Genomic DNA, 55,818 nt, shown 5'->3' on the forward strand with positions numbered 1-55,818 from the left:
TGCGGGGCGGTGTGGGTGGTGCGGGGCTGGCTTACGGTGTGCTCACGGGGTGTGGTGGTGCGGTTGCGTGTGGTGGGGAGGGGGCGCAGTCTGGGGACAACCCCAGGAGGTGGTTCTGATGACCGCTTCGACGCTTGAAGTGGCGCTGAGTTACGAGCACGGGAAGATTCGTGAGCTGGCGGGGCCGGCGCACGAGGTGGATGCGGGGCTTCCGCATCGGCGGCACGAGACGGACTGGTTCTACGCGATCGCGGCGCAGCATCTGGCGGCGGCTGAGGACGTGTTGCTGCCGAGGGTGCGGCGGTTGCCGGACGGGCGGTACCTGGTGGCCGCGTACGTCGGGAACGCCAAGCAGCTGGAGCGGTCGCTGCGGTTCCTGAAGGCGCGGCAGTACGGCGACAGCCGGGTGCTGCACCTGCGGCCGGACGACGTGTGGCAGGTGATCGACCGTCAGTTCGACGAGCACGAGCAGCTGGAAGCGGACTACAGCCGGCAGCTCAGTGAGTCGATGGATGGTGAGGCTGTCAGCGCCCTGACCGAGAAGCTGCTGAGTGCGGAAGAGGTCGCGCCGACGCGGGCGCACCCGTTCTCGCCGCACACCGGGATGGCCGGGCGGATGGCGCACCGGATGTGGCGCGTCGCGGACACGGCGTGGGACAGCGCCGAGGGGCGCGTCGTACCGACGAACTACCACGCGCATCCCAAGCGGGACTCGGCGCTGTCGCACTATCTGCGTGGCGCCAAGATCCCGGAGTCGCTCGACCGGGACCAGGCCATCACCTAGCCCCACCGAATCGGCCTGGAGCCGACGGCGGTAGGGACCTCGCGCAGTAAACGGGGACCTCGGACAGGTCACAGCTTGTCCGAGGTCCCCGTTGGGTGTCCGAGGTCCCGAGTGCCTGCGGAGGAGAGCGTCGGTGTACGCCGGGGCTGGTGGCCGGGGCGAGGCGCCGAGAGCGGGGCCGGGTGGATGGCGGACAGGCGCGGGTCGGGCACATCTCGAAGGCCTGGAGGCCGGGGAACGAGCTCGGGCCGCGCACTCCCGCAAGCAGGTGGCCGGACCGACCCGTGGGATGCCTCCCTTGGATCGGTCCGGCCGGTGCCCCTGCCACTGCGCCTGGATGTGGCGGGGGCGGTCCCTCCTCCACAGCGCCTGGAGGTGGAGGAGGGGGTGGTTCCCGCCCCCGCCGCGCCTACGGACAGGGGGTGGGACCGGCGCCCTCCCCCGCTGCGCCTGGTGTGCGGGGGTGAGCGAGTTGTGGAGTTATTTGAGCGCGTCGAGCGCCTTCTTCGAGCCGGGGTGGAGCGGGACGGGGTCGGTCTGGGCTGCGGTGTCCAGAGTGATGTCCTTGGCTGCCGCGTTCACCTGGACCAGGGCGTCCTTGTTGTCGAAGATCACCTTGGTGAGCTTCTCGGCCAGATCGTCCGGCATGTCCTTGCGGACCAGCAGCACGTTCGGAACGATGATCGTCTTCACGTCGCCCGGCTGCTTGTACGCCGCTGCCGGGATCGAGCCCTCGGCGTAAACGGTGCCGTACTTGGTGTTCAGCGCGGGCAGCAGGTCCGTGATCGGGATCAGCTTGACGCCCTTGCCGAGGCTCGTGGTCAGGTCGGTGATGCCACCGGTGGGGATGCCGCCGGACCAGACCAGCGCGTCGATCGAGCCGCTCTTCATCGCGTCCACCGACTCGGGCAGGCCGAGCCGCTGCGCGGTGACATCCTTCGCCGGGTCCAGTCCGGCCGCCTCGAGCAGCCGCCGGGCGATCACCTCGGTGCCCGAGTTCGGCGAGCCGGTCGAGACCCGCTTGCCCTTCAGGTCGGCGAACTTGGTGATCCCGGCCGACGCCCGGACCGCGACCTGCGTGTAGTTCGGGTAGAGCCGGGTCAGCGCGACCACGTCCTGCGGCGCGTTGAAGCTGTTCTCGCCCTTGACCGCGTCGGCGGCGGTGTCGCCGAGCGAGAAGGCGATGTCGTAGTTGCCGGCGACCAGGCCCTGCACGTTCTGCACCGACGCGCCGGTCTCGCTGGCGGTGGCCCGGTACCCCTCGACCTTGTCGGAGATGACCGAGGCGAGCGCCCCGCCGAGCTGGTAGTACACGCCGGTGGTGTTGCCGGTGGCAATCGTCAGCCGGCCGCCGTCGGTTCCGGCACCGGCCTCGGGCTCACGCTGCCCACCACAGGCCACCAACGACACGGCGGCAACGAGCGCGAGTACGGCGGCGGGGAGGCGTCGGGTTCTCATGAGGTGACGGATCCTTCCGGTTGTCCGGCCTGGCGTTGCCGCCGGACCAGGTTGATGACGACGGCAACAAGTAGCAAACCGATTCCGGCAGCGATGGTTACGGGCGCCAGGTACAGCAGCAGCAGCGCGGCCGGGACGCACAGCGCCCGCTCGACCCAGCTGGTGGCGACCAGGATCCAGCCGCCGGTGACCACGGCCAGCGCCGCGACCGCCAGCATCGACACCGCGAGCGTCCACAGCATGCCGACGAACGATCCCTGACCGAGCAGGTGCGCACCGTTCTCGGTCAGGACGAAGGCGAACGGCACCAGGAAGGCCGGCAGCGTGTACTTCCAGGACTGCCACATCGTGGCCATCGTCCGGCCGCCGGTGATCGCGGAGGTGGCCACGGCGGCCAGCGCGGTCGGCGGCGACACCTCGGACAGGACGGCGTAGTAGAAGATGAACATGTAGGCCTCGGCCGGCGTGACGCCGAGCTGCACCAGGGCCGGCGCGATGATCACCGCGGCGATGATGAACGACGCCGTGACCGGGACGGCCAGGCCGAGGATCAGGACGGCGATCGCCGACAGCGCGACGGTCAGGATCAGGACGACGGTCGGGTTGTCGGTGACGCCGCGCCCGGCCTCGACGATGATCTCGGCCAGGTTGAGCCCGAGACCGGTCTGGGTGGTGACCGCGACGATCACGCCGGCGGTCGCGCAGGTGGCCGCCACGGGCAGCACCGAACGGGTGCCCTGGGCAAGCGCTTTGAACAGCGGCCCGGCGGTGAGCCGGTGCTCGCGGTCGAGGAAGGACAGCACGATCTGCAGCAGCACGGCGTACACGACGGCCTTGAACGGCGGGACGTCGACCGCCATGAAGGCGATGATCACGAACAGCGAGAGGAAGTGGTAGCTGAACCGCAGCAGCAGCTTGCGCGCGGACAGCGTCGAGGTCTCGCCCGAGGTGGTGCCGTGCCGGCGGGCGTCGATCTCGATCGCGAGCAGGATGCCGAGGTAGTACAGGATCGTCGGGATCACCGCGTAGCCGAGCACGGTCAGGTACGAGACCTGGAGGAACTCGGCGATGATGAACGCGGCGGCGCCGAGCGTCGGCGGGGACAGGATCGCACCGATGCCGGCGGCGGCGAGCATTCCACCTGCCGGTTCGGGCGGGTAGCCCGCGCGGCGCAGGATCGGCCAGGAGACCGTCCCGAGCGAGACGGCGGTCGCCGTACCGGAGCCGGAGACGCTGCCGAGCAGGAAGCCGGCCAGCGTCACGGTCCGGCCGGGTGCGGTCTTGCTGCGCTTGAACGCGGCGAAGGACAGGTCGATGAAGAACTTGCCGGCGCCGGAGTAGTCGAGCACGGCGCCGTAGATGGTGAACAGCACGATGTAGCTGGCGGCGACGCCGAGCGGGGTGCCGTAGAAGCCGGCCGTGCCCATCGTGAACTGCGCGATGATCGCGTCGAAGTTGAAGCCCTGGTGCGCCAGCGACCACGTGTAGGGCAGGTAGCCGCCGTAGTACGCGTAGGCGATGAACAGCAGGCTGAAGGCCGGCAGCACCCAGCCCGTCGTACGGCGGCAGGCTTCGAGCAGCAGGACCAGCAGCAGCGCGCCGACCAGCACATCCGTGCCCGTCGGCGCCTGACGACGCTCGAGGAAGCCGTCGAAGTCGAGCAGCGGGTAGAGACAGACCACCAGCGCGATCACGGCCAGCGCCCAGTCCAGGACGCCCGGGTCGTCGTGCGTCCGGCCCTTGAACGGGTTCAGGAACGCCGGGACCTTCCAGCCCCGATAGCACAACAAAGTGATCGGGAGGACCGCTGCGAGAAAGATCACTAAGTAGTACTGCGTGCCGGCCGACAACGGGAAGAACACCTGGAGCAGCACACCCACGCTGACGACGGCGCACCAGACCGAGATCACCAGGTCCAGGGCAGGCCGCAGCCGCCGAGCGGGCTTCTCCTGCTCGTACTCGGCCAGTTCTGCGTCGGAGAGCGCAGCGGTGCCGCCCCCCGTACCAACACCCACAGTCATTGTCCGGTTCCCTCCCGTGGTCGGAGACTAGTGTCGCCGACCACGGCGTGGAGTCACGTGATTACGTCTTTACCAAGATCTGACACATGTGAGCGTCTCCTGCCCTACGATCACGGCATGAGCGGCGCCGTCAGGATTTTGTTGGTCGAAGACGATCTCGATATCGCCAATGCTCTGATACCTGCGTTGCGCCGGTACGGGCTGATGGTGACGCACGTCCGGACGGCGGCCGACGCACTGGCCGCGGACCCGGGCGACCTCGTGCTGCTCGACCTCGGGCTGCCCGACGGCGACGGCATCAACGTGTGCCGCCAGATCCGTACGGTGTCCGACGTACCGGTGATCGCGGTGACCGCCCGCGGCGAGGCCGCCGACCGGGTCCGTGGCCTGCGCAGCGGCGCCGACGACTACGTGGTGAAGCCGTTCGCGATCTCGGAGCTGCTGGCCCGCATCGACGCGGTGCTGCGGCGGACCGGACTGCTCCAACCTCGCCCCCGGGTGACCGTGGGCGACCTGACCGTGGACATCGAGGCCCGCACCGTCCAGGTCGCCGACAAGCCCATCAGCCTGACCCGCAAGGAGTTCGACGTGCTAGCTGTGCTGGCCGCGCACCACGGCCGGGTGGTGCCGCGCGAGCAGGTCGCGCTGTACGCCTGGCAGTCCGTCTTCGAAGCGTCGTCGCGGACCATGGACGTCCACGTCGCCAGCCTGCGGGCCAAGCTCGGGCGTCCGGAGCTGGTGCAGACCATCCGCGGTGTCGGCTACCGCCTCGGTTCGGACTGACCGTTGCGCCGTCGCCTGCTGCAGTCCCTCGTCCCCCTGGTCGCGATCCTGGCGATCGTCGCCGCCGTCCCGCTGGCCAACTTCATCGCCACCACCACCACGCGCAACCTGTTCCTGTCCCGCAGCAACGACGCCGACTGGTTCGCCACGATGGCCGAGTCGCCGCTGCAGTCGGGTGACATCGCCACGCTGCGCGAGCTGGCCGTGCGCTACCACGAGCTCTACAACACGCCGGTGTTCGTCGTCGACGTCGACCGCCGGGTGGTCGCCACCTCGCGGTCCGGGGTCGACGTGAAGGAGCCGGACATCAAGCTTGTCCTGGACAGCACGCTGGCCGGCCGGCTGCCGGCGGAGCCCTCGTCGCTGTGGCCGTGGCAGTCCGGCGAGATGGTCGTATCCCGCCCGGTGGTCAACAACGGCCGGGTGCTCGGTGCCTCGGTGCTCCGTGTCCCGACCGAGAGCGGTCGCCAGGACGTCCAGAACGGCCTGCTCCTGCTGCTCGGCGGCCTGCTGATCGCGGTCGGAGCTGTTGTCATCGGCATCGTTCGCCCGGTCACCCGCTGGGTGCTCCGGCCGCTGAACGACCTCGACAACGCCACCCACCAGGTCACCCGCGGCGCGCTCGACACCCGGGTGTCGACCGACGGCCGCGCCCCGGAGCTGCGCCGCCTCGGCGACAGCTTCAACTCGATGGCGCTCAGCCTGCACCAGGCGCGGCAGCGTGAGCGCGAGTTCGTCGCCGACGCGTCGCACCAGCTCCGGACGCCGTTGACCTCGGCCCGGATCCACATCGAGGGTCTGTCCCGGCTGTCGCCGACGGCGCGGTTCGCGCTCAGCGACATCGACCGGCTGGGCCGCATCGTCCAGCGGCTGTCCCGCCTGGCGGGCTCTGACCGCCCTGGGGACGTCGAGGGCAGCGAGGCCCCGCTGGACCTCGCGCAGGCCGTCAAGGAGCGTCTGGTCGGCTGGAAGGCCGTGTACGCCGCCGACGACCTGGAGCTGATCATCGGCGAGATGGTCCCGGGCGGTGTCGCGGCCGAGCTCGAGGTGGACGACATCCTCGACGTACTGCTCGACAACGCCAGCAAGTACGGCGCACCGCCGGTCGAGGTCTCGGTCACGCGGGACGGCACCGAGGTCGTGATGTCGGTCCGCGACCACGGGCTCGGGCTCGGCTCGCGCGACCTGAAGAAGGTCGGCGAGCGGTTCTGGCGCAGCGCCCACCACCGGGAGATGCCCGGCACCGGGCTCGGTCTGGCGATCGTCCGCTCGGAGGCCGCCCGCGTCGGCGGCCGGGTGGTCGCCCGCCCGCCGATCGGTGGCGGTCTGGTGATCGAGGTCAGGGTCCCGTTGCTCGAGGACTACGAGGACTGAGACCCGCGGACACGCAAAGGGTGGTGGAGGCCGTTGCCTCCACCACCTTTTTTCGTCGTACGGGTCAGACGTGGTTTTCCTTGTACCAGCGCTCGGCGGCCGGGTGCAGCGGGATCGGCATCGTGGCGATCGCGGACCGGGCGTCCAGCGAGCCCGCCTCGGGGTGGATCGCCATCAGGTCGGCCTGCCGGCGGAACATCGTGCTCAGCGTCCACCAGGCCCAGGCGTCGGACAGGTTCTTGCGGGCCAGCAGGTAGTTCGGTACGGCGAGCGTCGGCACCGAGGTCGACAGCTGGTACACCGACGGCGGGATCGACGACAGCACGTAGCCGCCGAAGCGCTTGCTGGCGATCTCCTCCGCGGTGGTCCCGATGTCGACCAGCTTGAACCCGATGGTCTTCTGCAGGTCCAGGATCGGCTTGGTCGGCAGGCCACCGCTCCAGATCAGCGCGTCGATGCCCTTCTGGCTGTTGGTGACCCGGTCGACCAGGCCCTTCACGGCCTCCTCCAGACCGAGCGTCTTCGGGATCACCCTGATCCCGGCGGTCTGCAAAATCCGGTTCGCGACCACCCGGGTGCCGGAGTTGACCGGCCCGACGCTGACGATCTTGCCGTCGAGGTCGGCCAGCGTCTCGATCTGCGACGAGGTCGGCACCACCACGTGCACGTAGTTGTCGTAGGTCCGGGCCAGCGCCTCGAACCTCTTCAGCGCCCCGGACTTGAACGCCGTTCCCGGCGTCCCCTCCCAGGCGTCCAGCGCCGAGTCGGACAGGCTGAAGCCGATGTCAGCCCTCCCGGCGGCGAGCATCCGCAGGTTCTCGACCGAGCCCTCGGTCATCACCGGCGTCATCTGTACGCCGGTCTGCTCGGTGACCAGCTTCGCCAGGCCGGCGCCGTACACGGCGTACACACCGCCCTCGTTGCCGGTGGCGAACTTGGCGGGGCCGGCGGGGGCCGGCTCGTCGGAGCGGCCACGCGAACAGCCCGGGAGGAGCAGGGACCCGGCGGCCGCGGCCCCCAGGCCCAGCGTGTGGCGGCGGGTCAGCAGGCGGGGACGATCCATGAGGGACAACTTAGTCGGGCCTGGGGTACCGACGCCATCGCGGTCGGTGAGGGCTTGCGTCTGGACGGGCGTGGCCTAGATGTGACAGCGTTGTCAACACAGTCGGCCTGGACGGCCGCGGAACCCCTGTCAGCGGAGGATGATTTCGTGCACGACGACCGACAACTGATCGAGGAGCGGCTCAAGCGCGCCCTGCGGGAGCGGATCCGCCCCGCGGTCTACGGCGCCTCCGTCCCGCTGGCCATCGAGGTCTGGCACGCGCCTGGTGAGCCCGTCTCCCCCGCCGAGGCGCTGGCCCAGACCTTCGAGCCGGCCGAGATCGGCCTGCCCTGGGGCCCCGCCTGGGGCACCGCGTGGTTCAAGTTCAGCGGCGACGTCCCGGCCGAGTGGGCCGGTTCCGAGGTGGAGGCCGTGATCGACCTCGGCTTCAGCGGCGGCCCGGGCTTCTCGGCCGAGGGCCTGGTCCACACCACGTCCGGCGTACCGCTGAAGGGTCTGCACCCGCGGCAGACCTACGCGCCGCTGTCGATCCTCGGCCCGGACGGTACGGCGGCCTCGCCCGGCGACCGGATCGAGTTCTACGTCGAGGGCGCCGCGAACCCGGAGATCCCGCTCGACAACGCCGACGCGAAGGTCGACATCGGCGCCAAGCGCGGCGAGACCCCGATCTACCAGCTGACCCGCGCCGACCTGGCCGTGTTCAACGCCGAGGTGTGGGACCTGATCCTGGACCTGGAGGCGCTGGACGGCCTGCAGAAGGAGCTGTCCCCGCAGGAGCCGCGCCGCCGGGAGATCCTGCGCGCGCTCAGCCGGGCCCTGGACGCCCTGGACTACGAGGACGTCGCCGGCACCGCCTCCGACGCCCGTGCGCAGCTCACCGACGTACTGAGCCGTCCGGCGCACGCGAGCGCGCACCAGCTCTCCGCGGTCGGCCACGCGCACATCGACTCGGCCTGGCTCTGGCCGCTACGCGAGACCCGCCGCAAGGTCGCCCGGACCGTCTCCAACGTCGCCACGCTGGCGGAGGAGTACCCGGAGCTGGTCTTCGCCTTCTCGCAGGCCCAGCAGCACGCCTGGGTCAAGGACAACTACCCCGAGGTCTGGGAGCGGCTGAAGAAGGCCGTTGCCGACGGCACCATCGTCCCGGTCGGTGGCATGTGGGTCGAGTCCGACACCAACCTGCCCGGTGGCGAGGCGCTGGCCCGGCAGTTCGTGCACGGCAAGCGGTTCTTCCTGGACGAGTACGGGATCGACACCCAGGAGGTCTGGCTGCCGGACTCGTTCGGCTACACCGCCGCGCTGCCGCAGCTGGTCAAGCTGTCCGGCTCGAAGTGGTTCCTGACCCAGAAGATCTCCTGGAACAAGGAGAACCGCTTCCCGCACCACACCTTCAACTGGGAGGGTCTGGACGGGACGCGGATCTTCACCCACTTCCCGCCGATCGACACCTACAACTCCGACCTGTCCGGCCGCGAGCTCGCGCACGCCCAGCGCAACTTCCAGGAGAACGGCGCCGCGACCCGCTCGCTGGTGCCGTTCGGGTACGGCGACGGCGGTGGCGGCCCCACCCGTGAGTTCGTCGCGACCGCCCGCCGGGTGGCCAACCTGGAGTCCTCGCCGCGGGTGACGATCGAGTCGCCGACCGAGTTCTTCAGCGCCGCCGAGGAGGAGTACGGCGAGCACGCGCCGGTCTGGTCCGGCGAGCTCTACCTGGAGATCCACCGGGCGACGTACACCTCGCAGGCCAAGACCAAGCAGGGCAACCGGCGCAGCGAGCACCTGCTCCGCGAGGCCGAGCTGTGGTCGGCCGCCGCGGTGGTCGCGGGCAAGCTCGACGCCTACCCGTACGAGGACCTGGACCGGATCTGGAAGGCCGTGCTGCTGAACCAGTTCCACGACATCCTGCCCGGCTCCTCGATCTCGTGGGTGCACCGCGAGGCCGAGGCGACGTACGCGCGGCTGGCCGAGGAGCTCGAGGCGATCATCGGCAAGGCCCAGCAGGCGCTGGCCGGCGCCGGTGACGCGCAGATCGTCTTCAACGCGGCACCGCACACCCGTGGTGGCGTGGCCGGGCTCGGCGCGGGCATCGCGGCCGGCGAGGGCCAGGCGGCGACGGTCGACGGCAACGTGCTCGACAACGGCCTGATCCGGGTCACCGTCGACGAGCGCGGCCTGATCACCTCCCTGTACGACGTGGCCGCCGACCGCGAGGTCGTTGCCCCCGGCACCGCGGCGAACCTGCTGCAGCTGCACGTCGACACCCCGAACCACTGGGACGCCTGGGACGTCGACTCGTTCTACAAGAACAACGTCCGCGACGTCACCGAGGTCGACAGCGTCGACTTCAGCACCGCCGACGGCGTCGCGACCGTGGTCGTCAAGCGGTCCTTCAACCGCTCGACCGTCACCCAGACGCTGCGGTTGCGGCCGGGCACCAGGCGGGTCGACATCGAGACCGCGATGGACTGGCACGAGTCGGAGAAGTTCCTCAAGGCGGCGTACCCGGTCGACGTGCACGCCGACCGGTCGGCCTCGGAGACCCAGTTCGGGCACATCTTCCGGCCGACCCACACCAACACCTCGTGGGACGCGGCGAAGTTCGAGATCGCGGCGCACCGCTGGGTGCACGTCGGTGAGCCCGGCTACGGCGTTGCCGTGGTCAACGACTCGACGTACGGGCACGACGTCAACCGGACCTCGCGGGAGGACGGTGGCACCACGACCACCATCCGTACGTCGCTGATCCGGGCGCCGCGCTTCCCCGACCCGAAGACCGACCAGGGCCTGCACGTGGTCAACCACGCGCTGGTGGTCGGCGCCGGGATCCCCGAGGCGATCGAGGAGGGCTACCGGATCAACCTGCCGGAGCGCGTCGTCACCGGTGCCGAGGGTGTCGCGCCGCTGGTCGAGGTGAGCAACGGCAACGTGATCGTCGAGGCCGTCAAGCTGGCCGACGACCGGTCCGGCGACGTCGTCGTCCGGCTGTACGAGTCGAGCGGCGGCAAGTCGCGGGCGACCGTGACGCCGGGCTTCGCGGCCGGTTCGGTGACCGAGGTCGACCTGCTCGAGCGGCCGCTGGCCGACCGTGAGCCGGCCGACGGCGGCGTGGCGATCGCGCTGCGTCCGTTCCAGATCCTGACGCTGCGGTTCACGCGCAGCTGACGTAGCTGACCGAAAGGGCCCCGGACGCAACCACCTGTCCGGGGCCCTTTCGGCGTACGACGCCAGTAGTTCACCGCGCCGTCGTAGCGTTGAAGGCCTCAGCCCTCACCCGGGAGGTGGCATGACGCCGACACCGTTGCTCGGTGCCCGCACGCTCGACCGGCAGACCGCCCGGACGCTGCCGCCCGGCCCGAGGCTGCCGACGCTCGTCCAGACGGTGCTGTTCGCCGCGCATCGCAAGACGTTCTTTCCGCGGATGCGGGCCCGGTACGGCGACGTCTTCACGATCCGCATCGTGCCGTCGAGGCGCGTGTGCGTCGTACTGAGTCGGCCTGAGGACATCCGGGACGTGTTCACCACGCCGCCGACCGTGATGCACGCGGGCGAGGGCAACGAGGTGCTCGCGCCGATCATGGGCGACCACTCGCTGCTGCTGATCGACGACGAGGACCACGCCCGGATGCGGCGGCAGCTGATGCCCGCGTTCCTCGGCAACGCGCTGCGCGGGTACGCCGGAATGATCGGCGAGCTGGCGCGGGCGGACGTCGAGAAGTGGCCGGTGGGGAAGCCGTTCAAACTGCACGACCGGATGCGGGAGCTGACGCTGGAGGTGATCCTGCAGGTCGTGTTCGGGGTCACCGACTCGACCCGGCTGGCCGAGCTGCGGCCGCTGGTCGAGAAGATCGTCACGGTCCGGCCGATCACGATGCTCGGGGCGTTCTACCCGCGACTGCTGAAGTACCCGCCGTGGCGCACGTACCTGGAGACGCAGAAGCGCGTCGACGAGATCCTGTACGACGAGATCGCGCGCCGGCGTACGGACAGTGCCGGGCGCAACGACGTGCTCAGCCGGTTGCTCGCGGCCGGGGAGTGGTCGGACGTGGAGCTCCGGGACCAGCTCGTCACGCTGCTGCTGGCCGGGCACGAGACGACCGCGACGGCGCTGGCCTGGGCCTTCCACGAACTGGCCCGGATGCCTGCCGAGCTGGCCGCCGGTCAGCAGGCCGCCGACGGTGGCGACGACGAGCGGCTGGAGGCGATCACCAAGGAGTCGCTGCGCCTGCACCCGGTGGTCTACCAGGTCGGCCGCCGCGTCACCGAGACCGTCGACCTCGCGGGCTACCGCCTGCCACGCGGCACAACGATCATGGCCGCCATCGGACTGGTCCACGAGGACCCGGAGAACTACCCCGCCGCCCACGAGTTCCGCCCCGCCCGTTTCCTGTCCGACGACCCACCCGCCGCCGGCACCTGGCTCCCCTTCGGCGGCGGCGCCCGCCGCTGCATCGGCGCCGGCTTCACACTCCTGGAAGCCACCGAGATCCTCCGAGCAGTCCTCACCCGGTACGACGTACGCCCGGTCGACCCCACCCCGGAAACAGCGAAGCCGCGCAACGTGACCTTGGTCCCGTCGCGCGGCTGCGAGGTGATCGTCACCCCCAGAGGCTGATCAGTTCTCCGGGTCGCCCACGTCGCCGAGGTCTACGTCCTGGACGTCGGCGAGGTCGGTCGCGTCCTCGTCGTCGAGCTCGAAGGGCTCGTCGTCGTCGACCACGTGGACCGCCGCCTCCTCCGCGCTCGCGGCGGCGCCGTCGAAGCCGACGTCGGAGGCGGTCAGCTCGGCGTCCTCGTCGGAGTGGGCGCCCTCGTCGGGCGCGACCAGGCGACCCGAGCGCTCGGTGCCGACCTCGGGGCCGCCGACGTTCTCACCGTCCTCGGCGTACGGGTCGACGTCGGGCTCCTCCTGCGCGATCCGCTGGTCGAGCGTCTCACCCTCCAGCGCCTCGTCGGCCGTCGTCCCGAACCCCTCGCCGGCCGACCACTTCTCGGGCGGCGAGTACCCCTCGTCGAGCAGGTCGTCGACGCCGCGGTCGTTCAGCGTGTCCTCCGGCTGCAACTGGTCCTCGTCGTCGACGCTGTAGCTGCCGTAGTCCTCACGGTTGTTCTCGGTCATGGCCCCACCCTGACCGTCCGGCCCGTGTGAATCAAGGCAGAGCGCGGTCGTGTCCTGGATGATGGCCCCATGGACCCGGTCCGACTGACGCTGGATCAGCTGCGCGAGCTCCGCGACGACATCGCCCCGCACGCCGCTCAGCGCTCCCGCGCCTCGGTCCGCCGCCGGGTCGACCGCTGGCAGAGCCGGCTGTTCTTCATCGTCCAGTGCGCCCTGGCGGCCGGGGTCGCCTGGACGCTGGCCCGGTACGTCGTGGGCCACCAGCAACCGTTCTTCGCGCCGGTCGCCGCGATGGTCTGCCTGGGGTTCAGCTTCGGCCAGCGCCTGCGCCGGGTCGCGGAGGTGATGGTCGGGGTGGCGGTCGGGGTCGGCGTCGGCGACCTGTTCGTCCGGTTCTTCGGCACCGGTGTGGTCCAGATCGTCTTCGTGATCGCGCTCGCGATGAGTGTCGCGGTCCTGCTCGGCGCCGGCACCCTGATGACCACCCAGGCCGGCGTCCAGGCCGCGATCGTCACCACTCTCCTGCCCAATCCCGGAGCCGGCTTCAGCCGCTGGCTCGACGCCGCGCTCGGCGGCGTGGTCGCCCTCGCCGCCGCGACGATCGCGCCCGCCGCAGCGATTCGTCGCCCGAGGCAACAAGCGTCCGGCGTACTGAACGAGCTGGCCGCGATCCTGATCGAGACCGCCGACGGCCTGCGCAACAGCGACGAGGACGCCGTCACCGACGCGCTCCGCCGGGCCCGGGCCAGCGAGGCGCTGCTCGACGACCTGCGCAGCGCCGCCGACGAGGGCGTCGCGGTCGTCCGCCTCTCGCCGTTCCGGCGCCGGCACCGCGGCCGCGTCAAGGAGATCGCCGACCTGGTGGTCCCGCTCGACCGCGCGATCCGCAACATCCGCGTCCTGGTCCGCCGCTGCGCCGTCTCGGTCTGGCGTGACGAGAAGATGCCGTCGGAGTACCCGATGCTGCTCGAACGGCTCGCCGACGGCACCCGCCTGATCGCCGAGTCCCTGTTCGAGCCGCAGGCGGACGTCGCCGCCCACCGCGTGCTGGGCGAGCTCGGCCGCCGGACGGCGGTGATGCCGATCCCCGCCTCGTTGTCCGGCATCGTCGTCCTGGGCCAGATCCGCTCCACGGTCGTCGACCTGCTCGAGCTGACCGGTACGACGTACGACGAAGCCCGCGAACTGGTCCCCCTGCGCCCGGACGGGCTGGACGAGAAGTAACCCACGTGCGCTAGGTCACATCGAAAAGATCTGCCGAATCTCCGTCATACCCCGGTGGTCCGTGCGTCTCACAGGCATGACGATCCACCGACTGATGGCAGCCATCGCGACCGAGCAGGTCGTGCTGCGCGACGGCGAGCCGAACGAGACCCCCGACGACCGGAGCGACGCCGCCGCTGAGCACCACTAGGCGCGAACCGGACGGACGGAGCCCAGGCGGCGCGCCCGGACGGTCTTCCCCACCGAGGTAGACCGCACGGATGTCGCACACCAACGCAGAGGCGCCCATGCGAGGCGCCGCCGGCTCCGTCGAGTGCACCGCCACAGCGGTGCACGCAGAACCACCCGGCCCCTGTCCTGACGCCGCTTGCGCGAGGCTCAGGCCAGCGGCCGGGTGGTTCTCTGCTGTTCAGGGCCGGTACGGCGGACGTCAGGCGACGATGATCTCGGTCGTCACCGAGTTCGCGATGAAGCACTCCTCGTGGGAGAGGTGGTGGATCTTCGCGAGAGTCTCCGCGTCCGGCCCGTCGCCGGCGAACACGATCGTCGGGTGCAGCGTCACCTGCGTGATCGCGAGCTTGCCGCGTTCGTTCTTCGCCATCAGGCCGACCGCGTGGTCGTCGTACGCGTCGACGACCAGCCGCTTCCTCGCCGCGATCGAGAGGAAGGTCAGCATGTGGCACGACGACAGCGCCGCCACGAAGGCTTCCTCGGGGTCGACCGGCCCGGGACTGCCCAAGTACGCCGGGTTGGCGGACCCGGGCACGGTCACCCCGCCGTCGAAGCGCCACTCGTGGTCGCGGTTGTAGGTCTGGTAGGTGAACTCGTGCTCACCACGGCTCCAGCTGACGTCGACCACGTGCTCCGACACAGGACTCACCTTTCCGAGACGTTCCCCCTGCACCACGCCGGGGAGGACACCGGGTTGCAGCGTACTGCGACGCCACCGGGCAGCTGTGCGACGAAGTCGCTGTCGTACCGCGACGCCATCCCGACCACGGGGAAGTCGGTGGTGACCAGCTGCGCGCCGCTCTCCAGAGCGATCCCGACCCGACTGGTCTCGTTGGCCAGCACGGTCGCCATCGGCTCGTCGGAGCGGGTCCGGACCAGGTAGCCCTTGCGGACGAGCCGCTGGGTCTCGGCCTGGTTCGCCCCGCGCGGGTCGTTCACCATCGTCACCGCGGCGTCGGGCTGTCCCTCCGGGCCGCGGGTGAAGACCGCCCGGCCTTCGAGATTGGGCTTGCCGATCTGGTAGAGGTCGCGGATCTCGCCCTCACCGCCGTTGTCGAAGTAGAACATCACCTTGCCGCGGGCCTGGTCGAGCGTCGGCCACCCCTTCTTCAGCACCGACTGCTCCAGCGTCAGGCCGGGCTTGCGCAGGTCGTCGGGCGGCAGCAGCTGCCGCTCGCCGAACACCGAGCGGATCTCGGTGTCGATGCTGATCAGGTTGGCCGCGTTCCACGGCGGAGCCTGTACGCCGCCGGCCGCGACGATCCGCGGGTCGGACTGCTTCAGCTCCAGCGAGATCACGACCGGCGCGTGGTCGGGGTTCTGGCCCGACCAGGTCTTCACCTGCCGCAGGCAGAGCACGAACGACCGGCAGGTGGTGTTGTAGCCGAAGTCGACGACGTGCATCACCTTGATGCCCGGCTTGGTCAGCTCCGGGTCGGCGAGCGGGCCCTGACCGGTCAGCTTCCGGATCAGCGGGTAGGAGTTGTGCGCGCCGATGGTCTGGACCTGGTTCATCTTCAGCGCCGACCGGGTCTGCTGCTTGTCCTGCGGCTGGGCCTGCTGCTGGGTCACGGCGGTCTGGCCAGAAGCTGTCATCGAACTGAACGACGGCGGATGGCAACGTTGTCCCCCTCGGCGGGGCACAATGACCTCATGGTCTCCACTACCGCTGGTGAGGATCCGGGTGCGTATCCGTTGCGGCGGATGCCGACCCAGGACCGCGCCAGCCGTCAGGTCGAACGGATCCTCGACGCGGCCTGCGCCGAGGTGGTCGAGCGCGGGTACGACGCCGCCTCGACGAGCAGCATCGCCAAGCGCGCCGAGATCGCGGTCGGCAGCGTCTACCGGTACTTCCCCGACAAGCGCACGCTGATCCAGGCGATCGAGCGGCGCAACCAGCACCGCTACACCGAGGCGGTCCGCGAGCGGCTCGCCGTGGTCGCGGACTGGCGCGAGGCCGTCGACGTCACGCTCGACACGTTCCGCGAGATGCACCGGACCGACCCGGGCTTCCGGGCCGTCGTACTGAGTGGGCTGGGCGATCCGGAGCTCGAGGCGACGCCTGGTGAGTTCGACGACCAACACTCGGGTGAGTTCGCGGAACTGCTGACGCAGCGGTTCGGTGCGACGGACAGCCAGGAGTTCCGGCTCACTGTCACGCTGACCATCACGATGGGCGAGGCGCTGTCGCACCTGGCCGAGCGGCTGGCTCCCGAGGATGCCGAGGTCGTGCTGGTGCAGGGCCGTTCGACCCTGCACCGGTTGCTCGAGCCTCACCTGCCGTAGTTGCTCACCCGAAGTCGTCGGGGACGATGTTGAGCTTCTGCGCGATGCGGACGAGTGCCTTCTGGTCGGTCGCGTTGAGCGAGTCCAGGACGGTACGTCGTACGGACTGCAGGTGGGTGGGCGCCGCCACGTCCACGAGCTCGCAGCCGGCATCGGTGAGCTCGGCCAGCGTGTAGCGGCCGTCGGCCGGGTCGGGCATCCGGACGACCCAGCCGCGCTGCTCGCAGCGTTTGACGACGTTGGACAGGCGCGAGAGCGACCCGCTGGCGAGGAACGCGAGCTCTCCCATTCGCAGCTTGTGCCCGGGCGCCTCGGAGAGATGGCTGAGTACGAGGTACTCGAACAGGGTGAGGCCGTGCTCCTGCCGCAGCGGTGACTCCAGCTTGCCCGGCAGCAGCAGGACAAGGGAGATCAGTCCTGTCCACGCTGCCTTCTCCTGCTCGTCGAGCCACCGCAGCTCGCCGTCCTCGTGCTCGTCCGTGCCGCTCATCGACCGTCCCATCACTTTGAGCTTGAAGTCATCGCTTGCTACGATCACTTTACGCGTGAACTCATCGACGGGGAAACGCGCCCCGACGGACAGGAAGAGGAAGCACCATGAGCACCGTCACCTTCGGCATCACTCCGGGCTTCGGCCAGAAGCTGCACGACGCGCTCGGCTACAGCGGAGCGGTCCGCGTCGGCGACCGGGTCGAGATCTCCGGCCAGGCCGGGGTCGACGACGACCTGGTCATCCCGGACGCGTTGGAGGACGAGATCGTCCAGGCCTTCGACAACGTCGAGCGCACGCTCGCCACGGTCGGCGCGACCTGGCAGGACGTCATCCACGTGAACTCGTACCACAAGGTCGCGCCCGGGGACGACGTGATCGGCGACGACCACAACGCGGTGATGGCCGAGCAGTTCCGGCGCCGGCTCGGCGGCCGCGCGCCGATCTGGACCGAGACCGGCGTCACCGTTCTCGGCCTCGCCGCGATGCGCGTCGAGATCCGCGTCACCGCGATCGTGGGCTCCGGAAACTGAACCGCCCCGCCGGCAGGGGCGAGGGATCGGTGGTGCTGGAAGCTACGGTTGCGGGACCGGGTCCGACGATCTCGGGCCGAGTTGCGGCCAGTGGCTGACCCTGCCCTCGATCCGGCCCCGGCGCGGAGTGCGGACGTCGTAGCTGACGATCACCCGGTCCTCCGCGGCGTACAGGTTCCTGCTTCCCATCGGCAGCCGGCGGTGGACCTCGTACGGGCCCTCGCCGCGCCGCGTGTAGTACTCGACGACGACCTCGACGTACTCCGCCGGGACACCGCCCTCGACCTGCCCGCGCAGCGGTCCGCGGACGCGCACCACCCGGCCGGCAGTCCGTTCCTCACCGAGCTCGCGACGCCGTCTGCGACTGCTCGCGAACACGTCCGCCACGATGCATGCCGTGACCAGCAGCACCAGGCCGAATCCGCTCAACACAACGATCGTGAACATGGCACTCACCCCCGACGGGCCGGTCCCTGCGACCTGTGCAGTTCCGCGACCGTCGTTCTCGTCACCTCCTGCGGCGGCCCTCGCCGCACACCCGTGAGACGCCGCCGGCAGGACCTTGGTTCCCACGTCCTGACAAACTCGCCGAAGGTGACCGCGTGACTGCCGTCAGTCGCCGGACATCCCGAACTCGTACCGCGCCGGCACCGGCCTCGCGGTCCCGAGCATCTCCTGCGCCCGCCGCCAGAAATCGGCCAGCGGGTTGTCACCTTCCCGTACGCCGGACGGCTCGACGCCCTCATCCAGCAGCACCTCCGCGGCAGCCGCTTCGCCGATCTCCAGCAGGTGCCGCACCCGCAGCAGCCGGATCCGCTGATCGTCGTCCGGCGCGCGGTCGAGAATCCTGCCGGCGCGGGCCGGATCGACCTCCAGCGCTGCCGTCGCCGCCTCGACCACCAACGGCACCAGGTCCGGCAGCAGTTCGGCCGCCCGCTCGTACGCCGCCAGCTCGCCGGTCACCATCGCCAGATTCCTGAGCGCCCAGGGGTTGTCGCCGGACGCGCGCCACGCTTCGGTCGCGCCGGCCCCGTCCCCGGCGTACCAGCGAGCTACGCCCCGGTGGTACCAGGTCAGCCAGCTCTCCTCGGCGTCTTCCAGCAGGTCCTTCCAGCCGACCAAAGTCCCGTCGACCGCCCCAGGCGCACGACCTTCAAGCACCGGCACCCAAGCCCGCTCGCGTTCCCCGATCGTCTCCTCGCCGAAAGGCGTCCCCGCCGACACCGCCCATCTGGTCCGCGCCAACTCCAACGCACCCCACCCCGACCCGACCGCCAGACGCTCCCCCGGCGCCGCATCAGCAACCCCGAGCCACTCCCGCTCCCGCGCCTCCAGGTCCTCCAGCCGATCCGCCAGCACGCCATCTGTGGCGGCGCGCGCCTGACCCCATTCACCATGCGCCGCGACCGGATCGACCGAGACCCGTCCGTACGCCTCCAACCACGTCCAGTTAGTTGCGCCAGGCAACTTCAGGTGCTCCAGCTGAGTCCGTGCCAGCCCAGCCTGGATCTCGCAGTACCCCGGACCTTCCAGCCCAGGCGACAACCACTCCTGCCACCGCCGGCCACCCCGTCCCTCGCCCCACACGAACAGCTTCCGCCCCCGCAACCGCTCCGTCGACGCCTGCACCAATCCGTTGCCCTCAGCATCGACCGCCGCGATCCACGGCCGCTGCCCCGGCAACGGCTCGAAGAAGAAGTCCACCGCCCGCCCGTGCCGCATCGGGTACGTCAGGTCGATCCCGTCGTACGCCGGCACGCCGACCAGCTCGAGACTCTTGGTGTAGCCGAACCGCCAGGCCTCGTCCGCGGGCACGAGCACCCGAGTCTCCGGCGACTGCTCGACCGCGATGTTCGACCACCAGTACGCCGGGACGACGTCCGGCGACGGGTTCTGGATCCGCGCGCCGACGTACAGGAGGTCCGAGTCCTCCGGCAGCCAGAAGTCGAGCTGGACGACGAGGTTGCGGCTGCGTTCCCACTCCCACAGGCGCAGGACCGGCGTACCGTCGGGTCCTTCGACGCGGGCCGCGTGCAGCGGCGAGCAGGTGCCGGTCCAGTGGCCGGTGCTGCCGAGGTTCCACTCGACGCCGCCGGCGAACCAGGCGTTGCGCAGGGCAAGGTTCGCGGGCTGGATCACCGGGTTGCGGTAGAGCAGTTCCTGGCCGGACGGCTTGTGGACGAGCGAGTAGAGCCGGCCGCCGAGGCTCGGGAGGACGGTCGCGCGGAGGTGGTCGTTCTCCAGGACGAGCGCGGGCAGCGGCTGCTCGGTCAGGGTCCGGCCGTAGCCGTCCTGGTCGAGACAGGGCAGGACGGTGCGTAGTCCGCCGTACCGGATGTTCTCGGCGAGGTCGTCGGGGAGGGAGTCGAGGTTCTCGACCCGGTGCGGGTCGCGGTGACCGCGCAGCGGTGGGAGCGGGTTCTCCGCACCGAGGGCGGCCACGGGCAGGGTCAGCGTCTGCGCAGAGAGGGTCGTCACCCGGACAATTCTTGCAAGACTGCGCAGTATTGGTCCAGGGCTGCCCGCCGGTGCTTCGTGGTTGGAGGACTGCTTCCCTGTACGACGACTGCTTCCTTGTTGGACGACTGCTTCCTTGTACGACGACTACCGCGATGTATCGCGTCAGTCGTCCAACAGCGAGGCAGTCGTCGCCCGAGGTGAAGGCTGCGGGGTGGGGGTGGGCGCTGGCGGCGGGGGTGGAGGTGGGCCCGCGGGGGCGGGGCGCAGGCGGGAGCGGGGGTTGTCTGGTATCCATGGACGACCGACGCGAGGGGATGGGCCGATGGATGCAGATGTGATCGTCGTGGGAGCGGGGCTGGCCGGGCTGGCGGCGACCGCTGAGCTGGCCGACGCGGGACGCAAGGTGCTGCTGCTCGACCAGGAGCCCGAGGCCTCGCTCGGTGGGCAGGCGTACTGGTCCTTCGGCGGTCTGATGTTCGTCGACTCCCCCGAGCAGCGGCGGATGGGGATCAAGGACTCCCACGACCTCGCGCTGCAGGACTGGCTCGGCTCGGCCGGGTTCGACCGGCTCGACGACGAGGACCACTGGGCGAGCCAGTGGGCCGAGGCGTACGTCGACTTCGCGGCCGGCGAGAAGCGGCCGTGGCTGCACGCGCAGGGCGTGCGCTGGTTCCCGGTCGTCGGGTGGGCCGAGCGCGGCGGCTACAACGCGGACGGCCACGGGAACTCGGTGCCGCGCTTCCACATCACGTGGGGCACCGGACCAGGGCTCGTCGCACCGTTCGAGCGTCGGGTGCGGGAGGCCGTTGCCAAGGGGCTGGTGGAGTTCCGCTTCCGGCATCGCGTGGACGAACTGACCGTCACCGGCGGGGTCGTCGACGGGGTCTCCGGGAAGGTGCTCGAGGCAAGCACCGTCGGTCGCGCGGTCGAGAGCTCGCGGGTCGAGGTCGAGGACTTCGCACTCACCGCGCAGGCCGTGATCGTCACCTCCGGCGGGATCGGCGGCAACCACGACCTGGTCCGCTCGCAGTGGCCGGCCCGGATGGGCAAGCCGCCGGAGAACATGATCAGCGGCGTACCGGCGCACGTCGACGGCCGGATGCTCGCGATCACCGAGACCGCCGGCGGGCGATACGTGAACCGCGACCGGATGTGGCACTACGTCGAGGGCATCCGCAACTGGGACCCGATCTGGCCGATGCACGGCATCCGGATCCTGCCCGGGCCGTCGTCGCTGTGGTTCGACGCGACCGGCAAGCGGCTGCCGGTCCCGCTGTTCCCCGGCTTCGACACGCTGGGGACGCTCGAGCACATCATGACCACCGGGTACGACTACAGCTGGTTCGTGCTGACGCAGAAGATCATCGAGAAGGAGTTCGCCCTGTCCGGGCAGGAGCAGAACCCCGACCTGACCGGCAAGAACGTCCGCGGCGTCCTCGGCCGCGCCCGCGGCGGCGCGACCGCCCCCGTGCAGGCCTTCATGGACAAGGGCGCCGACTTCGTCGTACGGGACAACCTCGCCGACCTGGTCCGCGGCATGAACGCGATCACCGGTACCGACCTGATCTCGCTGCCCGACCTCGAACGCCAGATCGTCGCCCGCGACCGCGAACTCGAGAACACCTTCACCAAGGACCTCCAGATCACCGCCCTCCGCGGAGCCCGCAACTACCGCGGCGACAAACTCATCCGCGTCGCGTCCCCGCACCGCATCCTCGACCCCAAAGCCGGTCCCCTCATCGCCGTCAAACTCAACATCCTCACCCGCAAGTCCCTGGGTGGCCTCCAAACAGACCTGGACTCCCGCGTCCTCCGCGCCGACGGCACCCCTCTCCCCGGCGTCTACGCAGCCGGCGAGGTAGCCGGCTTCGGCGGCGGAGGAGTCCACGGCTACCGCTCCCTGGAAGGCACCTTCCTAGGCGGCTGCCTCTTCTCCGGCCGTACCGCGGGCCGCGCAGCCGCGCGCGCGGTCAGCTGATTCCAGTCCCCAGTACGGCGTTGTCAGGGCCCGGCCTCCGAGTAGGTGACGGTTCGCAGGACCTTCGCCGGGGCGCCCGCCGCGACGGAGTACGGCGGAATGTCCCGTGTGACAACGCTGTTGGCGCCGATCACGCACCTCTCGCCGATCGTCACCCCGCTCGTGACGACCACGTTCGCGCCCAGCCAGACGTTGTCGCCGATCCGCGTCGGGCCCTTGGAGTCGAACCCCTGCCACGGCACCGGCCGATCCGGATCGTCGTACCGGTGGTTGGCATCCGTGACGAAGCAGCCGTTGGCCAGCATGCAGTGCGACCCGATCTCGACCAGGTCGAGCGCCGCGACCATCACCGCCACGTTCAGGAACGTGCCGTCCCCGATCCGCACCCGCCCCTCGTCGCCCATGGTGATCCACACGTCGGGCTCGAACATCGTGCCGGCCCCGACCTCCAGCCGCCCGTCCCGTAAAGCCTCCAGCACGTTCCCGTGCAACGGCCACCGCGCGAACGCCTCGCGCCGCATCAACTCCCAGTGGATCCGCGCCCGGTTCCACGGCAACGAGTTGCGCTGGTACCAACGCCACTTCCGCACCCAGACCTTCAGCTGCCGACCAAGCTCCGCCACCCCGCGAGGCTACGCGCGGCTGTAGCTGGGCTGCATTCAGCTGACCTCGGCCGACGGTCGCGGCGCCTTTCGCGTGACTCCCGTTGTTGTCTATGCCTTGCTCGCCACCACCATGTAGTTCTCGGCCTCAGGGTCGTACGTGCTCCTTTCCGTCCTGAGTCCGGCCTGCTGCAACTCGGCTACGAGTTCGTCGTACCGGTAGGGCCAGCACGACAGCAGTTCCGAGCGGACAAGAACCGGCCCAGCCGGATCAACTTGCGCGACCGCGATCTCGATGTGGTGCTCCTCCTCCCACTGTGACGCAATGTCCCAGCGGTAGACCACGACGGCATTGCGCCCGTTCCGGCGGACAAGACGGTCACTGATGTCCAGCCGGGAACCTCTGGCCCTCACGAGTTCCCAGGTGCGGGAGGTGAGTACCAAGCGCCCGCCACGGCGCAGAAGCCGTGCCATCGACTGCAGAGCAGCAACCCTGCCTCTCGCGCCCACGGCATGGTGCAGCGAGTTGCCGACACAGAACACCATGTCGAAGGTGTCGTCATCGAAATGGTCAGGCAACTCTTGCCAGTCCGCCCGCACTGTCCGGACAGGTGCCCTGAATTCCTCGGACAACGCCGCAGTCCGACGAACCATCGCTTCGCTGGCGTCAGTTGCGACCACCTGCAGACCACGACCGGCGAGGCCGACCGCCAACTGTCCGGTTCCGCACGAACAATCGAGGACGTGAGCGTTCGACGGCAGGAGACCGAGAACGTCGTCGAACGACGCAGCGAACTCGGCCGGGGCCAGCTTTGCATCCGAGATGAGCCACTCGTACACCTCGGCAAGCGCGTTGTAGCTCGTCACAACTACTACCTCCGACACGGGCAGACTCACGGTCGCACATCAGTACATCAGCGGAGCAAGTCGGTTCACCAATGGTTTTGCCAGGGCGCCGTCAACGCCCCGGATCGCTCAACGATTGCAGGACACGCAGCACCGGCAGCGCCGACGCCAGGACGAACACCCCGAACAGCGTGATCAGCAGCAGCCCGTACGGGCGAAGCAACTGGAGCGGGTCGGCCTGGAGTTGCGGCCAGTTCGTGATCCAGTTGGCGGTCATGTCCAGCGCCATCACCGCGCAGGCCAGGCGGACGCCCCACGGGCGGACGAGCGCCAGCAGCACGACGACCAACGGATCCAGGACCACCAAGCAGACGAAGAACACCTGCAGGGGCACTGGAGCGAACGACGCATAGACGTGGATGCCGCCGCGCACCAGATCCAGGAGGTGGGCGAACGATCCATCGAGAAAGCCGATGACGTACACGGCGAGCACCCAGCGCGTCCAGCGCGGCAAGGCTCTCCAGCGGTCACTCACCGGAGCAATCTACTGGGAGCCGCCGATCGCTACGGATCCTGAGGCAGGAAGAAGGGCGAGTCGCCGGCTCGGTAAGGTGAAGGGGTGTCGGACCGCGCCCGCCAAGCAGTCGGCTTGCTGATCGTCGGCGCGGTGGTGGTCGCCGGGGGTGTGCTGGCAGTGCGAGGGATCGGGCATCTGACCCGACCCGCGGTCTTCTGCCCGGAGGCGTCCGTCAGCGACCAGGTCGCCGGCTCCTCCGACCTCGACGAGCGCACCGCCGACTACACCGGCCATGGTCCGCACAGCCTCGAGAGGTACGAAGTGTCGACGAGCTCCAGGACCGGGGATCTCGTGATGGAGCCGACCAAACCGTCGGCCGGCGAGCTGCCCGCGACGTGGGACGCGAAGTACGAGGGCGGCGAAGCGGTCGACGTCCAGCTGGTGCTCTGTGTCTATCCCGGTCAGAACGCGGACGTCGCGACGATCGGCACGTGCGACGGGTACACGGCGGGGCGCGGCGACAGTTCGCGGGCGGAGAAGATCTCGGTGCCGGCGAAGGCCGCGACCGTCACCTACCGCTTGTACGAGGCAACGACCAAGCACCTGCTGACGAAGTTCGACCTGGCCGCGACGGCCGGCGACGGCTGGGACTGCCCGGAGGCGGTCACCTATCTCGCGAGCATGGACCCCACGGTCTGGATCTTCCCGAAGCCCGCAGCCGTCGCGGCTCGTCTGCGTCCTCTGGTCGAAGCCTCCCGGTAGACCACCGGGTCGGGGTAGGTGGCGCCACCTACCCCGACCATCCGGTCAGAACACCATCGACAGCAGGTCGGCGAACAGTTCCTGCTCGTCGATCTCCAGGCCCCGGTTGGTGAACCACGTCGCCATGTTGTGGCAGTCGCGGAGCAGGAACTCCATGCCCTTGGGGTTGCCGACGATGTCCAGGACCTGCGGCAGGTCGATCATCACGATGCGCTCGGGCTGGGCCAGCACGTTGTACGGCGACAGGTCGCCGTGCGCGAGCCCGGCGCGGGCGAGCTCGCGCATGCCGCCGCGGAGCTGCTCGAAGTACAGCTCGAGCACGTCCTTCGACGGCCGGACCTGGGCGAGCCGTGGCGCGGCGCCGCCTTCGCCGTCGTCGATGAACTCCATCAGCAGCTCGGTGCCGTCGACCTGCACCGGGTAGGGCACGGGGACGCCGGCCGTCCACAGCCGGTTGAGCGCGTCCCACTCGGCGAACGCCCACTGGCCGGCGGCGACGCTGCGTCCGTGCGAGGACTTCTTCGCCATCGCGCGGCTGTCACGGCTGTTGCGGGTCCGGCGGCCTTCGACGTACGCCGTACTGCGGTGGAACGACCGGTGCTCCTCGGTCCGGTACCGCTTGGCCGCGAGCAGCGACGAGCGGGCCGGGTTGTCGCCGATGGCTTCGACGGCGCGTTCGAGCAGGAAGACGTCGGCTTCCTTGCCGGTCTTGAGGATGCCGAGCTCGGTGTCGATCGCGGCCTGCTCGGTCACGACCCAGTCGGGGCGTGGTTCCGGGCCGCGGCAGCCGCGTTCGACGTCGAGCCAGGTGGTCCAGCGCTGGTCCGGGCCCAGGCGTTCGTCGACCTCGGCGAACTGGAAGACGAAGGTCTCGTCGACCGGCTCGGCGGTGGCGGACCGCTGCTCGGGCAGCTCGGTCCAGGGAAGGTCAGAGAGTTCGTGATCGGTGCGGAAGGAAGACAACTGGGGTGCTCCTGGAGTGAGAGGTGAAGCTGACGCGGGCAGGCCGCAGCACAGTGATAGCCATTCGTCAGCCCTCCTCAGGTCCAGGCAGCGTTCGTCGCCGCACAAGCTCGATCAGGATGCCCAGCCGTTCCCGGCGGCGCAACTGATTTAAACGAACTGGGATCGTGCGGTCGGTCGCAGCCGTAGTTCCTGGGCCGGTCGGACACAGCGGCGGTCCAGCTCGGCGGTGACTTCCTGCCACTCGGCCGAGGAAGACAACTGCCCCTCCCAGGCCGACTCGTCGTCGAACCGCGCGAGCCAGACCAGCACCGTCTCGTCGCGCAGCGGCAGCGCGGGAAAGTTGTTCTCGGCCGGCAGCGTCTCGAGCACCGCGGCCAGTGGCGGCAGCAGCGGGACGACCTCCGACAGGAAGAACTCGACGAACCCGTCGTCGACCGACGGCCGGTGGTAGACCGCACCGACGACAACAGACCCCGGCACCTCCTCACTTCCCACCGGCGGACGCAACGCGTCGACCGCCGGAAACTCCGGACCGAACCACACCGGCCGCAGCAGCAACGCGTTGTCCGAGTCCCTCATCGTCGCGTTCGCGGCCGCAGCGTGCGCCTTCCAGGTCGGTCCGTAGTAGAACCCGTTCAACGCCTCGGCCCGCGCCTCCAGGCTCGCGAACCCTCGCATCCACACGAACCGGTCCTCGTCGTCCAGGTCGCGGAACTGCCCGCACAGGTGCATCCCGTACGCCTCCTGCCCCTCGACGAACTCCCGGTCGAACAGCTCGATCAGCTCGTCCCGGCGCCCGGGGAACACCGTGTACTGGCGCAGGTCCAGCACGGCACAACACTCCATCGGCTCTCCTTGTGGTCGAGCCTCGAGTCAACCGCGAAAACCTGCCACCCACTGTCAGTGATTCACATCCGACCGAGATGGGTACCCGTCGAGCGACCGAACCGAACCGAACCAGGCCCAGAGACGAGCCAGGAGAGCCGATGATCGACCAGGCACGCCTCGCGACCTACCTGCAGGACCACTACGCCGGCTCGTCCGCCGGCGTCGAGCTGTTCCGCCGCGCGGCCGACCAGCAGACGGACCCCGTCGTACGCACCGCGCTCACCGCGATGGCGGAGAAGGTCGAGCACGAGCGGACCGTCCTCGGCGGCTACCTCGGGATCGTCGGCGCGAAGCCGGACCCGGTGAAGAACGCCGGCGCCTGGGTCGCGGAGAAGCTCGGCCGTTTCAAGCCGAACGGCGAGCTGGTACGACGCTCGCCGCTGAGCGACGTACTGGAGCTGGAGATGCTCCGGATCGCCGTCGAGGGCAAGGGCGCGGGGTGGCGGGTGCTGCGCTCGCTCGCCGACGAGGAGCCGCGGTTCGACGTCGCCGAGCTGGACGGGCTGATCGCGGACTCCGAGCAGCAGATCAAGGAGCTCGAGGAGCTGCGGATGGACACCGCCCGCCGGGTCTTCCGCCGTCCGAGCTGACGCCGGAAGCCTTCGGACAGGCGGAAGGGCCGCACCCCAGTTCGGTTGCGGCCCTTCCGACCCCTCGCAGATCAGGTGAAGAGGCTGACCCCACCCGGGCCGACCAGCAGGCCGACGACGATCAGGGCGATGCCCATCAGGAGCTGCCCGCGGACGAGCGAGACGATCCCGGAGATGACGAGAATCGCCGCGATGATGAAGAGCACCAAGGTCATGGTCGTTCCTTTCTCGACGCCGGGCGACAGCCCGGCTGCTGTACCCCGTGCTTCTCTGCACCATCCAGTGCCCGCCCCGACCCCGGACAAACGGTCCCCGGTACGACGAATAGCGGCCCCTCCATCGGGCACCGGGAAGTCAGACCCCGCAGACCCCGTCGCACGCTGAGGAGACCCCGTGAAGATCGGCTACTTCCTGTCCAGCGAGGAGTACACGCCGGCCCAGCTGATCGAGCAGGCCCGCCTGGCCGAGGAGGCCGGCTTCGACGGCCTGTGGATCAGCGACCACTTCCACCCGTGGAACGACGAGCAGGGCCAGAGCGCGTTCGTCTGGTCGACGATCGGCGCGATCTCGCAGGTCTGCGAGCTGCCGGTGACGACGGCCGTGACGTGCCCGACCGTCCGGATTCACCCGGCGGTGATCGCGCAGGCCGCCGCGACCAGCGCCGTCCTGCTGAACGGCCGCTTCCGACTCGGGATCGGTACCGGCGAAGCCCTGAACGAGCACGTGCTCGGCGACGTCTGGCCGACCGTCGACGTCCGGCTGGAGATGCTGGAGGAAGCCGTCGAGATCATGCGCCGGCTGTGGACCGAGGACGGGTTCGTGTCCCACCACGGCAAGCACTACACGGTCGACACCGCGCGCATCTACACGCGTCCCGACAGCCCGCTGCCGATCTACATGTCCGGCTTCGGCCCCGAGGCGACGGACGTCGCGGCGCGGATCGCCGACGGTTTCGTCACCACCTCACCGGACAAAGACCTGCTCGACCGCTTCCGCACGAACGGCGGCAGCAGCAAGCCCGTGCAGGGCGGCTTCAAGGTCAGCTACGCCCCGACCGAGGACGAGGGCGTCGAGCAGGCGCACCGGATCTGGGGCAACTCCGGCCTCCCCGGCGAACTGGCCCAGGTCCTCCCGTCACCGCGTCACTTCGAGCAGGCCACCCAGCTCGTCACCAAGGAGGCCACGGCGAAGTCCGTTGCCGCGGGCCCCAAGGCGGACGTCCACCTCGAGGCCTTCAAGCCGTACGCCGACGCCGGCTTCGACGAGGTCTACGTCGCCAACATGGGCCCGCACACGATCGACATGATGAAGCTCTACCGCGAAGAGGTCCTCCCGGAACTACGCCGTACGGCGTGAGATCTGTGAAGTCGTTCACAGGCCTTCCCGCAGGGAAAGCCCGTTCCGGCGCAGCCTTCAAACAGCTGTAACAACCGCGGGGTTGCGTCGGGGCAACAGGTTTGGTCTGGTGGACGGGAAGTGGCTCAGCCATGACGCCGCCTCCCGCAGGACGACACGACGAGGTTTCTCCCGTGACGATCGCACCTGTCAACCCCAACGCCCAGCAATCGACCGGCAAGCAGCAGATCGCCGACCAGACCCAGGAGCTGCTCGAACAGGCCCACGGTCTGCCTGAGGCGGAGCGGCAAGCTCTGCTCGACCAGGTCGTCATCCTGAACGCCCCGATCGCCCGCTCGATCGCCTCGCGCTACCGCCGCAAGGGCGTCGACGCCGACGATCTCGAGCAGGTCGCCTGCCTCGGCCTGGTCAAGGCCGCCAACGGGTACCGCGTCGACGAGTCCAGCAACTTCCTCGCGTACGCCGTACCGACGATTCGTGGCGAGCTGAAGCGCTACTTCCGTGACTGCGCGTGGGCGGTCCGGCCGCCGCGCCGGGTCCAGGAGATGCAGGGCACGATCGCGGCCGCCGAGCCGGAGCTGACCCAGAAGCTCGGCCACATCCCCACCGACCAGGAGACGGCCGAAGCCCTCGGCACCGCTCCCGACGAGGTCGCCGAGGCCGCGTCGGTCCGCGGTTGCTTCAGCACGCTGTCCCTCGACGCGCCGGGCTCCTCCGAGGGCGGCGCGACGCTGATGGAGACCGTCGCCGACGCCGAGGACGGCTACGAGCTGGTCGAGAACGTGCACACCCTGACGCCGGCCGTCTCGGACCTCGGCGACCGCGACCGCCGCATCCTCGAGCTGCGCTTCTGCAACGGCCTCACCCAGGAGGAGATCGGCAACGAGCTGGGCGTCAGCCAGATGCAGGTGTCACGCCTGCTGCGCGGCATCCTCGAACGCCTCCGCGCGGACCTCAGCGCTCCCCAGCCACAAGGCTGACGACGTACGCGAGTACGGCGGTCATCGCGAACAGCTCACCACCGTCCTCCAGCAGGTGCAGCAGCTGGAGTCCGTCGTCCCCCGCGCCGGTCGCCAGCCCGTCCACCAGCATCCCGAAGACGGCCAGCACCAGACTCAATCCGAGCAACCGCCGGTACGTCGCCCGCGTGCGCGCCGTACCGCGCAGATAGCCCCACACCAGCAGAGCCAGCAGCACCAACCCCACGCCGAGCGCGAAACCGAGCTCGCCGAGATCCTGCAGCCGCAAGCCGGCGAACACGAGCTGCTCAGGCGCCAGCCCAGCGGCCCGGACCAGCGCCGTACCGGCTGCTTCGTGCAGACCGAAGAAGTCGTCGACCAGCAGGTACCCGAACAGCAACGCCCACGGCAGGTACGACCGCCGCCGCCCGAACAGCCCGAGCCAGGCCAGCAGCAGCACCGCCCAGAACAGCTGCACGTACCCGAAGCTCTCCGCGATCCCGTGATCGCTGGAGATGTTGAATGCCGCCGACTTCACCACCGGCACCCGCAGACCGACCTGGACGCTGCGGTGCGCGAGGTGCAGCACGAGCATCACGAAGTCCGTGCAGACGAGCAGCCCGATCACGAGATGTGTCGGGCTGAGCGCCGCCGGAGCCAAGCGGGTGGGAATCGAAGCGGCCATAGCCGACCATCCTGCAGCGACCGGCCGCCGGGAAGCCAGGGTCAGGAGATGAGAAAACGCTCATCCGCGCCAGCGCCAGTCGCGGACCTCGGGCAGGTCCTCGCCGTACGTCGTGACGTGGGCGCGGTGCCGCACCCGCTGGTCGGCGAAGTACTGCCGGGCCTTCACCGCCCGGGTCTGCAACGACGGCACACGATCGATCACGTCCATCGCCAGGTGGTACCGGTCGAGGTTGTTGAGGACAACCATGTCGAACGGCGTCGTCGTGGTGCCCTCCTCGACGTACCCGCGGACGTGCAGGTTGTCGTGCGCGGTCCGCCGGTAGGTCAGCCGATGGATCAGCCACGGGTACCCGTGGTACGCGAAGATCACCGGCTTGTCGGTCGTGAACAGCGCGTCGAACTCCGGCCCGGTCAGCCCGTGCGGGTGCTCGGTCGAGTCCTGCAGCCGCATCAGGTCGACCACGTTGACCACCCGGATCTTCAGCTCCGGCAGGTGCTCGCGCAGCAGGTCGACCGCCGCGAGCGTCTCCAGCGTCGGCACGTCACCCGCGCAGGCCATCACCACGTCCGGATCGCCGTCGTCGTTGGAGGCGAAGTCCCAGACCCCGATTCCCCGCGCGCAGTGCAGCGCGGCCGCTTCCCAGTCCAGCCAGTTGGGCTGCGGTTGCTTGCCGGCGACAACGACGTTGATGTAGTTCTTCGTCTGCAGGCAGTGGTCCATCGTGGACAGCAGCGTGTTCGTGTCCGGCGGCAGGTAGACCCGCACGACCTCGGCCTTCTTGTTCATCACGTGGTCGATGAAGCCGGGGTCCTGGTGCGAGAACCCGTTGTGGTCCTGGCGCCAGACGTGCGAGGTCAGCAGGTAGTTCAGCGACGGGATCTTGCGTCGCCACTCCAGGTCGTTGATCGTCTTCAGCCACTTCGCGTGCTGGTTCACCATCGAGTCGACGATGTGCACGAACGCCTCGTACGACGAGAACAGCCCGTGCCGGCCGGTCAGCAGGTAGCCCTCCAGCCAGCCCTGGCAGGTGTGCTCGCTGAGCATCTCCAGCACCCGGCCGTCGGCCGCGAGGTGCTGGTCGGTGTCCCGCTTCTCGCCCAGCCACGCCTTGCCCGTCACGTCGTACACGGCACCCAGCCGGTTCGACTCGGTCTCGTCCGGACCGAACAGCCGCAGGTTGTGGTGCTTCTCGTTCAGCGTGAACGCGTCCCGCAGGTACTGGCCGAAGACCTTCGTCGGCTCCCCGTCCTCGCCGCCGGGCGCCTTCACCGGTACGGCGTACTCCGCGGGATCCGGCAGCTCGAGATCGCGCGTCAGCAGCCCGCCGTTCGCGTGCGGGCTCGACCCCATCCGCAACGACGGCTTCGGCGCCAGCTCCAGCAGCACGGAGACGGGCTTGCCCTCGGCATCGAACAGCTCGTCCGGCCGGTAGCTCTTCAGCCAGTCCTCCAGCTGATGCAGGTGCTCCTCGTTCGTCCGTACGCCGGACAGCGGGACCTGGTGCGCCCGCCAGGTGTCCTCGACCGGTTCGCCGTCGACGGTGTGCGGGCCGGTCCAGCCCTTCGGCGTCTTCAGCACGATCATCGGCCAGGCCGAGCGGGTCGGTTCGGTGCCGGCGCTGCGGGCCTCGAGCTGGATCTCGTCGATCCGGTCCAGGCAGCGGTCGAGCGTCGCGGCCAGCGCCTGGTGAACGGTCGCCGGGTCCGAACCCTCAACCAGGTAGGGCTCGTGGCCGTACCCGCGCAGCAGCGCGCTCAGCTCCTCGTCGCCGATCCGGGCCAGGACGGCGGGGTTGGCGATCTTGTAGCCGTTCAGGTGCAGGATCGGCAGCACAGCGCCGTCACGGCGCGGGTCGACGAACTTGTTCGAGTGCCAGGACGTTGCCAACGGCCCGGTCTCGGCCTCGCCGTCACCGATGACGCAGGCAACGACCAGGTCCGGGTTGTCCGCGGCCGCGCCGTACGCGTGACTGAGCGAGTACCCGAGCTCGCCGCCCTCGTTGATCGACCCGGGCACCTCGGGCGCGACGTGGCTCGGGATCCCACCGGGGAACGAGAACTGCTTGAACAGCCGGGCCATCCCGGCCGCGTCCCGCTCGGTGTTCGGGTAGGTCGCGGTCCAGCTGCCCTCGAGCCAGGTGTTCGCAACGATCGCCGGCCCACCGTGCCCGGGCCCGATCACGTACATCATCTCGCGCTCGCGCTGCCGGATCAGCCGGTTGAGGTGCGTGTAGACCAGGTTCAGCCCGGGCGTCGTCCCCCAGTGACCGAGCAGCCGTGGCTTGATGTGCTCGGGCTGCAACGGCTCGGTCAGCAAGGGGTTGTCGAGCAGGTAGATCTGCCCGACCGACAGGTAGTTCGCGGCCCGCCAGTACGCGTCGAGGCCCTGCAACTCCTCGTCGCTCAGCGGAGTGGCGTCGATTCGTTGCACCAGCAGCCTCCTACGGCCTCAGCAGCACCTTCACGGCACCGTCCTGCTTCTTCTGGAACATCTCGTACGCCGCCGGGCCCTCGCTCAGGTCGAGGCGGTGGGTGGCGAAGCTCTCCACGCCCAGCACGTCCTTCTCGTCCAGCAGCGGCAGGATCTTGTCCGCCCACCGGTGCACGTTCGCCTGGCCCATCCGGAGCTGGATCTGCTTGTCGAACAGCGTCATCATCGGCAACGGATCCGCGCCGCCGCCGTACACCCCGCTGAGGGAGATCGTTCCGCCCCGGCGGACCGCGTCGATCGCGAGGTAGACCGCGGCGAGCTGCTCCACGCCGACCGTCTCCATCATCTTGCGCTGGATCGCGTCCGGCAACAGACCGGTCGCCTGCTGGGCGAACTTCGCCTTCGGCGAGCCGTGCGCCTCCATCCCGACCGCGTCGATGACCGCGTCGGCGCCGCGACCGTCGGTGAGCGTCCGGATCGCCTCCGCGGTGTCCTCGGAGTACTCCAGCGTCTCCACACCGTTGTGCCGGGCCCGTTCCAGCCTCTCCGCAACCAGGTCGACGCCGATCACGCGCAGACCGCGGTGCATCGCCACGCGGGTCGCCATGTCACCGATCGGTCCGAGGCCCAGTACGACGAGCGTGCCGCCGTCCGGCACGTCGGCGTACTCGACCGCCTGCCACGCCGTCGGCAGGACGTCCGACAGGTAGACGAACCGGTCGTCCGACGGGCCGTCCGGGACCTTGATCGGCCCGTACTGCGCCTGCGGGACGCGCAGGTACTCGGCCTGACCGCCGGGAACTTGGCCGTAGAGCTTCGTGTAACCGAACAAAGCGGCGCCCATGTCCTGGTCGCGGACCTGCGTCGTCTCGCACTGGGTCTGCAGGTCCTGGTCGCACATGAAGCAGCTGCCGCAGGCGATCTGGAACGGCACGACCACCCGGTCACCGACCTTCAGGTTCGTGATCGAGGATCCGACCTCCTCGACCACGCCCATCGACTCGTGCCCGAGGATGTCGCCCGGGTCCAGGTAAGCCCCCAGGACCTCGTACAGGTGCAGGTCCGAGCCGCAGATCCCGGTCGAGGTGACCTTGATGATCGCGTCGGTCGGTTGCTCGATCTTCGGGTCCGGCACGTCGCCGTACTCGATCTTGCGCTTGCCCTGCCAGGTCAGTGCCTTCACGTGATGCTCCCTTTAGCGGCCGACAGCCTTCTCCAGCTCGGCCTTGCTCATCTTGGATCGGCCCTTGATGTTCTTCTGCTTGGCCTCGTTGTAGAGCTGGTCCTTGGTGCGTCCCTGGGACCCGCTGTGCGAGCGCAGGCCACCCCGCCGGCTGGACGAGATGTCGTGCGTGGAGCTACGGCTCTTCTGCTGGGCCTCACCGGAGCGCGCGCGCTCCTTGTTGACCGTGCGGGCCGCGATCTCCTCCGCGGTGCCCTCGCTGCGGCCGCTCTTCTTCAGTCCGGCCTTGATGTGCTCGTACTGCCGCTCACGCTTCTTGCTCGATCCTGCGGGCATGACTCGCTCCTTTCACGCTTGGGCGCCCGGTACCCGGCCCGTAGAGGGCTAATCAGTCAGGACCGTCTACTCCCGCGCGTCCTGATCGAGCAGCCTGTTGACCGACCGCTCGACCTTCGCCCGGACCTCGGGGTCGTCCAGGTCGTCCACGTCCCCGGCCGCGTCGGGAATGGTCCGGCCGTGCTCGTACTGGGCCACGACCCGCGGGTCCACGTAGGACGCGCGGGCCACCGTCGGAGTGTTCCCGAGGTGGTCCGAGACCTCGGCAAGCATCTCCTTCACGGCCGTGTTCAGCGCCTTCTTCGTGCGGGGCGGATCGGCCTGCGCGAGATCCACCGCGGCATGCACGGTCGCGGTCCACGTGCGGAGATCCTTGACCGTGTAGTCCTCACCGACCAACGCGTGGAAACGCTCGTTGACCATTCCGGCGTCGATCTCGTGGTACGACGACCCGTCGCGGTAGACCAGCAGGCGCGGGTTGTCGTGGCGGCCGCGTTTGAGCGACCGCACGGCCGCGACCAGCCGATCGTCCTCGAGCTCCAGCTTCCGCTCGATGCCGCCCTTGGCGACGAAGTCGAACACCACCTTGCCGCGCTGGACCTTCACGTCGTCCCGCAGCAGCGTCGCCGCACCTCGGCTGCCGTACTCCTCGGCGTACCGGGTGTTGCCGGTCCGGAAGACGCCGTAGTCGAGCATCCGCAGCGCGACCGCGAGCACCTTCTCGCGGCTGATCCCGCGCCGGCACAGGTCCTTGTCGACCGCCTCCCGGAACGCCGGCAGCTTGCGGGCCAACTGGCGGACCCGGTCGTGCTTGTCGGCGTCCTGGGAGGTCCGCCAGTCGTCGTGGTACAGGTACTGACGCCGGCCCGCCTCGTCGGTCCCGATCGCCTGGATGTGGCCGTTCGGGTACGGACAGATCCACACGTCCTTCCAGGCCGGTGGAATCACCAGGGCACGGATCCGCTCGACCACGTCCGGATCGGTCAACCGCTGGTTGTCTTCGTCGTAGTACGTGAAGCCCCGGCCGTGCCCCTTGCGGGTCAGGCCTGGTTTGTCCGGTGAGGAACGCCGCAGCCGCATACCGGGCGGTACCCGCGCCGCATGCATGAAGCCGGTGCGGCCGGGAACCGGTGGGCCAGATCACGGAGGGCCGACGGGGCAGCCGTTCGTCCGACGGAACCACCGAAGGAGAGCACGATGGGTATCGGAGACAAGATGAAGAACGCCGCCGAGAGCGCCAAGGGCAAGATGAAGGAGCGCACCGGCGACGCCACGGACAACGAGGACCTGCAGGCCGAGGGCCAGACCGACAAGACCAAGGCCGACCTCAAGCAGGCCGGCGAAAAGGCCAAGAACGCCTTCCGCGACTGAGCAGAGTCTCCCCGGATCCCCACCACCTTCGAGGCGGTGGGGATCCGCCACGTCTGGGTACCGGACGCGCATGTTCGAGGACTTCACGCTGGACCGGATCCCCGTCGGGGACGTCACGCTGCGCGTCCGGTACGGCGGCTCCGGCCCGCCCGTCGTACTGCTGCACGGTCATCCCCGCACCCACACCACCTGGTACGCCGTGGCGCCGGCTCTCGCCGCGGCCGGGTTCACCGTCGTCTGCCCGGACACCCGTGGCTACGGGCAGTCCGGCAAGCCGGTCACGGACGCGGAGCACACGCCGTACTCGAAGCGGGCGATGAGCAACGATGTGGTCGGGCTGATGGATGCCCTCGGTCACGACACGTTCTCCGTCGTCGGGCACGACCGGGGGTCTCAGGTGGCCTACCGGACGGCGTTCGACCACCCCGAGCGGGTCAGCAAGCTCGTAGTGATGGACGGCGTACCGGTTGTGGAGGCGCTCGAGCGGTGCGGTGCGAAGTTCGCTGCCATGTGGTGGCACTGGTGGTTCTTCGCCCAGACCGCAAAACCCGCCGAGCGGGTGATCTGCGCCGACCCGGAGACCTGGTACGAGGCGTGGACCTCCAACTCCCCGGAGGCGCTCGGTCCGGAGAACCACGCCGACTTCCTGGCCGCGATCCGGAACCCGGCGACCGTGCACGCGATGGTCGAGGACTACCGGGCAGGCCTCGGGGTCGACCGTCGGCACGACGAGGAGTTCCGGGCAGCGGGGCGGCAGGTCGGGTGTCCGGCGATGGTGCTGTGGTCGACGCGGGACGACCTGGAGGAGATCTACGGCGACCCGGTCGCGGTGTGGAGACCCTGGTGCCCGAACATCGTGGGGTACGGGGTCGACTCGACGCACCACCTGGCCGAAAACGCTCCCGCCGAGCTGGTGGAGAGGCTGGTTGCCTTCCTGTAGGTGGGGTTGGGCTGTAGCGTCGGGCGGGTGGACTTCGAGGAGGCGGCAGATGCGTTGTACGCGGCGCCGGCGGCCGACTTCATTGCTACTCGCAACGAGCTGGCCAAGCAGCTGAAGGCCGACGGCGACCAGTTGGGGTCGACCCGGCTGAAGGCGCTGCGCAAGCCGACGGTCGCGGCCTGGCTGGCGAACCTGGTGAGCCGCGAGCAGCCGGACGAGATCGACGACCTGCTGGCGCTCGGCGACGAGTTCCGCGAGGCGACGACCGATCTCGACGGCGAGCGGCTGCGTGAGCTGACGCCGAAGCGGCACCAGGCGATCGACGTCCTGGTGAAGGCCGCGAACAAGCTTGCCGACGAGCACAGCCAGAAGGTCAGCGCGGACGTCGGGCAGAAGCTGCGCGAGACCCTCGACGCGGCGCTGGTCGACCCGGCGGCGGGCGACGCCGTACGGGAAGCGCGGTTGAGCAGCGCCCTGCGGCACGTCGGGTTCGGCGTGGTCGACGAGAACGGCGAGCCGTCGAACGTGACGGCGCTGACCGACGAGCGCCGGCAGGCAGCGAAAGACCGGCGGGCCAAGGCCCGCGAGGTCGAGGCCGAGGAGACCGAGCAGGAGTCGGCGGCCGAGCGGAAGGCCCGGGAGAAGGCCGAGCGCGAGGAAGACGAGCGCAAGGCCGAGGCCCAGACCGAGTTCGAGGCGGCTGTGAAGGCGGCCGAGAGTGCCGAGGCGACCGTTGAGGAGCTCGACGGGCAGTTGACCGACGCGCAGGAGGCGCTCGAGAACGCCCGCGACGAGGTCCGGCGGCTGACGACCGAGCTGGACGAGGCGAAGAAGGTCGCGCGGGACGCGCAGAAGGAGTCCCGCGAGGCACGGAAGCGGTACAACCGGCTCTGACCGCGTGTGCGGACCGGCTGGACTTGGGTACCGGTCCGGCGGAGAGGAGCTGGTGATGGCGAGATCGATCTGGAGCGGGTACATCAACTTCGGCCTGGTGTCGGTGCCGGTCGGGCTCTACAGCGCGACGCAGGAGCACCAGCTCGACTTCCACCAGTTTCAGCGCGGGACGTCGGACCGGATCCGCAACAAGCGGGTGAACGAGCGGACCGGGCGCGAGGTCGACTACGACAAGATCGTCAAGGGGCACGACGTCGGCGGCGGCGAGTACGTCGTGGTCGAGCAGGAGGAACTGTCCGACATCGCGCCGGGCAAGTCGCGCTCGCTGGAGATCTCCACGTTCGTCGACCTGGACGAGATCGACCCGATCCACTTCCAGAAGAGCTACTACCTGGCGCCGTCGGACGCCGAGAACGCGTCGTCGTACGCGCTGCTGCGGGACGCCCTGGCCAGGACCAACCGGGCCGGGATCGCCAGCTTCGTGATGCGCAGCAAGGAGTACCTGGCGACGATCCGGGCCGACGGGAAGGTGCTCGTGCTGGAGACGATGTTCTTCGCCGACGAGATCCGCGACCCGGCCAAGGAAGTCGGCGGTCTGCCGGCCAAGACGTCGGGCAAGCAGCTGAAGATGGCCACCGACCTGATCGAGGCGATGAGCGGCGACTGGCGGCCGAAGGACTACAAGGACAGCTACACCGAGCGCGTGAAGAAGCTGATCGCCACCAAGCGCAAGGGCAAGGAAGTCGTGTTCTCCGAGGAGGAGCCGGAGGCGACCTCGAGCACGGACCTGGTCTCCGCGCTGCGCGCCAGCGTCGAGGCGGCGCGCGCCCGGCGGGCCGGCGGCGGGAGCGGCAAGAAGGCCACCGCGAAGAAGTCCCCGGCGAAGAAGGCCACCGCGAAGAAGGCGACAGCGAAGAAGTCGGCCGCCAAGAAGACCGCGACCAAGAAGACGGCAGCCAAGAAGGCGACGGCGAAGAAGAAAGCTGCCTGACCTGTCAGGAACCTGGCGGAACGCTCGTTCGTTCTGGTCTTGTCGGAGGATCGGCGATGAGACTTTCTGCCAGGGGACGGCGTACGGCGACAGCGGCGGGTGCCGGGATCGGCACGGCCGGTGCGCTGGTCGCCGTCCTGATGCTGGGCGCGCTGGCCGCGCTGGCGCTGATCGGGATCGTGTTCGCGCTGGTCTGGCCGTTGGCGGCGACGATCAAGCACCTGGCCGACGAGCCGATCAACCACTCGGCGGCGAGCATCGCCGGGTACGCCGCAGGCGCTGTGCTGTGCCTGCCCGGCGTCGCCCGGCTGCTCACCTGGGGAGCGGCCGGCCTGGCGGTCATCGTCGTCGTGGGCGCGGCGTTCGCGGGGCTGGATCTGCTGCTCTCGACTCGGACGCCTCGCGAGGGCGGCGACGGTCGGCGCCGTCCGTGGGTGCGCAGTCGGCGGACGGACGAGCCTGAACTCACCGCCGCTCAGGCGCGGGAGGACGAGAAGCTGATCGCCCGGCTGCAGTGCCCGCTGAGCATCGAGGAGCTCTGCGGGGTCTGGCGCGAGACCACCAAGACCCTCGCGTCCGGCGCCGGCGTGCGCGACCGGCAGGCGGTGGCGGAGGTCCGGCGGATCTGTCTCGACGAGTTCGAGCGGCGGAACCCGGACGGTTTCCAGCAGTGGATCGAGGCCGGCGCACCGAGCAACCCCGGTGTCTACCTCCTGCCTGACCGAGGTCCCGGGGCGGCGTGATCTGATAGCGCGGTGGCGATCATCAGACCCAGGACCGAGGCCGACTTCGTCAGCTGCGTCGCGCTGCTGCGGGACGTGCACGAGTCGGCCGGATACCCGGTCAACTGGCCGGACGACCCCAAAACCTGGCTGACGCCTCCGAGCGCGCTCGGCTGCTGGGTCGTGACCGTGGACGGCGAGGTCGCCGGGCACGTCGCGGTCGGCAAGAGCGACGGTGCGGCGATCGTCGAGCGCCTTTTCGTGGACCCGAAGCAGACCGGCCAGGGCCTCGGGCGGCAGCTGCTCGACCACGCCGCCCAGGTCGCCGGCGACCACGAGCTCGCCTTGACGCTCGAGGTCGCCGACAACTGCACCGCCGCGATCGCCCTGTACACGCGGGCCGGCTGGCGCGCAACAGGCCGTACGCCGATCGACTGGGGCGGCGATCAGGCCTCGGCCGTGATCAACTTCTCCGCGCCCTCGTCCTGATCGAGCGGGTTCGCGATCTCGTCCGACCGCATCCGCCCGAACCAGATCACCACGAACGACGCCAGCGCCGGCCCGACCCCGGCCACGATGAACACCGCGGTCACCCCGAACAGCGATCCCGCCGGGCCCGCGAGCGCCATCGACACCGGCATCAGCAGCAGCGAGACGAAGAAGTCGAGGCTGGAGATCCGCCCGCGCAGGTGGTCCGGGACGCGGCGCTGCAGCAGCGTCCCCCAGATCACCATCGCCGCCGAGCCGGTCGCGCCGACGACCGCGACGCTGACCATCATCACCCACAGGTGCTCGGCGAACCCCAGCACGACGAACGGCACCGCCCCGACGCCCCACATCAGCGTCATCACGGTCAGGTACCGCCGCGGCAGCTTCCGCGACGAGATCAGCAGCGCGCCGGCCGCCCCGCCGATCCCGAACGCCGCCATCACCAGCCCGAACTCCCGCGCGTCCCCGCCGAGCTGGTCGCGGATCGCGAACGGCATCAGCACCTCCAGCGGCCCGAGGATCAGCAGCACGAACACCGTCCCGAACAGCAGCGACGCCAGCAACCACCGCGTACGCCGTACGTAGCCCCAGCCTTCGCGCAGGTCCGCGGCCATCGCCCGGACGCCGGTCGGCGCGTCCTCGTCAGCCACGGCGACAGGTTCGTGCCGCAGGTTCATCGCCAGCACGCAGCCGGCCGAGAACAGGTACGTCAGCCCCGCGACCAGGATCGCGACGCCCGGCGAGATCGCGGCGATCACCAGACCGCCGATCACCGGACCGGTCGCCTGCTGCGCGAGCGGCCGCAGCGTGCCCTCGAGCCCGTTGGCCGCGAGCAGCTCGTCCGGCGGCAGCAGGCGCGGCACCAGCGCCGTGTACGCCGGGATCAGGAACGCCTCGCCCGCCCCGACGAGCACCGCGGCGGCCGTCAGGTGCCAGATCTCGAGGATCCCGATCAGCGCGAGCGCGGCGAGCCCGAGCAGCACCACCCCTCGTACGGTGTCGGCGGCGACGATCACCGCGCGCTGTGACAGCCGGTCGGCCGCGATCCCACCGAACAGGACGCAGACCACCAGGCCGATGCTGTACGCCGTGGTGACGACCGACAGCTGGACGGGACCGCCGCCCAGCTCGATCACCTGCCAGGCCAGCGCGACCAGCCACAGCCCGCTGCCGAGCAGCGCGACGGCGAGCCCGGTCCAGAGCAGCCGGTAGTCGCGGTGGCGCAACGGCCGTACTGCCTTCCAATCGACCCTACTCACGATGCACACCTCAAGAGTTGACAGCGAAACTGTTTGAACGGCACTTTACGCGTATCAACAGTTCACCTGTCAACCGTTTATCCGTATACTCGGTTCCATGGCAGCACAGCAGACGAGCACGGAACAGCTGGACGCGTGGCGGGCGCTCTACCGCGCCGACACGCTGCTGTTCGCGCACCTCGACCACGCCCTTCACCGGCTCGCCGACATGGCGTACTTCGAGCACGAGCTGCTCCGGGCGCTCGACGAGGCCGGCGGCAAGCTGCGGATGGCGCAGCTGGCGGAGACGATGATGATCTCCCGCAGCGGCGCGACCCGGCTGGTCACCAAGCTCGAGGACAAGGACGGCTGGGTGGTCCGGACGACGTCGCCGGCCGACCGCCGGGCGACCTGGGCCGAGCTCACCGCGAGCGGGCGGGAGGCGCTGAAGACTGCCCAACCCGTGGTCGATGCGGTGGTCGGGACGTTCTTCGCGGATCATGTTCCGAGTGAGGAGCTTCGACGGGCATCCACGATCCTGCACCGACTGGCCGACGCGAACCCCGACGACGCCGGCTTCGACTGCGGCATGTGAGCCGCCGGAGGTGGCGCGGTGAGCCAGTCCGACGAGCTGTACGCCGAACGGGTGCGGGCCCTCGAGCCCGTCCCCACCAGCCATCCCGCTGAACTGATCACCACCCTGTACGACGCCCAGCTCGGCAGCCGCCACGCCGACCTGGCCGCCCGCTGGCTCCAGTCCCAGGGCCACGGCTTCTACACGATCGGCTCCGCAGGCCACGAGGGCAACGCCGCCGTAGCCGCCGCCCTCCGCCCCACGGACCCGGCTCTGCTCCACTACCGCTCAGGAGCCTTCTACCTGGCAAGAGCCACCCAGGCGGCCGCCGAAGGCGAGAACACCGAGCGAGACCCGGGCGATGAAGCCCGGAGCGTCAAGGAGCAGCAGGGCGACCGCGCCGCGAACACCGGGGAGCAGCAGGGCGACCGCGCCGCGAACACCGGGGAGCACCGGGGCGACCGCGCCAGGAGCACCGGGGAGCAGCAGGGCGACCGCGCCGCGAACACCGGGGAGCACCGGGGCGACCGCGCCAGGAGCGCCGGGGAGCAGTGGGGGGACGGCGCCGGGAGCGCCGGCGGGCCGGGGGCGGACGGCCGGATCGTCGCCGCGCGCAGCGCAGGCGGGGCGGCGGGGCCCCTCCTCCCCCTCCCGTCCCCCGCCGCGCGCAGCGCGGTGGGGGACGCGCTGCGGGACATTCTCCTGGGCGTCGCCGCGGCGACTTCCGAGCCGATCTCCGGGGGGCGGCACAAGGTGTTCGGGCGGCATGATCTCGCGGTGATTCCGCAGACCTCGACGATCGCCTCGCACCTGCCGCGGGCGATGGGGGTGGCGTTCTCGATCGCGCGGGCGCACAAGCTCGGGGTCGCCTCGCCGTGGCCCGACGACGCGATCGTGGTGACCAGCTTCGGGGACGCCTCGGCGAACCACTCGACCGCGACCGGCGCGATCAACGCCGCCCTGCACGCGTCGTACCAGGGCATCCCGATGCCGCTGCTGCTGGTCTGCGAGGACAACGGGATCGGTATCAGCGTGCGCACCCCGGACGGCTGGATCAAGCAGGCCTACGGGCAGCGCCCCGGCCTGCGGTACTTCGATGCCGACGGCACCGATCTCGACGCGACCCTGACGATGGCGACCGAAGCGGCGACCTTCGTACGCCGCAACCGCCGCCCCGCGTTCCTCCGGCTCCGCACGGTCCGCCTGCTCGGCCACGCGGGCTCCGACGTCGAGGCGGCGTACCGGACGCCGGCCGAGATCATCGCCGACGAGGAGCTCGACCCGCTGCTCGGCACCGCCAGGCTCCTGCTCGGCACCGGCTGCTCACCGGCCGAGATCATCGACCGGTACGAGGCCAAGCGCGCCGAGGTGATGGCGATCGCCGAAAGCGTCGCCGGCCTCCCCCAACTCGCCTCCGCCGAAGCGGTCGTCGCACCGCTGCGCCTCGCGAAGGTCCCCGAGGACTCGCTCCCGAGCAACGTCCTCGGCGCGAGGAGCCCGGGCGCGAGCGACGCCACGAGCAGCCCTCGCTCGAGCGGAGCGACGAGCGCCGCGGCAGGCACCGAAGAACCCCTCACCCTCAGCCAGTCGATCAACCGCGCGCTCGGCGACGTCCTCACGGCGTACCCGGAGTCGATCGTGTTCGGCGAGGATGTCGGCCGCAAGGGCGGCGTCTACGGCGTGACCCGCGGCCTGCAGAGGTCCTTCGGCGCGGCCCGCGTCTTCGACACGCTGCTCGACGAGCAGTCGATCCTCGGCCTCGCGCTCGGCGCCGGCGTCTCCGGCCTGCTCCCGCTGCCGGAGATCCAGTACCTGGCCTACCTGCACAACGCCGAGGACCAGCTCCGCGGCGAGGCGGCGTCGCTCAAGTTCTTCTCCCAGGGCCAGTACCGCAACCCGATGGTCCTGCGCATCGCCGGCTACGGCTACCAGAAGGGCTTCGGCGGCCACTTCCACAACGACGACGCGATCGGCGTCCTGCGTGACATCCCCGGCCTCGTGATCGCCTCACCGTCCCGCCCGGACGACGCGGCTGCGATGCTGCACACCTGTACGGCGGCCGCCCGCCACGACGGCGCGGTCTGCGTCTACCTGGAGCCGATCGCGCTCTACCACCGCCGCGACCTGCACACGGACGGCGACGCCGGCTGGCTCGCGCCGTACTCCACCGAACATGTCCCGATCGGCACAGGCCGCACGTACGGCGACGGCACCGATCTCACGCTGGTCACCTTCGGCAACGGCGTCCCGATGAGCCTGCGCGTCGCCGATCGCGTGCCCGGCGTACGGGTGCTGGACCTGCGCTGGCTGGCACCGCTGCCGACCGAGGACCTCCTCCGCGAAGCCAACGCAACCGGCCGAGTCCTGGTCGTCGACGAAACCCGCCGCTCCGGCGGCGTCTCCGAAGGCGTCCTGGCCGCCCTCATCGACGCAGGCTTCACCGGCCGCATGGCCCGCGTCACCAGCGAGGACAGCTTCGTCCCGCTCGGAGCCGCCGCCCAGCACGTCCTGCTCAGCGAGGAGACCATCGAGAAGGCCACCCGGGAACTGCTCAGCTGAAAAGCCGCTGCCAGATGGATTTCTTCTTCGGCGCCGGCTCGTCGGGTACGACGGCCTGCCGGCGGGCGTCGCGGGCGGGCTGCGCCTCGACCCAGTCACGCAGGATCTGTTCCTCGTCGACCAGCCCGACCGGTACGACCACACCGGTGGTGTCGCGGATCTGGACCCGGATCCGGGCGTTCAGGTCCTGCAGGTAGTCGCGCACCTCGGACTCGCGGCGCATCGCGCCGACCTTCTCCGGGATCTGCGCCTTCTCCTTGCGCAGCTGGACCGACGGCGGCAGCAGCGCGTCGGTCTCGATGTTCTCCCGGCGGATGAGGTCCTTCACCCACCAGTCCGGGTCGTGCGCGGCGGCCAGCTTCAGCGGTTTGCCCGCACCGGGCAGCCCCTCGAAGTCGCCGCGCTGCTCGGCCTGCTTGATCTGGATCTCCACCCAGTCCTGGGTCGAGATCCCTGGCGGCTTGCGCTCGGTCATGTACCGCACCTCCCGTGGCTCGGGTCGCTGTACGCCCGGATCCTTGCCCGGGTCACCTCCACTAAATCATATTGTGAATCCCTTCACAAGCCTGGTTTCTCGGTCGGAGGCCACAGCTCCGGCAGCGGGATCGGCATCCGCCAGATCCGCAACCCCGGGTCCACCAGCCCGTTGCGAATCGCGACGTACCGCAGCAACCGCAGCGGCCCCGCGATCAGCACGAACGCCAGCGGCAGCTCGATCACCACCGCGCTGAGCACCGCCTGCAACTGGTCAGCGCCCGGATGGCTCGTCAGTACGTCGAACCACGCGTCGCACAGCAGCAGCACCCCGGACGCGAACGCCGTCGGGAACAGCAGCTGCCGCCGCCGGTAGCCGAAGATCCCGGTCAGCAGCAGCATGATCGTCAGGACGACGTCGAAGCCGACCCAGGTCGCCACCCAGTTGCGCGCCTCGTACCGCTCCGGCAGCGTGACCGCGAGGTAGACCGTCCACGGGATCAGCGCGGCCACGCACAGCAGGATCAGCACCAGCCGCCAGCGCCGGATCCGTTCCATCACCCGCCGCGCCGGCATCAGCCCGGCCGGCACCGGCGCCAGCCGCAGGATCAGCTCCCGCCGCTCCTGCGTGGACATCGCCGCGATCTGCTCATCGGTCACCCGCACGCCACTCACAGTGCATGCTCACATGGGACGATGGCAGACACCGAGAGCCGCGAGCGAGGAGACCCACCTGTGTCGTCCGCCATCCTGTCCGTCGTCGCCGGGAAACGCGTCCAGAACCCGCTCCGCACCACCCCCTCGACCAACCCGGCGAACACGGCCGACCTGGTCGGTGAGATCGGCCTCGCCGGTCCGGAGGTGTTCGTCGCGGCAGCACGAGCGGCCCGCGAGGCGCAGACCGGGTGGGCGGCGTTGCCGGCGCCGCAGCGTGGCCAGGTGATCGCGAACGTCGGCCGCCTGATGACGGCCAACAAGTCCCGCCTCGCGGCCCTGGTGACCCGCGAGATCGGCAAGCCGCTCGCGGAGGCGCTCGGCGAGGTGCAGGAGATCATCGACACCTGCGACTTCTTCCTCGGCGAGGGCCGCCGGCTGTACGGGCAGACCGTGCCGTCGGAGATGCCCGACAAGCAGCTGTTCACGTTCCGCCGCCCGGTCGGCGCGGTCGCGGTGATCTCGGCCGGCAACTTCCCGGTCGCGGTCCCGTCCTGGTACATCGTCCCGGCCCTGCTCTGCGGCAACACCGTGGTCTGGAAGCCCGCCGAGTACTCGGCGGTCGTCTCCGACGCGTTCTACGAGATCTTCGCGCACTCCGGCGTACCGGCCGGGGCCTTCAACGTCGTGCACGCCGACGGCCCGGACACCTTCGCCGGGCTCGAGCAGGCCCTGGTCGCCGGCCTGATCGACAAGGTCGGGTTCACCGGGTCGAGCGAGGTCGGCCGCCGGATCGGCGAGCTGTGCGGCCGGCACCTGCAGTCCCCGTGCCTGGAGCTCGGCGGCAAGAACCCGATGATCATCACCGAGAACGCCGATCTCGACCTGGCCGTCGAGGGCGCCCTGTTCTCCGGTTTCGGTACGGCGGGCCAGCGGTGCACCTCGCTCGGCACGGTCATCGTGCAGGAGGCCGTGCACTCCGACTTCGTCGAGCTGTTCGCCGCCGCGGTGTCCGCCGCGAAGATGGGCGACCCGACCCAGGACGTGCTGTTCGGGCCCTTGCTGGACGAGAAGTTCGCGGCCGGGTTCGAGAAGTCGCTCGGCTGGATCGGCGACCACCACCGGGTGCTCGGCAAGACCGGGCGCGTCACCGGCGACAACCCGCGGGACAACTTTGTCGGCGATCCGGCGGCCGGGCTGTTCTACCACCCGACGATCGTCGACGGCGTACTGCCGGACGACGAGCTGTTCCTGCAGGAGACGTTCGGCCCGGTCGTCGGCGTCACGACGTACGGCGACCTGCCGGAGGCGATTGCCCTGGGCAACAAGTCCGGCTACGGCCTGTCCAGCTCGATCTACACCACGAACCCGCAGCAGGCGTTCCAGTTCGCGCAGGGCATCTCGGCCGGGATGGTCAGCGTGAACAACTCGACCTCCGGCGCCGAGGCGCACCTGCCGTTCGGCGGCAACGGCAAGTCCGGCAACGGGTCGCGGCAGAGCGGCATCTGGGTGCTGGACCAGTTCACCCGCTGGCAGTCGCTGAACTGGGACTACTCGGGCAAGCTGCAGAAAGCGCAGATGGACACCGTCACGGTCGAGGCCGACTTCGGGTTCCTGCTGCCTTGAGCCCGACGACGCTGCCCGAGTCCGCCGACGTGGTGATCGTCGGCGGTGGTGTGATGGGGACCAGCATCGCGTTCCACCTGGCCGAGGCCGGCGTCCGACGGGTGCTGCTGCTCGAGCAGGACAGCCTCGGCGCCGGCTCGACCTCGAAGGCGGCCGGTGGCGTCCGGGCGAACTTCTCCGACGAGGTGAACGTCGCGCTCGGGGCCCGCAGCCTGCGGGCGTTCCAGGACTTCGCCGTACGGCCTGGGCAGGAGATCGATCTGCACCAGGTGGGCTACCTGTTCCTGCTGTCGACCGACGAGCAGGTCGCGTCGTTCGAGCAGAGCACCCGGCTGCAGAACGCCGCCGGTGGGCCGACCCGGATGATCTCCGTCGACGAGGCGGTCGCGCTGGCGCCGTTGATCTCGCCCGACGGGTTGGTCGGCGCGTGCTTCTCCCCCGACGCCGGGCACTGCTCGCCGGAGTCGGTCGTGCTCGGGTACGCGACGGCGGCGCGGCGACTCGGTGCGCAGCTCGTGACAGGCTGTGCGTTGACCGGGATCGATGTCGTGGGCAACAACATTCACGGCGTACGAACGACACTCGGGCCGGTCCGGACGTCGACGGTGATCTGCGCCGCCGGCGCGTGGTCCGCCGAGGTCGGCCAGTACGCCGGAGTCGAGCTGCCGGTGACGCCGCTGCGCCGGCAGATCGTCGTCACGGAAGCGGTCGAGGGGCTGCCCGACGACCTGCCGATGACGATCGACTTCGGCAGCACGTTCTACTTCCACCGCGAAGGACCTGGGCTGCTGGTAGGCATGTCGGACCCGGCCGAGCAGCCCGGCTTCCACCTCGACCGCTCGGACACCTGGCTGCCCGGGCTGACCGAGGCGATGGAGCGTCGCGTACCGAGCCTGCTCGACGTCGGCCTGACCGGCGGCTGGGCCGGCCTGTACGAGAACACACCCGACCACAACGCGCTGATCGGTGAGGCGGACGACGTGAGCCGATTCCTCTACGCCACAGGGTTTTCCGGGCACGGCTTCCTGCAGGGCCCGGCGGTCGGCGAGGTGATCCGGGATCTGTGGCTGGAACGCCCGCCGTTCGTCGACGTGTCCCCACTGCACGCCCGCCGCTTCCGCGACGCGGCGGCTCGCGCGGAATTCAACGTGGTCTGATGACGCTGCTGCTGAGGCGCTCCGACATCCTCGGGCTGCTCGACGTACCGGCCGTGCTGCGCACGCTGCGCGCCGGATTCACCGCCGACGTGGGGATCGAGCCGCACCGCGTGCGGACCGACCTGCCCGGACCCGGTACGGCGACCACGCTGCTGCCGGGCACGATTCCGGGCATTCCGGCGTACACGGTGAAGGTCAACGCGAAGTTCCCGCAGTCCTCTCCGGCGCTGCGTGGAGTGGTCTGCCTGCACGATGCGACCGACGGGACGCTGCTGGCGATCCTCGACTCGGCGACGATCACCGCCTGGCGGACCGGGCTCGCGGCGGCGCTGGCGACCGACGTACTGGCTGCGAAGACGGCGCGAACCGTCGGCATGGTCGGGACCGGCGCGCAGGCGGCGATGGTGGTCCGCGGTCTGCAGGCGTTGCGCGAGGTCGAGCATCTGGTCGGGTACGACGTCGATCCCGCGCGGGCCAAGGCGTTTGTCGCGGAGACGGGGATCCCGGGTGCGGTGGTCGACAGCGCGACCGGGGTCGCGGCGCGCGCGGAGATCGTCGTCCTGGCGACGTGGTCGCGCGAGCCGTTGCTGACCGCGGCCGACGTCCGGCCCGGGCGGCACTTCACGACGCTCGGCGCGGACGAGCCGGGCAAGATCGAGGTGGGCGCGGACCTGCTCGCCGGGGCTCGGGTGGTGGTCGACGACGTCCGCCTCGCGGCCACGATGGGGGCCGTGGGCAACGTTGGACTGGACGCGACGGCGATCGGCGCGACGCTCGGCGAGGTGCTCTCGAACACCAGGCCAGGCAGAGAGTTCGCCTCACAGGTGACGGTCTACGCGCCGGTCGGCCTGCCCTGGCAGGACCTGGCGATCGCCTGGCCGGTCTACCAGGCAGCCCAGGCGACCGGTGTCGGCAGGAGCATCGACTTTCTTAGTTGATGCAGCCTTAGCTGACCTTGTAGTCCAGCGAGACCAGACGGTCGTCGACCACCTCGGTGCCGAGAAGGGTCAGCTGCTGGTACGGCAGCCTGGTGTAGAGCGGCCCTTCGCCTTCGCGGCCGTGCATGGTCGGGAACACCATCACCCGCAGCCGATCCACCAACCCGGCGTCGAACAGACTGCGCACCAGCGACGGACTGCCCAGCGTGATCATCGGCAGGTCGTCGAGCTCCTTCAACGCCGGGACCGCGGTCTCCAGCGGTTCGTCGACGATCGTCGTGTTCGCCCAGGTCAACGGCTGCGTCAACGTCTTCGAGAACACGACCTTCGGCAGCTCGGCCATCCGCGCGAACGACGGGTCGTCGCCGTCCTGGACGATCTCCGCCATCATCCGGTACGACGTCGCGCCCATCACCAGGACGTGGTCCGCGGCCAGCTTCCGTTCGATCCACGCCTTCAGCCCCGGCCCGTCGTACCCCCAGTAGGCCGCCGACTGCGGGCCTCCGTCTCCGAACCCGTCCAGCGTGCTGACCATGTCCACGATCAACTCACGCACGGCTACTCCTTCACCAGTTGGGCAACGAGCGCGTCGAGCTGCTCCATGGAGGCGCGCAGGCCGGTCTCCATGCCGCCCTCGACGTACACGTCGCGGTCCTCGACGGTCGGGAACACCGTGCTCTGCCGCAGGGTGGTGACACCGTCGTTCTCGTCGAACGTGATCGTGTTCAGGTACACGACCCCCGGGTACAGGTCGAACTCGTAGGTCTGCACGATCCGCTCCGGGCTCGGCGTCCCGTGGTACAGCCCGTGGAAGGCGAACCCCTTGCCGTCGCTGTCGTAGTGCGTCCACCGCCAACGGCCGCCGTGACGCGGGTCGAGCTGGTTGACGGTGAGTGTGAGGCCGGCCGGTCCGAGCCAGCGGGCCACCAGGTCGGGCTCGGTGTACGCACGGAACAAGAGGTCGCGCGGGGCGCTGAACTCGCGGGTGATCAGTACGAGCGGTACGCCGGGGTCGGCGACGATCTGCATCAGGGTTGCTCCTTCAGCTCGTCGAGCAGTCCGTCGAGGCGGTCGAAGCTCTCGCCCCAGTAGGCGCGGTAGTCGACCAGCCACTCGGTCGCTGTCTTCAAAGGCGCCGCGTCGAGGTGGCTCAACCGCGGACGGCGCGTGCCGGGCCGGTCTTGGTGCTTTCAGCGGTCGGTGGGGGTGCTGCGCGGGTCGTCGGGGTCCTGCCAGTTGTCCGGGTCGCACCAGTCGGGGTCCCAGCCGCGCTGGCGGCAGTACTCGGCGAGGAGCTCTTCCCGCGTCATCGTGCGGGTCGGGGTGGTCCGCGGGGGCCGAGGCTTCTGCGGGACGGTGGTCGTCGTCTTCGTCGGCTTCGGGTCCCGCTCCTCGGTGTGCTCCGGGGCCCGGGTCGTGCGCGTCTTGGTCGGTACGACGGTCGGCTTGGTCGTCGGCTTCGGCGGCGGGGTCACGCTCGGACGCACACTCGGCGGCGGACCCGTCGGGGTCGGCGTCAGCGACGGCGTCGGGCTGCGGTCGTCGAGGATCGGCGCGGCCTGCGACGGCGGGGGCCCACTGTCGAACGTCGACAGTCCCCACAGAGCCAACACCAGCACAGCGGCGACACCGCCGGCTCCGGCGATCACCATCCGCCGCGGCGGACCGCCGTACAAGCCAACCGGGCCACGTACGGCGTTGCCCTTGCCGTCGACCCAGAAGTCCCAGTCCTCCGGCGCCGGAGGCCACGCCGGGTCCGGCCGCCACGTCTTGGGCGGCACCCAGCTCCGCCGAGGCGGCGTGGGCCAGTTCGGCGGTACCACGAACCGCTTCACGCAACCTCCACCTCGCCGACGAAAACCCGACCCAGGCTAATGGATCCGCCGACCCCCAGATACCCCGCCCAGGTCAGCTTTCCGTTAGGAACCCATCCACCCAACGACCCAAGCCCCCCAAAAGCTACTTCGCCTCTCAGCAATCCCTTGGTGATAGAAGCTGTGACTACAAGTCGAGCACCCACCGCGCGTCACCCGGCAGCTCCGGCGGACCCCACCGGTCATCGGGCCGCCAACTCGTCCACTGCGCCGCGAAAGGCCAGTCCCCGCGCCGGAAGGACTCCTCCGCCGCCCGCGCGTCCCGGTGGATCTGCTCGGCCTGCTCCTCGCTGAACAGACCGGCCGCCACCGCCGCCGCCAAGTCGTCCGCGTCCTTCACCGTCACCGAGCCATCGGGCTCGATCACCAGGTCGAGCTCATGGTCGCCGGTCCAGGTCGACTCGGCGTCACGCCGGTGCGGCAGCTCGAGATTCACGTACCAGCAGGAGAACTCGCCCTCGTCGTCCCAGAACAGCCAGACCGACCACGGCCTGCCGGTTGGCGCGATGAACAGCACGCCCGGCCCGCACCACGCCGTCCGTGCCTGGACGAGCTCGCACCGGAACCGCTCGTCCACGGCGATGTCGCGGATAGCTCGCCCGTCCGCCGGGTGCGGCATCAGGCGGGGCGTCCCGCTCGGGAGCCAAGCCACCAGCCCTCGCTTGTCGTCGCGGACCACGCGCACCGGGGTGGTCCCCCACGGCTGACCTCGTCGCCAGTGCGTCGGGCGGTCCTGCCAGAGGACCGTGTCCCCAGGGTTCCAGTACGGCGCCCTGCCTGCTGGACGGGAAGCGGTCGAGGCGTAGAGCATCCGGGCTACTTTCCGATCAGTTTCGCGGCTGAGTCGAGCATGTCCGTGGCGTAGCGTTCGCTGAAGCCTGCGGCGAAGCCGGTGACGGCGAAGACTGCTACCGAGGCGGGGGTGCCTACGGCGGAGCCGCCGGCGAGGATGCCGGCCAGGAGGGTGAAGTAGGCGAGGGAGCCGAAGATCGCGCCGACGCCTGGGCGGAAGGCGCCGAGCAGGGTGCGGTGCCAGCGGGAAGCGCTGTGGTCGATGACCAGTGAGCCCTTGGCCATGCGCTGGATGACGCTGATGGTCGCGCCGAGCGCGGACATGACGACGGCGGCGACCAACGCCGAGGGCACCAGCGCGCTGCGCCACCAGGCGTTCGCGGCCACGCCCAGCAGGATCACCAAGAGGAACGTCGGGACGATGCCGGCCAGCACGCCCTGGAAGTACTCGAGGCGGGCCTGCCGTTGCAGCAGTACGTCGACGCGCGCCTTCACGACCAGGACCTCGTTCTTCGCGGCCGCGACCGCGGTGGCGATCTCCCCCTCGGGAGCGTCGCTCGCGACCAGGTCCGCGGCGACCATCACGCGGGTCAGCCCGGAGTACGCGTGGTCGGTCGCCTCCTCGAGCTGCTGGACGACGTGCTTGCCGCGCAGCCCGTAGCCTGCTTCCTTCGCGATCACCTTGCAGGCGATCTCCTCGTCGACCAGCTCGGGCGGCGGCGAGTTGAGGATCGAGTAGACCATCCGGTCCTTGGCCAGCAGGCAACCGCCGACGACGGCCGTGCAGTAGTACTCCTTCTCGATCCCGCCGTGCAGCTCGGCGAACTGCGCCGACAGCGCCGGGATCAGCCAGAAGCCCGCCGTACTGGCGACTTGCTCCGTCGAGGCCGCCAGCTGGTGCGCCTGCACGAGGTGCCGAAACGTCGCTGGTCCGTGCGTCGCCGCCTGGTAGAGATCCGGGTACTGCGCGGCCGCCTGCTCACCGGGCGTCGTCGTCATGCGCAGAGCGTACGGCGTGAATCAGCCGCGCGGTGGCCCGCTGGTGTCGCGGACCTGAAGCCTCATCGGCAAGTACGTCGGCTCGGCGTCGTCGCCGTTCACCAGCAGCTGTTCGAGCAGCTCACCGGCCCTCCGCCCGAGCTCGTCGCGCGGCACCGAGACCGTGGTCAGGTTGGAGTGCGCGACCCGCTCCAGCGAGATGTCGTCGAACCCCACCACCGAGTACGCCGCCGGCACCTCGACCCCGAGCTCCCGCATCCGCGCCAGCGCCCCCAACGCGACCAGGTCGTTGTAGCCCAGGATCGCCGTCACGTCCCCGGACAGCACAGCAGACACCGCGTCGTACCCGGCCTCGCTCGTCGCCCCGCACTCGACCAGCTCGACCTCCAACCCGAACGCCCGCGCCGAGTCGAAGGCCCGCAACCGCTCAGCGTTGGCCCACGAAGCCGACGGCCCACTCAAGTACGCCGCCCGCCGGTGCCCGAGCTGCGCCAGGTGCCCGCAGACCTGCGTCATCCCGCCGTGGAAGTCGACGGAGATCGACGGCACCGCCAGCCCCGGCACGATCCGGTTGAACAGCACCATCGGGTGCTTCCGCGCGGCCAGCTCGGCCAGCTCCGCGCGCGGCATCCGCGGCGAGCACAGCAGTACGCCGTCGCAGCAGCGCATCAGGTCCTCGACCAGGTCGTGCTCGACCGCGGGGTCCTCGTCGGACTCCATCACCATCATCCGGCGCCCGTGCGAGCGCGCCACCGCGGAGACCGCCTTCAGAACGTCCGGAAAATAGGGGTTCGCCAGGTCCGGGACCAGTACGCCGATCGTGCCCCACTCCCCGCGCGCCAGTCCCTGCGCGGCCGCGTTCGGCCGGTACCCGAGCGAGGCGACCGCCGCGTGCACCCGGTCGACCAGCGACGAGTCCACCCGCGCGGTCCCGTTGAGCACCCGGGAGACGGTCGCGGCGGAGACGCCCGCCGCCGTGCTCACGTCGCTGATCGTGACGCGCGGCGCCCGGCCCGAGCGGTTCGGCACGGCGGTCCTCCCTCGACGAGAAAGCGCTTGCACGCAAGGCCACAGGCTAACCGCCGCGCCCGCTCAGCGGAATGCTCCGACCGATCTGAAATCGCTTTCAGACGACCTCTTGCCAGCGCGGCAGCCGAGGACTACCGTCGATCGGCAAGCGCTTACCGAAGTTCTCGAAGGGTGATTCCATGCAGCTGGACCGTCTCTCGTCCTTCCCGGTGACGGCGTTCGACGCCGCCGGCGAGCTGGCCCTCGGGCCGTACCGCGAGCACCTGCGGCACCAGATCGACGCCGGCCCGGCCGCGATCTTCGCCTGCTGCGGCACCGGCGAGTTCTTCTCGCTCACCCTCGACGAGTACGCCGAAGCAGTCCGCGCAGCCGTGGCCGAGACCGCCGGCGCGCTCCCCGTCTTCGCGGGCACCGGCTACGGCACCGCAATGGCCAAGCAGTACGCCGCCGCAGCGCGCGAGGCTGGTGCGGACGGCCTGCTCGTGCTTCCGCCGTACCTGATCAAGCCTTCGCAGCAGGGTCTGCTCGACCACTTCCGCGCACTCGCGGCGTCGACCGACCTGCCGCTGATCGCGTACCAGCGCGACAACGCCGTCTTCACCCCGGACTCGGTCGCCGAGCTGGCCCGGATCCCGAGCGTGCAGGGCTTCAAGGACGGCATCGGCGATCTCGACCTGCTGCAGCGGATGATGGCCGTCGCGCCGGACCTGACCTACTTCAACGGGCTCCCGACCGCCGAGGTGACTGCCCGCTCGTACGCCGCGATCGGCGTCAAGGCGTACTCCTCGGCCGTGCACTGCTTCGCGCCGGAGATCGCCCACGCCTACGAGGCCGGTCTCGACGAGCTCCTCACCGAGTTCTACCTGCCGCTGGTGAAGCTCCGCGACCAGGGCGCCGGGTACGCCGTCTCGCTGGTCAAGGCCGCCGTACGGCGTCGCGGCGTCGACGTCGGACCGGTGCGCTCGCCGTTGACCGACCCGTTGCCGGAGCACCTGGAAGAACTCGACCAGATCATCGAGCAGGGACTGACCGTCGTCCGGAAGGCCGCCGCATGAAGATCACCGACGTCAACCTCACCCCGATCGCGATGAAGGACCCGCCGCTGCGCAACATCCACGGCGTGCACCAGCCGTACGCGCTGCGCACGATCCTCCAGGTGCACACCGACGAGGGCCTGACCGGTCTCGGCGAGACGTACGGCGACCTGGCGATCCTCTCCGCGCTGCGCAAGGTCGCACCCCGGCTCACCGGCCTCGACGTGCTCGACCTCAACGGACTTGAGCGGATCATCCGCGAGACGCTCGGCGCGAGCGCGGGACTGGCGACGCACGGGCTGGTCGGCGAGGCGAGCGACGAGAAGACTGTGATGACGGTGCTCTCGGCGTTCGAGATCCCGTGCTGGGACCTGCAGGGCAAGGCGCTCGGACGGCCGGTCGTCGACCTGCTCGGCGGCAAGGTCCGCGACGCGGTCCCGTACAGCGGCTACCTGTTCTTCAAGCCGGCCGCGCACACACCGTTGCCGGACTACCCGACCGACGCCTGGGGCGAGGCGACCGACGCCTGGGGCGAGGCGATGGATGCCGAGGGCATCGTCGCGCAGGCCCGCAAGATGGTCGACGGCTGGGGCTTCAAGTCGCTCAAGCTGAAGGGCGGCGTCCTGCCGCCGCAGGACGAGGCCGACGCGATCCTCGCCCTGCGCGACGAGTTCCCGAACCATCCGCTCCGGCTCGACCCGAACGCCGGGTGGACCGTCGAGACCAGCATTGCCGTCGGCAAGAAACTCGACGGCGTGCTGGAGTACCTCGAGGACCCGACCGGTGGGATCGACGGGATGGCCGCGGTCGCTCGCGAGGTTTCGATGCCACTGGCAACCAACATGTGTGTGACAGAGTTCGGGCACGTGAAGCCCGCGGTGCTGGTCGACGCGGTCCAGGTGATCCTGTCCGACCACCACTTCTGGGGCGGGCTGCGGCGGTCGCGCGAGCTGGCGGGGATCTGCCGGACCTTCGGGATCGGCCTGTCGATGCACTCGAACTCGCACCTCGGGATCAGCCTGGCCGCGATGACCCACCTGGCCGGCGCGACGCCCGAGCTGACCTACGACTGCGACACCCACTACCCGTACCTGGTCGAGGACGTGGTCCAGAAGGGCGTACTGAGCTTCACCGACGGCGCGGTCAAGGTCCCGGACGGACCCGGCCTCGGGGTCGAGCTCGACCTCGACTCGCTGGCACGACTGGCCGAGCAGTACGAGAAGTGCGGGTTCGACACCCGCGACGACATCACGCCGATGCGTGCGGTCCAGCCGGACTGGGACCCGGTGATCCCGCGGTGGTGAGGCACGGCGCGTTCGCCTACACGTGGGACCTCGTCGGCGATCCGGCCGGCGCCGAGCGGATCGCCTCGCTCGGGGTGGACACGGTGACGCTGCAGGCGGCGTACCACTCGGTGCGGGCGACGACCGCCTGGCACCCGCGGCACCGCGTCGTCCACGCCGAGCACGCGGCGGCGTACTTCCGGCTGCGGCCGGAGCGTTGGAGCGGGCGGCTTCGTCCGCCGGCGCCGACCTGGGC

At 69.9% G+C, this 55,818-nt stretch carries 56 protein-coding genes (1 of these 56 running past the window's edge); 27 read left to right on the plus strand and 29 right to left on the minus strand.

All coding sequences use genetic code 11. From position 1 onward, the window contains the following. The first annotated feature begins 118 nt into the window (after positions 1-118). Positions 119-784, plus strand: a complete 666-nt coding sequence (locus ACLQ2O_RS19915) for a hypothetical protein (RefSeq protein ID WP_425833440.1) — start codon at positions 119-121, stop codon at positions 782-784. A gap of 480 nt (positions 785-1,264) precedes the next feature. Here ACLQ2O_RS19915 and ACLQ2O_RS19920 read toward each other — a convergent pair whose 3' ends face one another. Beyond that, complete coding sequence (locus tag ACLQ2O_RS19920) at positions 1,265-2,242, minus strand: TAXI family TRAP transporter solute-binding subunit (protein ID WP_425833442.1); 978 nt, start codon at positions 2,240-2,242, stop codon at positions 1,265-1,267. Continuing rightward, on the minus strand, positions 2,239-4,263 hold the full coding sequence (locus ACLQ2O_RS19925) for a TRAP transporter permease (RefSeq protein WP_425833444.1): 2,025 nt from the start codon (positions 4,261-4,263) through the stop codon (positions 2,239-2,241). Before ACLQ2O_RS19925 ends, ACLQ2O_RS19920 begins: the two co-directional genes overlap by 4 nt. A gap of 117 nt (positions 4,264-4,380) precedes the next feature. Here ACLQ2O_RS19925 and ACLQ2O_RS19930 point away from each other — a divergent pair, with 117 nt between their 5' ends. Next, positions 4,381-5,046 (plus strand): response regulator transcription factor, encoded by a 666-nt coding sequence (locus ACLQ2O_RS19930; RefSeq protein WP_012918592.1) that lies wholly within the window; start codon positions 4,381-4,383, stop codon positions 5,044-5,046. Between the two features lie 3 nt (positions 5,047-5,049). Beyond that, on the plus strand, positions 5,050-6,420 hold the full coding sequence (locus tag ACLQ2O_RS19935) for a sensor histidine kinase (protein ID WP_425833448.1): 1,371 nt from the start codon (positions 5,050-5,052) through the stop codon (positions 6,418-6,420). Positions 6,421-6,484: 64 nt separating this feature from the next. On the opposite strand, the gene ACLQ2O_RS19940 is transcribed toward ACLQ2O_RS19935, so the two are convergent. Beyond that, positions 6,485-7,483 carry a TAXI family TRAP transporter solute-binding subunit gene (locus ACLQ2O_RS19940; RefSeq protein ID WP_425833450.1) on the minus strand — a complete coding sequence of 333 codons (999 nt, stop codon included), beginning with the start codon at positions 7,481-7,483 and terminating at the stop codon, positions 6,485-6,487. 147 nt (positions 7,484-7,630) lie between these two features. Here ACLQ2O_RS19940 and ACLQ2O_RS19945 point away from each other — a divergent pair, with 147 nt between their 5' ends. After that, complete coding sequence (locus tag ACLQ2O_RS19945; protein ID WP_425833452.1) at positions 7,631-10,645, plus strand: alpha-mannosidase; 3,015 nt, start codon at positions 7,631-7,633, stop codon at positions 10,643-10,645. A gap of 121 nt (positions 10,646-10,766) precedes the next feature. Beyond that, a complete protein-coding gene (locus tag ACLQ2O_RS19950; RefSeq protein WP_425833454.1) occupies positions 10,767-12,095 on the plus strand; it encodes a cytochrome P450 in 1,329 nt (442 codons plus the stop codon). Here the strand turns inward: ACLQ2O_RS19950 and ACLQ2O_RS19955 are convergent, their stop codons facing one another. Beyond that, the gene (locus ACLQ2O_RS19955; RefSeq protein ID WP_425833456.1) at positions 12,096-12,599 is read right to left on the minus strand and encodes a DUF5709 domain-containing protein; all 504 of its coding nucleotides are present in this window, start codon (positions 12,597-12,599) and stop codon (positions 12,096-12,098) included. A 69-nt stretch (positions 12,600-12,668) separates the two neighbouring features. Here ACLQ2O_RS19955 and ACLQ2O_RS19960 point away from each other — a divergent pair, with 69 nt between their 5' ends. Next, positions 12,669-13,823 (plus strand): FUSC family protein, encoded by a 1,155-nt coding sequence (locus tag ACLQ2O_RS19960; RefSeq protein ID WP_425833458.1) that lies wholly within the window; start codon positions 12,669-12,671, stop codon positions 13,821-13,823. Positions 13,824-14,253: 430 nt separating this feature from the next. Here the strand turns inward: ACLQ2O_RS19960 and ACLQ2O_RS19965 are convergent, their stop codons facing one another. Together ACLQ2O_RS19965 and ACLQ2O_RS19970 are read right to left on the minus strand one after the other, a co-directional pair. Continuing rightward, a complete protein-coding gene (locus ACLQ2O_RS19965) occupies positions 14,254-14,694 on the minus strand; it encodes an OsmC family protein (protein ID WP_425833460.1) in 441 nt (146 codons plus the stop codon). Positions 14,695-14,699: 5 nt separating this feature from the next. Continuing rightward, positions 14,700-15,650: a Ca2+-dependent phosphoinositide-specific phospholipase C gene (locus ACLQ2O_RS19970; protein ID WP_425833462.1), complete on the minus strand. Its 951-nt coding sequence runs from the start codon at positions 15,648-15,650 to the stop codon at positions 14,700-14,702. Between the two features lie 57 nt (positions 15,651-15,707). Here ACLQ2O_RS19970 and ACLQ2O_RS19975 point away from each other — a divergent pair, with 57 nt between their 5' ends. Further along, complete coding sequence (locus ACLQ2O_RS19975) at positions 15,708-16,340, plus strand: TetR/AcrR family transcriptional regulator (protein WP_425833464.1); 633 nt, start codon at positions 15,708-15,710, stop codon at positions 16,338-16,340. Positions 16,341-16,344: 4 nt separating this feature from the next. Here the strand turns inward: ACLQ2O_RS19975 and ACLQ2O_RS19980 are convergent, their stop codons facing one another. Next, positions 16,345-16,830 carry a MarR family winged helix-turn-helix transcriptional regulator gene (locus ACLQ2O_RS19980; protein ID WP_425833466.1) on the minus strand — a complete coding sequence of 162 codons (486 nt, stop codon included), beginning with the start codon at positions 16,828-16,830 and terminating at the stop codon, positions 16,345-16,347. Between the two features lie 107 nt (positions 16,831-16,937). On the opposite strand from ACLQ2O_RS19980, the gene ACLQ2O_RS19985 reads away from it, so the two are divergent. Beyond that, positions 16,938-17,363 carry a Rid family hydrolase gene (locus ACLQ2O_RS19985; RefSeq protein ID WP_425833468.1) on the plus strand — a complete coding sequence of 142 codons (426 nt, stop codon included), beginning with the start codon at positions 16,938-16,940 and terminating at the stop codon, positions 17,361-17,363. A 42-nt stretch (positions 17,364-17,405) separates the two neighbouring features. On the opposite strand, the gene ACLQ2O_RS19990 is transcribed toward ACLQ2O_RS19985, so the two are convergent. Together ACLQ2O_RS19990 and ACLQ2O_RS19995 are read right to left on the minus strand one after the other, a co-directional pair. Beyond that, entirely contained in the window at positions 17,406-17,810 is a 405-nt protein-coding gene (locus tag ACLQ2O_RS19990; RefSeq protein WP_425833470.1) for a hypothetical protein, read from the minus strand. Positions 17,811-17,975: 165 nt separating this feature from the next. Continuing rightward, a complete protein-coding gene (locus ACLQ2O_RS19995) occupies positions 17,976-19,841 on the minus strand; it encodes a DUF5107 domain-containing protein (protein WP_425833472.1) in 1,866 nt (621 codons plus the stop codon). Positions 19,842-20,145: 304 nt separating this feature from the next. Between ACLQ2O_RS19995 and ACLQ2O_RS20000 the strand changes: the two genes are divergently transcribed. Continuing rightward, a complete protein-coding gene (locus ACLQ2O_RS20000; RefSeq protein WP_425833474.1) occupies positions 20,146-21,801 on the plus strand; it encodes an FAD-binding dehydrogenase in 1,656 nt (551 codons plus the stop codon). 23 nt (positions 21,802-21,824) lie between these two features. Here the strand turns inward: ACLQ2O_RS20000 and ACLQ2O_RS20005 are convergent, their stop codons facing one another. From ACLQ2O_RS20005 to ACLQ2O_RS20015, 3 genes are all read right to left on the minus strand, one after another. Continuing rightward, on the minus strand, positions 21,825-22,424 hold the full coding sequence (locus ACLQ2O_RS20005) for an acyltransferase (RefSeq protein ID WP_425833476.1): 600 nt from the start codon (positions 22,422-22,424) through the stop codon (positions 21,825-21,827). A 90-nt stretch (positions 22,425-22,514) separates the two neighbouring features. After that, the gene (locus ACLQ2O_RS20010) at positions 22,515-23,270 is read right to left on the minus strand and encodes a class I SAM-dependent methyltransferase (RefSeq protein ID WP_425833478.1); all 756 of its coding nucleotides are present in this window, start codon (positions 23,268-23,270) and stop codon (positions 22,515-22,517) included. Positions 23,271-23,361: 91 nt separating this feature from the next. Further along, entirely contained in the window at positions 23,362-23,784 is a 423-nt protein-coding gene (locus ACLQ2O_RS20015; protein WP_425833480.1) for a hypothetical protein, read from the minus strand. A gap of 84 nt (positions 23,785-23,868) precedes the next feature. Between ACLQ2O_RS20015 and ACLQ2O_RS20020 the strand changes: the two genes are divergently transcribed. Beyond that, entirely contained in the window at positions 23,869-24,528 is a 660-nt protein-coding gene (locus ACLQ2O_RS20020) for a hypothetical protein (RefSeq protein WP_425833482.1), read from the plus strand. A gap of 45 nt (positions 24,529-24,573) precedes the next feature. Here the strand turns inward: ACLQ2O_RS20020 and ACLQ2O_RS20025 are convergent, their stop codons facing one another. Continuing rightward, the gene (locus ACLQ2O_RS20025) at positions 24,574-25,491 is read right to left on the minus strand and encodes a serine protein kinase RIO (protein WP_425833484.1); all 918 of its coding nucleotides are present in this window, start codon (positions 25,489-25,491) and stop codon (positions 24,574-24,576) included. Positions 25,492-25,641: 150 nt separating this feature from the next. Continuing rightward, on the minus strand, positions 25,642-26,340 hold the full coding sequence (locus ACLQ2O_RS20030) for an NIPSNAP family protein (RefSeq protein WP_425833486.1): 699 nt from the start codon (positions 26,338-26,340) through the stop codon (positions 25,642-25,644). Between the two features lie 140 nt (positions 26,341-26,480). Here ACLQ2O_RS20030 and ACLQ2O_RS20035 point away from each other — a divergent pair, with 140 nt between their 5' ends. After that, positions 26,481-26,972: a hypothetical protein gene (locus ACLQ2O_RS20035; RefSeq protein WP_425833488.1), complete on the plus strand. Its 492-nt coding sequence runs from the start codon at positions 26,481-26,483 to the stop codon at positions 26,970-26,972. Between the two features lie 71 nt (positions 26,973-27,043). Here ACLQ2O_RS20035 and ACLQ2O_RS20040 read toward each other — a convergent pair whose 3' ends face one another. Further along, positions 27,044-27,187 (minus strand): GPGG-motif small membrane protein, encoded by a 144-nt coding sequence (locus ACLQ2O_RS20040; protein ID WP_425833490.1) that lies wholly within the window; start codon positions 27,185-27,187, stop codon positions 27,044-27,046. A gap of 178 nt (positions 27,188-27,365) precedes the next feature. Between ACLQ2O_RS20040 and ACLQ2O_RS20045 the strand changes: the two genes are divergently transcribed. Beyond that, entirely contained in the window at positions 27,366-28,328 is a 963-nt protein-coding gene (locus tag ACLQ2O_RS20045) for a TIGR03557 family F420-dependent LLM class oxidoreductase (RefSeq protein ID WP_425833492.1), read from the plus strand. A gap of 173 nt (positions 28,329-28,501) precedes the next feature. Beyond that, positions 28,502-29,308: a sigma-70 family RNA polymerase sigma factor gene (locus ACLQ2O_RS20050; RefSeq protein WP_425833494.1), complete on the plus strand. Its 807-nt coding sequence runs from the start codon at positions 28,502-28,504 to the stop codon at positions 29,306-29,308. Here ACLQ2O_RS20050 and ACLQ2O_RS20055 read toward each other — a convergent pair. The 5 genes from ACLQ2O_RS20055 to ACLQ2O_RS20075 all read right to left on the minus strand — a co-directional run bounded on the left by ACLQ2O_RS20055 (position 29,283) and on the right by ACLQ2O_RS20075 (position 35,004). Further along, positions 29,283-29,972 carry a hypothetical protein gene (locus ACLQ2O_RS20055; RefSeq protein ID WP_425833496.1) on the minus strand — a complete coding sequence of 230 codons (690 nt, stop codon included), beginning with the start codon at positions 29,970-29,972 and terminating at the stop codon, positions 29,283-29,285. The genes ACLQ2O_RS20050 and ACLQ2O_RS20055 overlap by 26 nt on opposite strands. 60 nt (positions 29,973-30,032) lie before the next feature. Then, positions 30,033-32,405, minus strand: a complete 2,373-nt coding sequence (locus ACLQ2O_RS20060; RefSeq protein ID WP_425833498.1) for a phosphoketolase family protein — start codon at positions 32,403-32,405, stop codon at positions 30,033-30,035. A 10-nt stretch (positions 32,406-32,415) separates the two neighbouring features. After that, positions 32,416-33,588, minus strand: coding sequence for a zinc-dependent alcohol dehydrogenase (locus ACLQ2O_RS20065; protein WP_425833500.1), 1,173 nt, complete (start codon positions 33,586-33,588; stop codon positions 32,416-32,418). A gap of 12 nt (positions 33,589-33,600) precedes the next feature. Next, the gene (locus ACLQ2O_RS20070; protein ID WP_425833502.1) at positions 33,601-33,924 is read right to left on the minus strand and encodes a plasmid stabilization protein; all 324 of its coding nucleotides are present in this window, start codon (positions 33,922-33,924) and stop codon (positions 33,601-33,603) included. 66 nt (positions 33,925-33,990) lie between these two features. Beyond that, positions 33,991-35,004, minus strand: a complete 1,014-nt coding sequence (locus tag ACLQ2O_RS20075) for a DNA topoisomerase IB (RefSeq protein ID WP_425833504.1) — start codon at positions 35,002-35,004, stop codon at positions 33,991-33,993. A 117-nt stretch (positions 35,005-35,121) separates the two neighbouring features. Between ACLQ2O_RS20075 and ACLQ2O_RS20080 the strand changes: the two genes are divergently transcribed. From ACLQ2O_RS20080 to ACLQ2O_RS20105, 6 genes are all read left to right on the plus strand, one after another. Then, positions 35,122-35,295, plus strand: coding sequence for a CsbD family protein (locus ACLQ2O_RS20080; RefSeq protein WP_425833506.1), 174 nt, complete (start codon positions 35,122-35,124; stop codon positions 35,293-35,295). Positions 35,296-35,365: 70 nt separating this feature from the next. Next, positions 35,366-36,235: an alpha/beta fold hydrolase gene (locus tag ACLQ2O_RS20085; protein ID WP_425833508.1), complete on the plus strand. Its 870-nt coding sequence runs from the start codon at positions 35,366-35,368 to the stop codon at positions 36,233-36,235. A 27-nt stretch (positions 36,236-36,262) separates the two neighbouring features. After that, positions 36,263-37,129 carry a hypothetical protein gene (locus tag ACLQ2O_RS20090; protein ID WP_425833510.1) on the plus strand — a complete coding sequence of 289 codons (867 nt, stop codon included), beginning with the start codon at positions 36,263-36,265 and terminating at the stop codon, positions 37,127-37,129. 55 nt (positions 37,130-37,184) lie between these two features. Beyond that, entirely contained in the window at positions 37,185-38,120 is a 936-nt protein-coding gene (locus tag ACLQ2O_RS20095) for a Ku protein (RefSeq protein WP_425833512.1), read from the plus strand. 56 nt (positions 38,121-38,176) lie between these two features. Beyond that, complete coding sequence (locus tag ACLQ2O_RS20100; protein WP_425833514.1) at positions 38,177-38,863, plus strand: hypothetical protein; 687 nt, start codon at positions 38,177-38,179, stop codon at positions 38,861-38,863. A gap of 12 nt (positions 38,864-38,875) precedes the next feature. Beyond that, on the plus strand, positions 38,876-39,331 hold the full coding sequence (locus tag ACLQ2O_RS20105) for a GNAT family N-acetyltransferase (RefSeq protein WP_425833516.1): 456 nt from the start codon (positions 38,876-38,878) through the stop codon (positions 39,329-39,331). Here the strand turns inward: ACLQ2O_RS20105 and ACLQ2O_RS20110 are convergent. After that, complete coding sequence (locus tag ACLQ2O_RS20110; protein ID WP_425833518.1) at positions 39,289-40,590, minus strand: MFS transporter; 1,302 nt, start codon at positions 40,588-40,590, stop codon at positions 39,289-39,291. The genes ACLQ2O_RS20105 and ACLQ2O_RS20110 overlap by 43 nt on opposite strands. A gap of 97 nt (positions 40,591-40,687) precedes the next feature. Between ACLQ2O_RS20110 and ACLQ2O_RS20115 the strand changes: the two genes are divergently transcribed. Next, positions 40,688-41,164, plus strand: coding sequence for a MarR family winged helix-turn-helix transcriptional regulator (locus ACLQ2O_RS20115; protein ID WP_425833520.1), 477 nt, complete (start codon positions 40,688-40,690; stop codon positions 41,162-41,164). Positions 41,165-41,182: 18 nt separating this feature from the next. Further along, positions 41,183-43,702, plus strand: coding sequence for a thiamine pyrophosphate-dependent enzyme (locus ACLQ2O_RS20120; RefSeq protein WP_425833522.1), 2,520 nt, complete (start codon positions 41,183-41,185; stop codon positions 43,700-43,702). On the opposite strand, the gene ACLQ2O_RS20125 is transcribed toward ACLQ2O_RS20120, so the two are convergent. Both ACLQ2O_RS20125 and ACLQ2O_RS20130 read right to left on the minus strand, forming a co-directional pair. Beyond that, on the minus strand, positions 43,695-44,177 hold the full coding sequence (locus tag ACLQ2O_RS20125; protein ID WP_425833524.1) for a DUF1992 domain-containing protein: 483 nt from the start codon (positions 44,175-44,177) through the stop codon (positions 43,695-43,697). The two genes, ACLQ2O_RS20120 and ACLQ2O_RS20125, sit on opposite strands and share 8 nt — an antisense overlap. A gap of 83 nt (positions 44,178-44,260) precedes the next feature. Then, positions 44,261-44,842, minus strand: coding sequence for a hypothetical protein (locus tag ACLQ2O_RS20130; RefSeq protein WP_425833526.1), 582 nt, complete (start codon positions 44,840-44,842; stop codon positions 44,261-44,263). A gap of 69 nt (positions 44,843-44,911) precedes the next feature. Here ACLQ2O_RS20130 and ACLQ2O_RS20135 point away from each other — a divergent pair, with 69 nt between their 5' ends. From ACLQ2O_RS20135 to ACLQ2O_RS20145, 3 genes are read left to right on the plus strand one after another with little or no spacing between them, the layout of a single operon-like run. Next, positions 44,912-46,456 (plus strand): aldehyde dehydrogenase family protein, encoded by a 1,545-nt coding sequence (locus tag ACLQ2O_RS20135; RefSeq protein ID WP_425833528.1) that lies wholly within the window; start codon positions 44,912-44,914, stop codon positions 46,454-46,456. Next, positions 46,453-47,613, plus strand: coding sequence for an NAD(P)/FAD-dependent oxidoreductase (locus ACLQ2O_RS20140; protein WP_425833530.1), 1,161 nt, complete (start codon positions 46,453-46,455; stop codon positions 47,611-47,613). Before ACLQ2O_RS20135 ends, ACLQ2O_RS20140 begins: the two co-directional genes overlap by 4 nt. Further along, positions 47,613-48,551, plus strand: a complete 939-nt coding sequence (locus ACLQ2O_RS20145) for an ornithine cyclodeaminase family protein (RefSeq protein ID WP_425833532.1) — start codon at positions 47,613-47,615, stop codon at positions 48,549-48,551. Before ACLQ2O_RS20140 ends, ACLQ2O_RS20145 begins: the two co-directional genes overlap by 1 nt. A 7-nt stretch (positions 48,552-48,558) precedes the next feature. On the opposite strand, the gene ACLQ2O_RS20150 is transcribed toward ACLQ2O_RS20145, so the two are convergent. The 6 genes from ACLQ2O_RS20150 to ACLQ2O_RS20175 all read right to left on the minus strand — a co-directional run bounded on the left by ACLQ2O_RS20150 (position 48,559) and on the right by ACLQ2O_RS20175 (position 53,245). Next, complete coding sequence (locus ACLQ2O_RS20150) at positions 48,559-49,107, minus strand: dihydrofolate reductase family protein (protein WP_425833534.1); 549 nt, start codon at positions 49,105-49,107, stop codon at positions 48,559-48,561. A gap of 2 nt (positions 49,108-49,109) precedes the next feature. Continuing rightward, on the minus strand, positions 49,110-49,580 hold the full coding sequence (locus tag ACLQ2O_RS20155) for an SRPBCC family protein (RefSeq protein WP_425833536.1): 471 nt from the start codon (positions 49,578-49,580) through the stop codon (positions 49,110-49,112). A 161-nt stretch (positions 49,581-49,741) separates the two neighbouring features. After that, positions 49,742-50,386: a hypothetical protein gene (locus ACLQ2O_RS20160; RefSeq protein WP_425833538.1), complete on the minus strand. Its 645-nt coding sequence runs from the start codon at positions 50,384-50,386 to the stop codon at positions 49,742-49,744. 166 nt (positions 50,387-50,552) lie between these two features. Next, the gene (locus ACLQ2O_RS20165) at positions 50,553-51,236 is read right to left on the minus strand and encodes a DUF402 domain-containing protein (RefSeq protein WP_425833539.1); all 684 of its coding nucleotides are present in this window, start codon (positions 51,234-51,236) and stop codon (positions 50,553-50,555) included. A gap of 5 nt (positions 51,237-51,241) precedes the next feature. Continuing rightward, a complete protein-coding gene (locus ACLQ2O_RS20170; protein WP_425833541.1) occupies positions 51,242-52,216 on the minus strand; it encodes a hypothetical protein in 975 nt (324 codons plus the stop codon). A 21-nt stretch (positions 52,217-52,237) separates the two neighbouring features. Beyond that, positions 52,238-53,245 (minus strand): LacI family DNA-binding transcriptional regulator, encoded by a 1,008-nt coding sequence (locus tag ACLQ2O_RS20175; protein ID WP_425833543.1) that lies wholly within the window; start codon positions 53,243-53,245, stop codon positions 52,238-52,240. Positions 53,246-53,424: 179 nt separating this feature from the next. Between ACLQ2O_RS20175 and ACLQ2O_RS20180 the strand changes: the two genes are divergently transcribed. The 3 genes in view from ACLQ2O_RS20180 to ACLQ2O_RS20190 are tightly spaced (each overlapping or abutting the next) and all read left to right on the plus strand, a layout consistent with a single transcriptional unit that may run on beyond the window. Then, the gene (locus ACLQ2O_RS20180) at positions 53,425-54,300 is read left to right on the plus strand and encodes a 5-dehydro-4-deoxyglucarate dehydratase (RefSeq protein WP_425833545.1); all 876 of its coding nucleotides are present in this window, start codon (positions 53,425-53,427) and stop codon (positions 54,298-54,300) included. Beyond that, positions 54,297-55,583: a glucarate dehydratase family protein gene (locus tag ACLQ2O_RS20185; protein WP_425833547.1), complete on the plus strand. Its 1,287-nt coding sequence runs from the start codon at positions 54,297-54,299 to the stop codon at positions 55,581-55,583. The genes ACLQ2O_RS20180 and ACLQ2O_RS20185 overlap by 4 nt, the downstream gene beginning before the upstream one ends. Then, positions 55,577-55,818, plus strand: the beginning of a protein-coding gene (locus tag ACLQ2O_RS20190; RefSeq protein ID WP_425833549.1) for a hypothetical protein. 886 nt of this gene lie beyond the right edge of the window; 242 of the gene's 1,128 nt are visible here — the first part of the coding sequence; the start codon lies at positions 55,577-55,579; its stop codon lies off the right edge, out of view. Before ACLQ2O_RS20185 ends, ACLQ2O_RS20190 begins: the two co-directional genes overlap by 7 nt.

Origin of the sequence: Kribbella sp. DT2, from assembly GCF_049844575.1 — a bacterium.
Lineage (GTDB): Bacteria > Actinomycetota > Actinomycetes > Propionibacteriales > Kribbellaceae > Kribbella.

What these genes read in the sequence shown, in the direction of transcription:
- ACLQ2O_RS19915 (WP_425833440.1), top strand. Translation starts at nt 119, where the DNA reads ATGACCGCTTCGACGCTTGAAGTGGCGCTGAGTTACGAGCACGGGAAG.
- ACLQ2O_RS19920 (WP_425833442.1), bottom strand. Translation starts at nt 2,242, where the DNA reads ATGAGAACCCGACGCCTCCCCGCCGCCGTACTCGCGCTCGTTGCCGCC.
- ACLQ2O_RS19925 (WP_425833444.1), bottom strand. Translation starts at nt 4,263, where the DNA reads ATGACTGTGGGTGTTGGTACGGGGGGCGGCACCGCTGCGCTCTCCGAC.
- ACLQ2O_RS19930 (WP_012918592.1), top strand. Translation starts at nt 4,381, where the DNA reads ATGAGCGGCGCCGTCAGGATTTTGTTGGTCGAAGACGATCTCGATATC.
- ACLQ2O_RS19940 (WP_425833450.1), bottom strand. Translation starts at nt 7,483, where the DNA reads ATGGATCGTCCCCGCCTGCTGACCCGCCGCCACACGCTGGGCCTGGGG.
- ACLQ2O_RS19950 (WP_425833454.1), top strand. Translation starts at nt 10,767, where the DNA reads ATGACGCCGACACCGTTGCTCGGTGCCCGCACGCTCGACCGGCAGACC.
- ACLQ2O_RS19955 (WP_425833456.1), bottom strand. Translation starts at nt 12,599, where the DNA reads ATGACCGAGAACAACCGTGAGGACTACGGCAGCTACAGCGTCGACGAC.
- ACLQ2O_RS19960 (WP_425833458.1), top strand. Translation starts at nt 12,669, where the DNA reads ATGGACCCGGTCCGACTGACGCTGGATCAGCTGCGCGAGCTCCGCGAC.
- ACLQ2O_RS19970 (WP_425833462.1), bottom strand. Translation starts at nt 15,650, where the DNA reads ATGACAGCTTCTGGCCAGACCGCCGTGACCCAGCAGCAGGCCCAGCCG.
- ACLQ2O_RS19975 (WP_425833464.1), top strand. Translation starts at nt 15,708, where the DNA reads ATGGTCTCCACTACCGCTGGTGAGGATCCGGGTGCGTATCCGTTGCGG.
- ACLQ2O_RS19980 (WP_425833466.1), bottom strand. Translation starts at nt 16,830, where the DNA reads ATGAGCGGCACGGACGAGCACGAGGACGGCGAGCTGCGGTGGCTCGAC.
- ACLQ2O_RS19985 (WP_425833468.1), top strand. Translation starts at nt 16,938, where the DNA reads ATGAGCACCGTCACCTTCGGCATCACTCCGGGCTTCGGCCAGAAGCTG.
- ACLQ2O_RS19990 (WP_425833470.1), bottom strand. Translation starts at nt 17,810, where the DNA reads ATGTTCACGATCGTTGTGTTGAGCGGATTCGGCCTGGTGCTGCTGGTC.
- ACLQ2O_RS20000 (WP_425833474.1), top strand. Translation starts at nt 20,146, where the DNA reads ATGGATGCAGATGTGATCGTCGTGGGAGCGGGGCTGGCCGGGCTGGCG.
- ACLQ2O_RS20030 (WP_425833486.1), bottom strand. Translation starts at nt 26,340, where the DNA reads ATGGAGTGTTGTGCCGTGCTGGACCTGCGCCAGTACACGGTGTTCCCC.
- ACLQ2O_RS20035 (WP_425833488.1), top strand. Translation starts at nt 26,481, where the DNA reads ATGATCGACCAGGCACGCCTCGCGACCTACCTGCAGGACCACTACGCC.
- ACLQ2O_RS20040 (WP_425833490.1), bottom strand. Translation starts at nt 27,187, where the DNA reads ATGACCTTGGTGCTCTTCATCATCGCGGCGATTCTCGTCATCTCCGGG.
- ACLQ2O_RS20055 (WP_425833496.1), bottom strand. Translation starts at nt 29,972, where the DNA reads ATGGCCGCTTCGATTCCCACCCGCTTGGCTCCGGCGGCGCTCAGCCCG.
- ACLQ2O_RS20070 (WP_425833502.1), bottom strand. Translation starts at nt 33,924, where the DNA reads ATGCCCGCAGGATCGAGCAAGAAGCGTGAGCGGCAGTACGAGCACATC.
- ACLQ2O_RS20075 (WP_425833504.1), bottom strand. Translation starts at nt 35,004, where the DNA reads ATGCGGCTGCGGCGTTCCTCACCGGACAAACCAGGCCTGACCCGCAAG.
- ACLQ2O_RS20080 (WP_425833506.1), top strand. Translation starts at nt 35,122, where the DNA reads ATGGGTATCGGAGACAAGATGAAGAACGCCGCCGAGAGCGCCAAGGGC.
- ACLQ2O_RS20085 (WP_425833508.1), top strand. Translation starts at nt 35,366, where the DNA reads ATGTTCGAGGACTTCACGCTGGACCGGATCCCCGTCGGGGACGTCACG.
- ACLQ2O_RS20095 (WP_425833512.1), top strand. Translation starts at nt 37,185, where the DNA reads ATGGCGAGATCGATCTGGAGCGGGTACATCAACTTCGGCCTGGTGTCG.
- ACLQ2O_RS20100 (WP_425833514.1), top strand. Translation starts at nt 38,177, where the DNA reads ATGAGACTTTCTGCCAGGGGACGGCGTACGGCGACAGCGGCGGGTGCC.
- ACLQ2O_RS20115 (WP_425833520.1), top strand. Translation starts at nt 40,688, where the DNA reads ATGGCAGCACAGCAGACGAGCACGGAACAGCTGGACGCGTGGCGGGCG.
- ACLQ2O_RS20125 (WP_425833524.1), bottom strand. Translation starts at nt 44,177, where the DNA reads ATGACCGAGCGCAAGCCGCCAGGGATCTCGACCCAGGACTGGGTGGAG.
- ACLQ2O_RS20145 (WP_425833532.1), top strand. Translation starts at nt 47,613, where the DNA reads ATGACGCTGCTGCTGAGGCGCTCCGACATCCTCGGGCTGCTCGACGTA.
- ACLQ2O_RS20155 (WP_425833536.1), bottom strand. Translation starts at nt 49,580, where the DNA reads ATGCAGATCGTCGCCGACCCCGGCGTACCGCTCGTACTGATCACCCGC.
- ACLQ2O_RS20165 (WP_425833539.1), bottom strand. Translation starts at nt 51,236, where the DNA reads ATGCTCTACGCCTCGACCGCTTCCCGTCCAGCAGGCAGGGCGCCGTAC.
- ACLQ2O_RS20170 (WP_425833541.1), bottom strand. Translation starts at nt 52,216, where the DNA reads ATGACGACGACGCCCGGTGAGCAGGCGGCCGCGCAGTACCCGGATCTC.
- ACLQ2O_RS20180 (WP_425833545.1), top strand. Translation starts at nt 53,425, where the DNA reads ATGCAGCTGGACCGTCTCTCGTCCTTCCCGGTGACGGCGTTCGACGCC.
- ACLQ2O_RS20185 (WP_425833547.1), top strand. Translation starts at nt 54,297, where the DNA reads ATGAAGATCACCGACGTCAACCTCACCCCGATCGCGATGAAGGACCCG.